Genomic DNA, 57,671 nt, shown 5'->3' on the forward strand with positions numbered 1-57,671 from the left:
TGAACGCCATATCACCGGGCTGGATCGAAAATGGCGATTACTCCGCCCTGCGCCCGCAGGATCATGCGCAGCACCCGGCGGGACGGGTCGGCACTCCCGACGATATCGCCCGTGCCTGCCTCTTCTTGACGAGCAAGGACAACGACTTCATTACTGGCACAGAGCTTGTCATCGATGGAGGCATGACGCGCAAAATGATTTACGAGCCATAAAGCTAAACCAATGCCCCTCCTCCTGAATACTTTGTGGGTAACAAGAGATAAAGGAGGAGTTCGATGTCTTTTGAAGAGGAAGACCTCAGGCTGCTTGCCCTCTGGCTGTTGGCGATCGGTTATTTGATTCTCGCCTTCACTGAGTTCGCCGCCCTTGGATATTGGTAAATAAGCAAAAAAGAGCCGCCCCCCTGCACGGGAAGCGGCTCTTTGTCTTTGCCTTTGTATCACTACCAGGTTCGGAACGGAGGCGAGCCTGGCGCCTGATGCTGGATTTGCTCCATAATCGGGTAACCGTAGGCCAGAATGATCAGGAATGCAACCAGTCCGACCCATACAGGCCAACGCTCCAAAATGCGGGGAACTTCTTGCTTCGTTTCGGTTTCGGCAATCGGATATTCCGTATTGCCTTTTGGCGCGTAGAACGTCAAGTACAGCAAAATGAGGATCAGCAGAACCGCCGACACAAACAGCAGTCCTCCACCAAAAGCCATGACGCGTTGGTAGTCCATCCAGCCGAGAGCGGTCGGATGATCCATGTACGTCGTATAGTCTGTGCGGCGCGGCGCTCCTTGCAGCCCCATCGTATGCATCGCAAGCGACATCAGGAACATCCCGACAGCCCAGAATACCGTCTGCACCATACCCATCCGGTTGGCTATTTTGGTCAGTTTGCGTCCGGTCAAGGCAGGGATCAGCCAGAAGCTGACTCCGAAGAACGTGAGGGCAACTGCCGCCCCGACCGTGATGTGAAAGTGACCGGTTACCCAAATCGTATTGTGAATAACCGCGTTGATCTGGTTACTTGCGTTAATGATTCCGCCCGCTCCCCCAGGAATGAAGAACAGCATTCCGACAAATGGAGCGAAGAAGCGAACGTCAGTCCAAGGCAATTTTTTGAGCCAGCCGAACAGGCCGCTTCCGCCTTTTTTGCGTCCCGTCGTCTCGAAGACAGCGAACATCGAGAAGGCGGTCATCAGCGAAGGAATAACGACAATCAAGGTCAATACAACGTGAATCATTTTCCAGCCTGCGGAAATTCCCGGCTCCATCAACTGGTGGTGGAAGCCGACCGGAATCGAGAACAGCAACAGACAGATGAACGCAAGACGGCTTAACGAATCACTGAACACATGTCCGCCGATAATTCGCGGGATGCATACATACCAAGCCATGTAAGCAGGCATCAGCCAGAAGTACACAAGCGGGTGGCCGAAAAACCAGAACAGCGTACGGCTGAGCATGATATTGATCGTCGGCACGAGTCCGAGTGACCACGGAATGAGTTGGAACAGTACCTCGACAGCTACCGGGAGAGTAGCGATAATCCACATGACGTATGTGGTAACTCCCATGAACACGAACAGCGGAGACATTTTACCCGGATTTTCTTTTTTCCATTTGCGATAGCTGGCAAAAACCCCGAAGCCAGCCAGCCAGCTGCCCACGACGAGCAGGGCCGAACCGATGTAAAAGTATGGAGAAGCTTTTAACGGTGCGTAAAACGTGTACAAGACCGAAGCTTCGTTCATCACGATCGTGACGACCGCCATCAGCGTTCCCGTCACCATGAGAATCCAGCCTGCCCAACCAAATTTCAGCGCTGCTCCGTGCAAGGAGCCGCCTGTCGTTCGGGCAACACCTGAGAAAATAAAGCCGACGATAAAGAACGTGGTAAAAATGAGTGCCATCAATACGCCATGAGCCGTTAAAATTTGATAGTAGTTCGTCCAGCTTGGCAGCTCAATAATACCGCCGCGAACCATCCCTTGGAGCATACCTGCCAATGCTGCCAGCCCAAAAGCCGCATACGCCACCCAGACATAAGCCAGACTCAGTGTGGCTGCAGAACGCTGTATCGGAGTGTGAGGAATTGCTTCATCCAATTTTCTTGCGATGACCATTAAGGTTCACCTACCTTTATTTCACAATAATTGTGGTTGCCATCACCTGATGGCCTGCGCCACAGTATTCGTTGCAAAGGATCAGGTATTCACCTGGCTTGTCAAACGTATGGGTAGCCGAGCTGATGTGCCCTGGCAAAACCATGAAGTTGATGTTTGTTTCCGGAATCTGGAATCCGTGAACAACGTCCGGACTTGTTACATGAAAATTGATGGTGGAACCCGCCGGAACCTCCATCTTTGTCGGTGAGAAACCAAAGGCAAACGCCGTCATGTAAGCGTCGTACTCCTTGTCTCCCACTTGCTTCAAGCCTGGTTTATCAAAGGGAGGAGTCTCCATCACTTTTTCCGGATCGATCATTTCCATATTGCTTGGCGGAGCCATCCCCATCGCAAACGCGTTGACACACAACAACACGATAAACAGCGCCAATCCGCCTGCACCAAGCATCAGCCATATTTTTTCATAACGGTGCAAATGCATACGTATCCTCCTTCTCTTCCTCTATTACGCCCGTTCCAGGAAAAGCCCGAATACACCTAGCCAGCCAACGAGAATGATGCCTCCCACAATTAGCACAGCAGCAAACGTTCCTTTGAGCTCTTCTTTCTCTGGTTGTGTCTTTTTTTCTTTTGACTTTTTGTTTTGCTCCAATTTGTCGATTTGCGTCTCCATCGCACTTTTCTCCTTTCTGTGTGCCGCGCAGGCGCATCACATCTATCACGCCTTCATTCTACCCTTGGGACCAGTTGGAAGTAATTCGGGGAAATCCCCTAAAATGGTCCGGGAAAATCCCCATTCTGACTCATTCACGACACAATTCCGACATAATATCCGCCACATTTTCGACAAAAAAGCCGAATGCTGCAAGAGCAATCGGCTTTGGGGCACGTTTAGCGATATTTGACTGTAATGATTTTTCCCGTAGTGGCGTCAATAAAGCGGTAGCTGTTCTTCTCTTTTGTCTGGTAGATCAACTGCGGTTCAGGCGCCCGCTGTCCTTCGTATTGGTCCCAGTAATAGTTCAGTTCCAGCTCTACTTCCTGCTGATACGCTTCTTTGGCTTCTTGCTCGCTCACGATCTTGCCCGCGTCTGGCAAAACGATGCCCGGCTGGATCGGATGAAGGTTCAGCCCTGCGATCGCCCCCGTCTCCTTGTTTATCTCCACTCCATAAAATTCGTCTGACACAGGAATCCCGTCGCGTTTGCCCTGGAAGTGGAACGAATACTCCTGAGGTTCATCCTGTTTGTGCAGCTTGCTCTTGTCTACCCAATCGGGGATTTCCGCTTCATCCGTTCGCACGAAAAGCGTCAGCTCGGCAAGCGATGGATCAACATACGGTTCCAATGCTGCAATCGCCTTTTTCTTTGCTTCCTCAATGCTGATTGTCTTCCCCTGTTTCCGCCCGTCCGGCAAATGCAGATTGAAACCGATCAGGCGGTCACTCACAGCGTCAGTCGTAAGCGAAATGCTGTCAAAGGACGAGGCACTCTTGCCGGAAAAGTTCAACCAATGATACGATTCGATTTGCTGAAGTCCATCCGTCAAGTTTTCCTTATGATCATCGTATTCAAAGTCAGCACCTGCGACATCAATGCCAAACTGCTCCTTCAGCCATTGCTCGCCCTCTGCTTTGGATGCGATTTTGACAGACTTCCCTTCGCCTTTCACTCGCACGCTTTGTTGCTCCGGTATTTTGTCCTCTCCCACTACCTTGCCTGTCACGGCGTCAATTCCGAATGGCTCGTTAGCCTGATAAATCAGCATCGGCTTTTTCTCGGACGGTCTTCCCGGCCCGGCATACGCTGTCGGTTGTTCAGCAACGTACTCCAGCTGCATTTTCAACTGCTCCTGATACAGCTGCTTCGCTTTTTCCGGCGAGATCGCTTTTTCTGGGGCGGGCCACTTGGTCTCGTCAGGCTGAATTTGGCGGTAAGCGTCGTAGCGAACAATATGTCCGGCATGGTCAACAGATACAACGAGAGAGTAGTCGTTCAGCGGAATCTCATTGATCAGGGTTTGGTAATAGACGCTCGACCTCGCCCACTCGATCATTTTGCCTGTTTCTCCGCTCCCCCTTCCGGCCTTCCCTCTGCCCATTGCCTGCGACTGTTTCAGAGAACTGGTTTCTTTTCCGAGCCATTTGTGCAGAAATTCGTCCGCTTTTTCGCGTGCCAGCTTTTCGTCCGGATAATTGGCTGACGCCCAGTCCGGATTGCGAATATCCAGGAAAAGCAGTCGCCCTGTCTGCGCATCCAGTTCAATCGAGGCAGTCGCATATTCGGTGCGATTTTTTTCTGCCCCTGTCTCTGGCCTGTTTGTCAGCATCACGTTCCAGACCGGATTCGGGTAGTCGCGGAAGTTGTTTTCTTTCAAAAACTTCTCTTCCAGGCGAAGTGTCTTTAATTCCGGCATCTGCTCGAACAGCTTGTCCAACGAGCTTTGCACTTCTTTTGAAATTTCACTCTTTTTCGCCTGTTGTTCTTTTGCTATATTGGCTGCTTCTGCCCGCGAAGTTTCCGTCCACATTGGCGTTGCAGCCAGCAAGCATGCCGCCACAATCGTCATGACCGACTGATTGATTCTTTTCATCTCGCGCCTCCAAAGTAACTGGATTATTTTTACACATAAGTAATGACGAGACGAACGGGCACATGGTTACATAATATTCCATTCCTGTCCAAAATCTTCGGAATAAAAAAACACGCCCTCAAACAGCTGCAAGGACGTGATGAAAGCATTCGGTCTGGTTTACTCAAAGTCGAGCCAGCCTTTTTTGATCGCATACCGCACCAGATCAGGCCGCGTGCGCAAGTGCAGCTTTTCCATGATATGCGCCTTGTGCGACTCGACCGTCTTCACGGAAACGGTGAGCTGCTCCGCGATTTCTTTGTTGCTGAAACCTTTGGCGATCAGCACGAGCACTTCTTTTTCGCGCTCGGTCAAAATCTCGTACTTCGCCTGTTCCTCGCCGTTTTTGACCATCTGCAAAAATTCCTCAATCAGCGATTTCGTGGCCGATGGATACAAATAAGCCATACCGCTGTTGACGGAACGAATGGCAGCGATCAGATCGAGGTCAGGGGCGCTTTTCAAAATATATCCGGCAGCTCCAGCCTGCAGGACACGAAACAAATACTCCTCGTCGTCGTGCATCGTCAAAACGAGTACCTGTATGTCCGGTGCTGCTTCCTTCAATCTCGCTGTTGCCGTCAAGCCGTTCTCCCCTGGCGGCATGCTCAAATCCATCAACACCACGTTCGGGCGGATTTCCAGCGCTTTTTCGCAAGCTTCCTTGCCGTCAGCTGCATAGCCGACAACATCCATGTCCTCCTGGGCATTGATCAGCATTCCCAGCCCGGACCGTACAATCGCGTGATCGTCAGCGATCAGCACGCGAATGGTCATCCAAAATCCCCTCCTTTGGCAACGGAACGCGGACAATGACTGTCGTTCCTTCTTGCGGTGCCGAACGAATATCGACGGTACCGCCAAGCAGTTGCGCCCGTTCCTTCATCCCGAACACGCCAAGTCCTTTGCCGACACTCAACGTCTTCTCCACTTCAAAACCGATGCCGTCGTCCACGATGGTCACGACGACTTCTTTTTCCCGATTTTCGAACATGATCGCCAGCTGGCTTGCCTGCGCGTACTTGGCGGTGTTGGTCATGGCTTCTTGAACGATCCGGTACAACGCGGTTTCCATCGCGGCCGAATACCTCCGCTTCTCGCCTTGTACGTGCAATTCGACTTGTATGTGAAAAGTCTTTTCCACTCGTTTCATCAAAGAGCGCAACGCGGGCAAAAGTCCGAGATCATCGAGAGCAGATGGACGCAGCTCCAAAGCCATGCGCTTGACTTCCTCCATCGCCTTGGATGTCATGTTCACCAGCTCTGTAACGTGCTGCATGACCTGTTCTCCGGGATTTCCCTGCCTGACCACGTTCAGTCCGACCAAAATGCTGTAAAGCGCCTGCCCTACGCCGTCGTGCAGCTCGCGAGCAATGCGCTTCCGCTCTTCTTCCTGCGCCTGAATCGCAAAATGAGTCAGCTTGTGCTGATAACGCTCTTTTTCCACACGCTGCTGAGCTGACATGTCACGCAAGATCATCACCAGCTTGCCACTTGAGTCGTCGGGCAGTCGGGCTGAGCTGGCTGCCACAGGATGTTCGTGTCCGTCTTTTGTACGGAGCCGCATTTCAAAGGACGGCATTTGCACCCGCTTGAAAAAGCAATCGGTGCAACTCGTCTCCTCCGTACAGGTTGCCATGCCCAAGCAAAGCTCGCAAATGTGCTTTTCCCGGACCAATTCTTCTTCTGTCCAGCCTGACATTTGTGCCAGCGCTGCGTTGGCCTTGACAATCCGTCCCTCATGGTCGATCACCAGGATGGCGTCACTGACGTTGGCAAAGATGGACTGCATCAGGGAAAAAGCTTCATTGGATGTTCCCAGATCTTCTTTCCACGTACTCATGCGCTCCTCCTTTGAGACAATCATCTACATGCTATTGTAGAGTTTACATGACCAGTTGTGTATCAGGGAATTCCCTTAACCTGCCCCGTTCCGCGCAAAGTCGGCATTGACAAAATATGACACTGGAATAGACCTTGAGACCCTTGACCGATTCACCTGCATGCCGTAGGTCGTCAGCGACATGCGTCAAAAAAACCGGGACAGCAGCTGCCATCCCGGATTCTCTCTTACTCTACTACGATTTTTTCGGCTACACCGATTGGCGGCAAGCTGCGCGTCAGTTTAGGACCGTAGAACGCGATTACGTTCATGTCTGCCTTCAATTCTTCCGGCTTGAGCGCCTTGTTGTCCTTGGCACTTACGATTACGGTTTTGTCGTTGATGATCAGCGCCACTTTTTCCGGAGATGTAGTGGTCAAGCCGTGTCCTTCTACCACCATTTTGTACGTGCCTTGCTGGTCAGGCGCAATGCTCGCTACTTTGCCTGCTGTTCCCATTACTTCCGCAGATTCCAAGCTTTTCTTCACCACGATGGTCAGCGCACCTGTTTGCGGCGGCATGCTCATCGCCATGTATTTGTGGTGAGTCGCTTCCACTTCCATGCCCAGCTTCAAGTCTTCCGGCTTCAATACTTTGCCCGCAGCGTCGGTGATTTTGGTCTCTTCGCTGATGTGCAGGATGATGCCTGTCTCATATCCGTCCAGCGCAATAGAGATATTTCCTTTTTCCGATTTGTTGATGGTAGAAATCGTACCTGTACGCACTGGCGCTTTTTCTGCTTCTTCGTCCACAACGGTCACCGCACTGTCTGTCACATTAACTTCGGCTTGCAAGATTTCATCTACAAACGCGACTGGCACATACGTGCTGCCGTTCAGCACGCGCGGCTCCGCTCCGAGCGTTTTGTACATTTTCGCGTATGGGTAGCGATCTTCGCCCGCTTTTGCGTAGCTAGAGATGGCGCCTTTTTGCACTTCTGCCGCTTTCAGATTGTCGTTCCAGCTTACTTTGAAGCCGAGGGATTCAGCCACCGGGCGAAGCGGAACCAATACCGTTTGTTGACCTTTATCAAAAATCGCTGCTTGCGTAATCGCGCTTCCGTTTACATTCACCGACAGCTCTTTAACTGGTTCGGAGGTAGCCGATACGATATTCGTGCCCAATACGGCGAGTGCCGCCAGAGTCATCATTCCTGTACGAATTGTTTTCATGTTGTATTCCTCCAATGTTTGTTTTTTCTCTTGTGTTGTGTTTCTATTCATTGGACGGAGCCATTTCGCAAACGTTTCAACAAATTTTTATGGATAGAAAAAAAGAAGGCAGCTTCGTCGCTGCCCCCTTCCTATAAACGGTTATGGCTGACTGATGATTTGCGTATTTTTCGGCATCGGCACATCCGGCTTCCCGGAAGGATTGTTGTACAAATAACTCGGCACCTTGCCGACAATGAGCGCTTCGCTGATCGGAATCTGCGTCGTCACGGTCTGCTGTTTGGTTGCAAACGGAATGACGACACGCAAATCCACTTCTACGTAAATGTAGACCGTGACGAGCACCATGTTGATGCCTGCCTGCTTCAATCCTGTTTCCAGCCGGGTTTTTACCGCGCCAATCGGGACAAACGAAACGGGGATGTCCGGACCCAAGTGCTCCAGAAAAACGTTCTTGGTAGCCAGCCCGAGCGGAATCGTCGTCTGGACGTTCTCTTGCTCGAACTCTTTCAAGCGATTCTGGATGCGGGCCGTCGTCTCCCCCACGATTCGGGAGTATTCGCGGAAATTGAAATTGACCGCCTTGATACTGCCTGCCTCGTCCTTTTCCATCATCACGATTTCGTTAAAATCGACTCCTTGCTGTGTCAACCGCTTCGTGACTGCATCTGTAATCGCCAGCTTTGCCACCTGATCGGCTTTGGCTTGCGCAATCAGGATCAAGGTTGGCTCTACTCTTCTTTCCACGACCACGAACAAGATCGCCAATCCGACGATGATCACCAAAAACGTAGCGAAAATTTTTCTGCCGCGCCTTTTCCAGCCTCCTTTTCGAAAACGCACGCTTTCTTCCACTCCCTCGTTTCGCCGTACGAAACTATATCAATGCTCAATCAGGACGTACCGTACGCATGGAAGAACGCTTTTGCTTGCCGCGACGCGGTCGGCCGCTTGCGAGCACGCCGCCGATGCCTGCCACAAAAGTAGGTACGCCGGATGTGACGAGAATCAGCGCCCAATCGCGGATGGACAAGTCTGTCGTCTTGAAGATGGGCTGAAGCGTGTCGATGTAGACGACACCAAGCACCAGTACCAACGACGAGATGACTGCCCAGACGAGGTATTTGTTTTCAAACACATTGCGATGAAACACGCTGTACTGGCTGCGGCAATCGAAAACGTGGATCAGCTGGGCCATCACCAAAGTGACGAAAGCGACCGTCTGGGCGTGGACCAGATCGTTTGGATTCTCGCGCAGCGTCAGCCAGAAAGCGAGCAGCGTCATGGCGCCGATCAAAAAGCCACGGCTGATGATTTTCCAGCCCAAGCCTCTGCCGAAAATGTTTTCCGCCTTGTTGCGCGGGTGCTGGTACATCGTGTCGGCCTCTGCCTGATCGACTCCGAGAGCCATAGCCGGCAACCCGTCCGTGACCAGATTGACCCACAAAATCTGAATCGGCACCAGCGGCAACGGCAAGCCGAGCAGCATGGCAAAAAACATGACGAGAATCTCGCCCACGTTGGAAGCGAGCAAATAGCGGATGAACTTGCGGATGTTGTCGTAGATGTTGCGCCCTTCCTCGACCGCGGCCACAATCGTCGCGAAGTTGTCGTCGCGCAGCACCAGGTCTGCCGCTTCTTTTGTCACGTCTGTTCCGGTAATGCCCATGGCGATCCCGATGTCAGATGTCTTGATCGCTGGAGCATCGTTCACGCCGTCACCCGTCATCGCCACCACATGCCCTTTGCTTTGCAGGGCGCGTACGATGCGCAGCTTGTGTTCGGGAGAAACCCGCGCGTACACCGTCACCCGTTCGGCGTGATCCGCGAGGACAGCATCAGACATCGCATCCAGCTCCCGGCCTTCCAGCACCTCGCCATAGCCGCGCATCAGCCCGATCTGGCGAGCGATCGCTTCGGCCGTCACCTTGTGGTCGCCCGTAATCATGACCGTCTTGATGCCCGCCTGGTGGCACAGATTGATCGCAGAGCGAACCTCTTCCCGCGGCGGATCGATCATCCCGACAAGCCCGACGAAAACGAGATTGTTTTCAATCGCCGCGATCGGTTGTCCGGGACGGTAGCCTTGCAACGTTTTGTAGGCAAAGCCGAGAACCCGCAGTGCTTTGCCCGCCATCACCTCTGTCTGCTCCAATACCCGGTGGCGAAGCGAGGCTGTAAGCGGCTGTAGCTCGCCTCCCCACAAAATGTGCGTGGATCTCGCCAGCACAGCCTCGGCAGCGCCTTTGGTCAGCAGCGAGTGCGCTCCGTCTGCGCCTTTTTCCACCACAGACATCATTTTGCGATCGGAGTCAAACGGCAGCTCCTCGACGCGCATCGACTGGCTTTTCTGGGTGCTGCGCTCTGCGGCATTTCCGTTTGCTTTGGCAGCGAGCACCTTCAGCGCTCCCTCTGTCGGGTCGCCCACTACTTGCCAATGCCGCGTCGCTTTGCCCATCCCAAGCAAGCTGCGTGTGCTCTGCTCTTCACAAATCAGTTGGGCATTGTTGCACCGCTCGGCGATACGGATGATTTGCGTGAGCGCTCCATCGCGGGCAGGAGACACCATTTTGCCCTGATGATGAAAAGCTCCTTCCGGCACATAGCCGCTTCCGCTCACTTCGTACGTGGCATCGCTGTGCCAAACATGGGTAACGGTCATTTTGTTCTGGGTCAGCGTGCCTGTCTTGTCAGAGCAGATGACGGAAGCGCAGCCAAGCGTCTCTACCGATGGCAGCTTGCGCACGATGGCGTTGCGTCTGATCATTCGCTGTACGCCGAGCGCCAGCGCCACCGTCACAATCGCCGGCAAGCCTTCCGGGATGGCTGCTACCGCAAGACTCACCCCTGCGAGAAACATCGTGAACAGTTCGTGTCCGTGCCACACACCAGCTACGATGACGACTATCGTCAAGAGCAGGGCGACAACCACGAGAATTTTGCCCATTTGCTCCAAACGCACTTGCAGCGGCGTCTCCGCTTCTTCGGCGGTATTCATCAAGTGGGCGATTTTCCCGATTTCAGTGGTCATCCCGGTTGCCACGACGATTCCGCTCCCGGTCCCCCCTGTCACCATCGTGCCCATGAAAGCGAGATTTTTCTGATCTCCCAGCGGCACGGTGGAAGCTTGCGCCGTATCGAGCGTTTTCACATTTTTTCCTACAGGGACAGATTCACCCGTCAGCGCCGACTCTTCTACCTCCAGCCGATTGGCAGTAAGCAGTCGCAAATCGGCTGGAACCCGATCGCCCGCTTCAAGCTGAACCAGATCGCCCGGCACCAGGCGAGAAGCAGGAATCATGGAAATGTGCCCCTCCCGGATGACGCGCGCCATCGGGGATGCCAGCTCCTTGAGAGCTTGCAGGGACCGCTCCGCCTTTGCCTCCTGAATGAACCCGAGTATTCCGTTAATGATGATGATCGCGATAATCGTAATCGCATCCAGATACTCTCCGAGGAAGTAAGAAATCAGCGTGGCGATGAACAGGATGAGTACCATAAAATCTTTGAACTGGTCGAGAAAGACCGAGTAGAGAGGCTTGCGTTTGTTTTCAGCCAACTGGTTGGCACCTTGCTTGGCCAGTCTCCGCTCTGCCTCCTGCTGAGTCAATCCCTGCGCCGCATCGCTATGAAGGGCTTCGGTCACGTCGGCCGCCGCCAGCGTGTACCATTTTCGAATTGGCTGTGTATCCACCTACATCTCCTCCATCCACTTCTCACTCCTTCTCATGTGTATGCAGACGAGCCAGAAAATAAAACAACCCGTCCTTTTCCGTGGACGGGTCTTCATGTGGAGAGATATTATTTCAAGCTTTTGACCAACCCGATGCAAATGAGCAAAATCGGCGGAAGCCATGTCAGTCGTGTAAGCCATCTGGCTTTTCCTGCGCGTCGTCCCATCGCCAGCCCGACGACAAGCAGCAGTCCGCTCATGATGGCGATACAGAGCGCGACGACGAGTGGAGAGTATCCTAAAAACGTAAGACTGATTCCCGCGCCAAATGCATCCAGCGAGAGCGCCAGCCCAAGCATGACCGCCTCCCAGCCCATGATGTGCCCCGAACGGTCCGCATCTGCTTTGGAGGGGTCTTTCAAAATTTGAATCATCACGCCGAAAATCCGAAATTGGGTCAAGACTGTGCGATCCAGTTCTACCTGATTTGCCGCTTGTGGTACAACGGACACTTCACCCGCAGCTGTCGATCCCCCGGCCTGAGCTGTCAGCAAACATGGCTGGGCTTGCTCTGGTCCCTTCTCCCCTTCTTGCCTGGAAAAGAAAAGTCGCCAAAGAGTAAACAACCCCATCAGGATTAGCACTGCCGCACCAATATGTTTGCCAATCTCAGGCGTCAGCCAATTGGTCAGGGAAGACCCTACAAGCATGACACCATACACAACGGCAAAGGAACATCCTGAAATGACGACCAGCGACAAAAAGGGCATTTTCATGTTGCGCAAGCCATACGTCAATCCTACGCTGACACTGTCCATGCTGATGGCCAGGGAAACGAGCAGGAGTGCGAGCCATCCGCTCATATGTGGTCACCTCTTTCCCATTGCCTATTAGGTATACGCGAGAAAGAGGAGTGTTGTGCCAACAAACAGGCAGGGCATGTTTGCACCAGTCAGTCCCTTCTTGGCTTTTTTATCCGGGCCAAAAGACTTGTTGCCAAATAAAAGAAAAGCTGCTATCCTTCAATTAAACAACGTTTAAAACATCGCTTAAAACGTTGTTCTGAACTTCCCCACCAGAAGGAGGTTGTCCGGCCAAAAATGGATAAAAACAGTGACACGAAAGCAAAAATTTTGCAGACTACCCTGGAGTTGATCAAGTCGGAAGGATTCGAGAGCGTCACGGTGCGCAAAATCGCAGCAGATTCGGGAACGAATGTCGCACTGGTCAACTATTATTTCGGGTCCAAGGATCGCCTGATCAACGAAGCTCTCAGCAGTTTTCTCGGCAGCTTTCAAGACACCTTTGATGTGCTCGACGATTTGACAGTCGCCCCAAAAGCGCGGCTCAGACAATTTTTGACCAGCTACGTCTCTGTCATTTCGCAATACCCCGAGCTGGTTGCGCGGATTTTCGCCATCGGCGGGGCCGTTTTTACCTCGCAATACCAATACGGACAGTTTTTGCGCAGCATCGGGTTCGTCAAGGTGCGCTCTGTGCTCCAGGAACTGACCGGGGAAGCCGATCAGGAGCTTTTGCAAATGATGATCATGCAATTGTTTGGAGCGATTTTCCTTCCGGCTCTGCTGAAATCGACGCTGTCGACAGGCGCTGGCATCGAGGTCGGCTCCGTCGAACAGCAAATGGACTTGTTGTTTGCACGCTATTTTCATGAAAATGCAAAATAGGAGTGAAAGAGTATGAACTTTCTGCGCTCGTATTGGCAAGATCTCGGACTACTCGTGGCAGCAATCGTGGGAGTTTATTTGCTGGCGGGGTGGGCGGACATCCCGGAGATTGAGCAAATTCTTTGGTTGAGCTTCATCGCGATCCTCGTGCACCAGTTTGAAGAATATCGTTGGCCTGGCTATTTTCCCGGACTGTTCAACGGACTGATTTTTCCCAGCAAGCATCCGGAGCGCTATCCGCTGAATCGACAGTCGGCCATGGTGATCAACCTCGTCATCGCCTATCTTTTCTATCTCGTTCCTGTCTTTTTCCCCACCGTCGTATGGTTGGCGCTCGGGCCGATTTTCATGGGATTTTTCCAGTTTGTCTGGCACGGCATTTTTGCGAATCGGAAAGCGGGCACCTTGTACAATCCGGGCTTGTTCGCCGTCATCGTCTTCCATATTCCGGTCGGCGGCTGGTACATCCAGCACATCGTCGCCAACAACATGGCTACGGTACTGGACTGGATCGTCGGAACGCTGTACTTTGCCGTCGCTGTGTACATTTTGATCGTCAAAGGCAACATGTGGCTGAAAGACGAGAAGTCTCCCTACGCCTTTTCCCGTCAGCAGCTTGGACCTATTCTTAGAAATCATGACTGGCGAAAAAGGAGTCGATCGGCCACGGTCGCTCCTTTTTTCCAGGCAAGACGGTCATGAACGTTTGGCACAACAAAAGCCGCCGCCCGCTGTCTTCCAGCAAGCGACGGCTCTTTTTCCTGTATGGGAATAGGTACGTTTTTACAGTTCGTCGTCAAAACCGCCAAAGTCAAAATCTGCTTCTTCCTCTTCGCTGCCATGCTCCTCTTGTGCATCGTCGGAAGCCATTTCCTCGTCTGGCGACATCAGCTCGCCAAGCAGCATGCCCCCGAGAAGCCCGGCTGCCATGCCTCCGATCATGCCGCCCATGCCGCTGCCGCGATGGCCGTGGTGACCGTAATGGCCCTGTTGGTAGGCAGACAGCTGCACGTACGGGATGGCTTGCGGGTTGTTGGCGTAATCGCGAATCTTCGCCAGCAAATAGCGGGACAACTCTTCCTCTTGTCCAGCGGCAAGCAATTCGTTTGGCACCACGATTTCTGCCTTGTACTCCTTTTCGCGGCGCAGAAAGCCACTAGCCAGATCAAGCTCCGCAAGCATGCGCAGTTCGTCAGGAGTCGAGAAGAAGATCACTTCCAGTTCTTTGAGCGGGATTCCGAGATCGACTGCCGGGAAAAAGGCGAACTCCTGCCCGTACGGCGTCAGCTTGCCGGAATCGGCTTTTTGCCGCAGATTTGCGCGATCAAAAGCACGCAACACGCGCTCCACCCGTTCTGGCGGCAAAATTTCCAGACGGTCAAAATCAGTCGGATCGAGCGCCATTTCTACATCCAGCTTGGTTTGCAATGCAAATTGAACGGCTGGAGTAGAGATAGCCAGTCCATCCGGCATGACAAAGGAAAAAGGGATCTCTTGCACAAACGGCTTCGGCTGTACCGTAAACTGGCGGCTGATCGGGTAAACCTGCACTTGTCTGGTTACTTCTTGCCCACGCACATTCACTCTCATGAGCAGGACAGCGCTCAGCTCGGAAATGCGCTGCTCTACGTTGCCGCCCTCAATCCGCACGACGCCTGTCACCTTTTCCCCCAGTCGGAATCCAGGTGCGTCTAGTTGCAAATCAACAGTTGCTGCTCCTACACCGAATTTTGCCATCAGCTTTTTGAACATCGGCTTCTCCTCCAAATATAAGCAATTACTTATATTTATAGTGTAGCAGAAAAAGTTCTCTTTCGTTATCGTATTCCAAATTTTCCATACAGACAGCAATATGATACAATCTTTTTATGAATAAATTTACTTAAAAGGGGGTTGTTTCCATTTGAAAATGATACTTACAGCGCTTTTGTTCCTGTTTAGTTTAACTGCATGTTCTTCTAACAATCCAGAAGAAGAACTAAAAGCGCAGTCACAGAAACTAATACTTGAATATAGTAAAATCCTTTACGAGGTTAAAAAAGAGGACTATGTCAAAACACCTGGCGACTTTACCGCCTATATACCAGTCATTCAGGATAAAGCCAAGCCTTATTTAACTAAGAAGGAAGAACCGGAAAGCTTGCTCAAGTTGAACATCGGTTTTGTCGCTGCTTACTTAGCATATAATGATATTTTTTTAACTGTAGAAGACGTAAAAGTTACCGATTTCGAGAGGGATGAGGCTTCAGGAGCGATTAATATTAGTTATACCATTTTATTTAAAGATTCATTGAAAAGTGAAACCAAACACCAAGCAGGCCGAGTAACCTTAGTGCCCGACGATAAAACTTTTAAGATTGATTACTATTGGGATGATGTCAGAACCAATCAATTTAAAAGCTGAGCTGGGTAAAGAAAACATACGGTTACGAAAAAGAGAAGCACTACTGATTCGATCAGAGTGCTTCTCTTTTCATTGATTTGCTTGTGTGATTAAGGAATGAAATCAAATCCTGGAAGGGTTCTTTTGGATGTATTGTTGATGTCAGACGGGTCAACATGGATCGTAATAATCCCGCTCTGTCCGGCACCGTTCATATAATGATTTGTTAAATAATCCAAAATAGGCTCGCCGAGCTGTGGAGCACCGCTACACGCAAATAAATCGCCACATCTACACTTGTAATAACTCCAATGTGAATTGATGGTATTTCCAGTGTATTTGTTCTTGATGATAGCCCTCGACACCATGTACATCTTATGAACCCCATACAAAGTACAATCTCCTGTCGCCATAAGTAATTCCTCCTTAATTGTAGTAGAGACAATAGATTTTTTGTCTCGTCATATAACAAGGAGAAATTAAGGGCAACATTTACAACCATCTTCACAAAAAAATCTACTCATTATGTTCTTTAGAGAATAAATGACTTTAATAGCTGGCGGTTCTGAAGTTTTAATTCCAACGCCATGTTATCCAGGTTCTTTATCCAGAAATGTCGTTGCGTGCCCCCGTAGCGCGAGTAGCCAATGCGCGAGCGAGCAATTGCGCCAAGTTGGCGGCGTATTTCCCTTCCGTATCCCTGAGAGCGGAAAACTCCGTCACTTCCAGTCCCGTGACGCGCCGATCGCTGACTACAGTCGCAAGCAGCATCTCCGCTTCCTCCAGGGAAAGCCCGATCTCGCTTGGCGAATAGGCCGCAGCCATCGCTTCCTTGTTCATCACATCCACGTCAAAATGAACGAGTATGCGGGCATCTGGCGGAATCTCCTGCATGATCCGGGTGATGGATTCGTGTACGCCTGCCCTTTTGAGCTGCTCCAGCAACGTGATCTCCACTCCGTACGTTTCCGCAGGCGGTTGCTGACAGCCCGCCAACCGGATTCGCTCTGCACGCCAACCGCTGCGTTCAATCCATTGCCCCTGATCTTGCAGCAAAAACCACAGTCCCATCCCTGCCGCTCCAATGCAGCGCGAAGCAGAAGGCACTACCGCGTCCAAATGCCCGTCGATGACCAACAAGTACGCCTTTTCTTGGTGACGCGCCTGGTGGGCCAAAGCCGTCCCGACGATCAGGCTACAGTCGCCGCCAAGCATCAGGACGATCTCGTCGTCGCTTGCAAACCACGCCTGCGCTTCTTTCCCAAGCACGTCCCACAGCATGCACGGCGCAGGCCAATTGCGAACAGGCGGAATATTGTGACGAGGCAAATAATCAGGTAGCCTCAAATCGCCGCTATCCGCCACTGTCAAGCCAGCTTGCTGCAATTGCTCGATGAGCCCCGCTTTTCTCAGTGCGTCCGGGGCCAGCTCCGTTCCAGACACATACGCTCCCGTGAAATGCGGGATACCAGCCACTTTTACGTTAATAGACAGCTCCTCCAGTACCTCATTTATTGGAAATCACCATCAGTATAGCACCTCGATTGGACGAACTGCATTAGTTCGTTGACAGAAGGTTTCAGCCAGCCATCAGGCATGACAGCAGGCTCGCCGCGCAACAATTGGCAGGCAAGCGTGTTCGGATGGGCGCCCGGACTCAAAAAATACACTTGCCCTCGCGGATTCGGTACGGCATCCATCGCTTCTACACATTTGCTGACGTACGTTTGCAAAGCTTCCCGGTACACTGGCGCAGTAAGGGCCGAACCGCACCAGACGTCGATTCCGGTCAAAGCCTTGGCGTGTTGGGCATCCAGACTTTTGGCGAGAGAGCACACCACAAACAAAAGCTTGCCAGGCGCCAGCTTGTAACGCTTTTCATACTGTTTGGCAAACCGGGCAATCGTCGCATTCCACGACGGAGTATCGTAGCTGCCCAAGTCGGGAATGCATTTGATCGCCGCGACCGTCTGTTCCTGCACTTGCAAAAACAGCAGGCCGTCCATCACTTGAAAAGAAATCCCTGCAATCCGCTCTGCCAGAAACGCCCCCATCCGCTCGTGCATGACGCGGGAGATTCGCTGGGACGATTTGCGCTTCAGCTTTTGCCTCACCCGGATTTCTTCTTCCTCGACGTAAATTCGTATCAGTTCTAAAAACAGCAATGCTTCTGTACTCGGCTCCGGCTGGCTCTTCTGGTCCTGTCCGGCGCACTCATTGATCAGGCACTCCAAACGGCTGTAGGCGTCTGCCAGGCTTTTCGCCCATTGCCCTGCTTTTTCTGTGCCCATTGTGATCCTCCCTTTACCTCATATCCGGCATCTGATCGGCTACGACGAGGACGTCCATGTGCCGAGCCTCGCGCAGCAATCGCTGGACGACCGAGCCTTCGCGTATTTCCTTCCACCTCGTCCGCGCCGATTGTCCGATAATGACCTGTGTCGTGCCTTTTTCGTTCATCTGCTTGATCAACTGGGTAAAAACTTTGCGCCTTCCCGCTGCTTCGTATTGTTCAAAGCGACCTCCCAGCCGCTTGGTCAACGCGCGCAGCTTTGCCAGTTGCGCCTCTTCCTCTTCGGTAAGCGGCTCGTGATCCTTGACGTACGCCACATGCCAAACGGCCTTGAGCCGATAGGCAAGACGAAAGCCCCTGCGAATCAGCCGCTCACTGTCGGAACGCAAATTGACGCAAACAAAAATGACCTCCTGTTGTCGCCACGGCCCCCTGAGCGTCCGCCGCTCCCACGCCTCCAGCCGCTCGTCAACGTCGTCTGCCACTTCGCGCAAAGCCAATTCCCGCAGCGCTATCAAATTGCCCGTCCGGAAAAAATTCGCCAGAGACTGCTCCACCTTTTCCAGCGCGTAAATGTTTCCCTCGCGCATTCGTTGCCGCAGCGCTTTCGGGGAAATATCAATCAGCTCAACCTCGTCCGCCTGATGCAAAATATGGTCGGGCACTGTTTCCCGCACACGTACTCCCGTAATTTGTTCGACGCTGTCATTCAGACTTTCCAGATGCTGAATATTCATCGTGGAAATCACGGAAATACCTGCTGCAAGCAGCTTCTCCACATCTTGATACCTTTTTTCGCGCTCGCTCCCGGGCACATTCGTATGCGCCAGCTCGTCGACCAGGACGACCTCGGGATTGCGCCGAATGATTTCGTCCGTGTCCATCTCCGTCAAGGTCACGTTTTTGTACGGGATGCGCTTGCGCGGAATCAGGGGCAGTCCGCCGACCTGCTCGATCGTTTCTTTTCGCCCGTGCGTTTCCAGCAGGCCGATCACTACATCGATGCCATTTTCGGCCAGCTCGTTTCCTTCCCGCAGCATCGTGTAAGTTTTGCCCACGCCAGGCGCTGCCCCGACGTATACCTTTAACGCTCCACGCCTGATTTTTCCGATCTCCTGCTCCATTTCTTCCTGCGACAGGCGGCGATACGGATTGATTGTTTCCGTAGTGTGGCGCTTGGCTGGCATCACTCGCTCCCCGTCGCGCTCTGAGCGGTCGGCGACAATTAAAATATCGATATTTTTCGTTTTCCGGAGAATTTTATGGACGATCGAGCCGTGCCAAATTTCTTCCCAGCGGGTTCGCTTCGACTGCCCCATGACGATCCGGGTTACATTGCGCGCCATCGCGTAGGCGACCAGCTCGCTTGCCACGTCCTTTTCCCGCTGCAAAGGCGTTTCCTCAAACGTACCGCCTACCTTGTCAACCAGCTTTGCAATCGCTCTGCGAAAAGTCGCTTCTTCTTTGCCCAGCTTTTTGGAGGCCGGACGAAAGCAGACGACCAACAGCTCTCCGCCGAGCCGCTTGGCAACCTGTTGTCCGCGCCGCACCAGGATGGAGCCGTTCCAATGATACTGGGCCGATACCAAAATGCGCTCGGTTGCCCCGGATGCTCCCACCATGCCGTGCTTCTCGCGGTACTCCTCCAAATCTTCGTTCACGCCTGTGGCTACGAACCGCAGCGCCAGCTCGCGCAGCACATGCAGATTGTCTCTGCGCAGCAAGGGATGGTTGCTGCGCATCGAAGCAGCACCATCCTCTTCCTGCAACCGTTTCAGGATCGCTTCCGGCGTCACGTCCAGTAGCTTTACCTCGTCGGCAAGAGCCAGCGTCTCTTCCGGCACGCACTGATCGATGTGCACCTGTGCGCGGGTCAGTCGTTCCGCCATCTCTTTCATTCCCGCCAATTCGTAAATGTTGACGGTCCCAATCACGCTGATATTGTGGTCGAGCAAATAACGAACGTCATCGAGCCGGGTCGGGCGTGGCGCATCCGGACGGTTCCGGTGAGCCAGCCCGTCCACCAGCACGACTTCGGGATCTCGCTCCAAAATTTTGCCGACATCCAGGTCATGCTTCGCCTCGCCTTGCGCATGCCAGAGAAGGGAAGGGATTTCCTCCAGACCTTCCCGCTTGGGAGCAAGCTTCGGCGATGCGGCCGCACCGGAAGCGGCGATGACTACGTCGATTCCTTTTTTTCGGAGACTCTGCCCTTCCATCAGCAGATGATACGTTTTCCCTGAGCCGCTCACTGCCCCCAGAATGATTTTCAGCCTGCCCCGGTGCATTCTGGAGATGGACTGCAAGATTTCTTCCGGGGTCTTTCGGCGAAACTGCTCGACCATCTCGCAGCCCTCCTGTTTATTTCAGCTGATCCAAAGCCAGATTCAGCTTCAGTACGTTGACTCGCGGTTCTCCAAATACTCCCATGCTTCTTCCTTCCGTGTTTTCCGCAACCAAAGCCTGAACTTTTGCCGGATCGAGATTGCGCGCCTTCGCAACGCGCTGCACCTGAATGGCTGCCGCTTTTGGCGAGATGTGCGGATCAAGGCCCGAACCGGAGTTGGTCAGCAAATCGGCCGGGATATCTGCTTGCGCGACGCCCGGGTTGGCAGCCAGGAAAGCAGCGATGTCTTTTTGCACGCGCTCGGTCAGTGCCGGGTTGGATGGCGCGTAGTTGTTCGAGCCAGAGCCTGCTGCATTGTTGTCGATAGACGAGATGCGGCCCCAGAAATATTGCGGATCGGTGAACGTTTGCCCGATCAGCTCGGAGCCGACTACTTTGCCGTTCGCATCGGCAATCAGACTGCCGCTCGCCTGCGTCGGCATGACGACCTGCGCCACCCCTGTCATCGCAAGCGGGTAAATCAGTCCGCATATGAGCAGTAAAACGACAGACAATCGGAGGTTTTTCAAAATCATGGATATTCACCTTTGCTTTCCTGTTTCGATTGTGGCGGTTTCGCCTATACGAGATTCAATCCGACCAGCACCAGGTCAATCAGCTTGATGCCGACAAAAGGCACCAGAATGCCGCCCAAACCATAGATCACCAGATTGCGGCTGAGCAGCTTGGTCGCGCTCATCGGCGAGTATTTTACGCCTTTCATCGCCAGCGGAATCAAGATCGGAATGATGATCGCGTTGAAGATCAGCGCGGACAAAATGGCGCTCTGCGGCGTAGCCAAGCCCATGATGTTGAGGGCGTTCATTTGCGGGATCGCCAGCATGAACATCGCCGGAATGATCGCAAAATACTTCGCCACGTCGTTTGCGATACTGAAAGTCGTCAGTGCGCCGCGCGTCATCAAAAGCTGCTTGCCGATCGCCACTACCTCAATAATTTTCGTCGGGTCGGAATCGAGGTCGACCATGTTGGCCGCTTCCTTCGCCGCAACCGTCCCGCTGTTCATCGCCAGACCGACATCCGCCTGGGCGAGCGCTGGCGCATCATTCGTGCCATCGCCTGTCATCGCGACCAGTTTGCCCGCTGCCTGTTCTTTGCGGATCAAGGCAATCTTGTCCTCCGGCTTCGCTTCCGCCACAAAATCGTCTACCCCTGCCTCGCGGGCAATCGTCGCTGCTGTGAGCGGATTATCCCCCGTGCACATCACCGTGCGAATCCCCATGCGTCGCAGTTCTTCAAAGCGCTCTCTCATCCCCGGTTTGACGGTATCCTTCAAATAAATCAGCCCGAGAATGACATTTCCCTCCACCACTGCCAGCGGCGTTCCGCCTGCGGTTGCGATCCGGTTTGCCTTTTCGTCGAGGTCTGCCGGGATACGGCCTCCCAATTCCTTGACGTACGTTTTGATCGCGTCTACTGCACCTTTGCGAATTTGCGTGCCGTTTGCCAAATTCGTGCCGCTCATGCGCGTCTCGGCTCTAAATTCCACGCCCTCTGCGCCCGGCAGTTCCAGCTCGCTTGCTGCAAGACCTTGCTTTTTCGCCAGTTCCACAATCGAGCGGCCTTCCGGTGTTTCATCGAGTATGGAGCTTTGTGCTGCCGCCCTGTTCAAAGCGTCTGCCTTGCTGTTGCCCACTGGCACAAATTCCGCTGCCATGCGGTTTCCGTGGGTGATCGTGCCCGTTTTGTCCAAAATAATCGTGTTGATGTCGCCCGAAGCTTCCACCGCTTTCCCCGACATCGCAATGACGTTGAACTGCGTAACCCGGTCCATCCCGGCAATCCCGATGGCGGAAAGCAAACCGCCAATCGTCGTCGGAATCAGGCAGACGAGCAAAGCCACGAGCGTAGCAATCGGAATGGCGGCATTGACGTAGCTTGCGATCGGCTGCAAAGTCGTGCAGACGATCAGGAAAATCAACGTCAAGCTGACCAGCAACGTATTGAGCGCAATTTCGTTCGGAGTTTTTTGCCGTTTGGCACCTTCGACCAAAGAAATCATCCGGTCGAGGAACGACTCGCCAGGATCAGTCGTCACACGGACGCGAATCCGGTCGCTCACTACACGCGTACCGCCTGTAACGGAGCTGAAATCGCCACCCGCTTCTTTAATGACAGGCGCGGATTCACCCGTAATCGCCGACTCATCCACGGAGGCGACACCTTCGACAATCTCCCCGTCACTCGGAATCAGCTCGCCCGCTTCGACGATAACCAGATCGCCTTTGCGCAGTTCCGTCGAGCTGACCATTTGGATCGAGCCATCTTTGGCGAGCTTTCTCGCTTTTGTATCCTGCTTCGTTTTTTTCAGACTCTCAGCCTGTGCTTTTCCGCGCCCTTCTGCCAATGCCTCGGCGAAGTTGGCGAACAGAATGGTCACAAACAGGATCAGGCTGACGATCCCGTTGTATCCGCGATCAGAGGCTCCCCCGAACAGATCGGGCAAGATCGTCAAAAGCAGGGTCACGACAAATCCGACTTCGACCACAAACATGACCGGGTTTTTGATCATGACCCGCGGGTCCAGTTTTTTCAGCGCCTCGACAAAGGCACGCTGGTACAAATCTTTTGGAAACGCAACCGTGCGCGTTCTGCTCATTGGAAATATCTCCTTTGCCTTTTGAATTATCGGATGGTCAACCACTCGGCTACCGGGCCAAGTGCCAGTACCGGCAAGAACGTCAGCGCACCCACGATCACGACCGTCGCGATCAAAATGACCAGAAACACACCATTGTCTGTGCGAAGCGTACCCATCGTTTCAGGTACAGGCGTTTTCGCGAGCAACGAACCGGCTACCGCCAGCATCGCGATGATCGACACGTATCGGCCAAACAGCATGACCAGCCCAGTCGAAATGTTCCAGAAAGGCGTATTGTCGCCCAGTCCTTCAAAGCCAGAGCCGTTGTTGGCTGCCGAGGACGTAAATTCGTACAAAACTTGCGAGATGCCGTGGAAGCCCGGATTGGAGATTCCGGCTGTGCCCATTTCCGAGGCCAGCGCAATCGCGGTCGGAGCCAAAATGATCAGCGGGTGGGCGAGAATCGCAATCGCGATCAGCTTCATCTCTTTCCCTTCGATTTTTCGTCCGAGAAACTCGGGCGTCCGTCCGACCATCAAGCCCGCGATAAACACAGCCAAAATCGCATACATCAAAATGTTTACCGTACCGACGCCATCTCCGCCGAATACGCAGTTCAGCATCATTTCCCCGAGCGGCACCAGTCCGCCCAGCGGCGTCAGCGTGTCGTGCATGTTGTTGACCGTTCCGGTCGTCGCCGCAGTCGTCACCGCTGTAAACAGGGCGCTCTGCGCAATGCCGAAACGCACTTCTTTTCCTTCCATGCTGCCCACGGCCTGTGACAAACCTGCACGTTCAAGCGCCGGGTTGCCATTGATCTCGCTTCCGTAGGCAATCCCGAGGAACACGAGAAACATCAAACTCATGGCGCCAAAAATGATCCAGCCTTGCTTGCGGCTCTTCGTCATGAAACCGAAGGCAAAAGGCAGAGACGCCGGAATGAGGAACATCGACAAAATCTCCAGCACGTTCGTCAAAGGAGTCGGATTCTCAAACGGATGCGCAGAGTTGACCCCAAAGAACCCGCCGCCGTTCGTTCCCAAATGCTTGATCGACACAAGCGAAGCTACCGGACCTCGTGCGATTTGCTGTTCAGCCCCGCTCAATGTAGTCGCCGTCGCTGTCGGTTCCATCGTCTGCGGCACGCCTTGCGCCACCAGAAGAAGTGTCACGACTACTGCCAAGGGAAGCAGCACACGCGTATGCGCCCGCACCAGGTCGACATAGTAGTTTCCGATGCTGCGCTGTCCGGTCAATCCGCGCATGAATGCCATGACGACCGCAATCCCCGTAGCAGGTGTCGTAAACATCAGGTAGATAATCACCATCATCTGCGACAGATAGGACAAACCGCTTTCTCCGCTGTAATGCTGGAGATTGGTATTCGTCAAAAAGCTTACCGCCGTATTGAACGACAGCAACGGGTCCATCGCCGCCACACCGCTCGGATTCCCCGGCAGCATCCCTTGCAAGCGCAAGAGCAGATAAGCAATCGCAACCATCGTGATATTGCTGACCAAAACCGCCGTCGCGTACTGCTTCCAGGTCATGTCTGCGATGCGAATGCCAGACCATTTGTAAATGACTTTTTCCACCCCGCCAAAAGCGCGGTCCAATCGCGTATTTTCCAGGGAAAAGGCCCGCGCCAGATAGCGTCCCGTCGGAATCGCCAACAAGAGCAGCACCACCAAAACCACCGATATTTGTATAAAGTCCACGGACAATTCCTCCTACTTCCTCTATGAAATGAATCGCTCGACCAATCCTTAATACTTTTCCGGATAGATCAGTGCGTGGCCCAGGTAGATCGCCAGTCCGGCCACAATCAACAGCAGCAAGATCATTTTTCTTTTCCTCCCTGTTCTTTTACTACCGCATCACAAAACTTGATCAGGGCAAAAAATGTAACAAACGAGATTGCCAAGAGCAGTATGGCAACTAAGTCCATGAAAAGTCCCTCCTTTTTCCGCTTGCAGTTTGCCGTTTTTGTCGCGCCAGCTTCCTTCAGGCGCCCACCTCCATCTACCTTGAACAAAGTCGTGCCGGTTCGCCTCTTTCGCTCACTTCCTGGTACAAGCTTTCTCCCCTGAAAAAACCTGCCATGGAAGCAAAAAAATAGACCAATGCTTACTCATTCCCCGAAAAGATCGCCACAATGGACCAGCAAAGCTCAACAGACAGGGCAAGCCCCGCGCGCACTTTAGCGGTATGAAAGACGATCACTTCTTCGGAGAAAAAGTACTCATTGGTCTACCGAACGCCCAGCCGACTTGAATGTGCCTTCTTTGCGTTTTGTCTCCCGTTTCCTTTTTCCGAAAAACGTGTATTCATTTTTTGGGCAAAACGAAAAGACCTGCATCTTTCGTTTCGAGCAAGCTTCTTTGCTCATCCCAAAGGACAACAAAAAAAGCCTCCTCAAACAGGCGGTCTTTAGACCTCCCTCGCTTTAGCCGACGAAGTTAGCTGACGGGTAGGATGGCGAAAGAGTTACTCATCCCTTCCACGAATCGTGGAATTAACCCCTACAAAATTGGGTCCTCCGTTCCCGAGTGCCTCGGGATTTGGCCAGATTTGCAATTGTTGGTTACGAGTCTCATTATACGTCTGGCATAATCGGTTGTTAATGTCTTGTTTCTCGCTTTTTAGCACGATTTGTGCAGTCTTTATCGATGTAAGCGATTTAATCCTGTCAGGACTCAGCCGCGCAAGATATTTCGTCGATTATCTCGCGTTTTCTCGCAACGCATGGACCGCGTTCGGAAATGCCCTGTCCGATTTTTTGCAGCCATTGCTTTATTTCTTCTGCCGACAAAGGCTTGCTGTAAAGGTATCCTTGCATTTCATCACACTTCTGTTCACGCAAAAAAGCAAACTGAAGCTCGTTTTCCACCCCTTCAGCCAAAACGCTGAGGTGCAGATTATGGGCCATGGCAATGATCGACTGGGCAATCACGGCATCGTCCTTTTCCGTAATAGCACTTACGAAGGAGCGATCAATTTTCAGACGATCTATGGGAAAATCGCGCAAGTAGCTAAGCGAAGAGTATCCGGTGCCAAAGTCGTCAATCGACAGCTTCATCCCCAATCGCTTTAACTCATGCAGAACACCGATCACCGCATCCGGATTTTTCATGACGGCGCTTTCTGTAATCTCTAGCTCCAGAAGCTCGGGCTGCATGTCCGTCTCCTGAAGAACTTGCTGAATCATCTGTACCAGATTCTCTTGTTGAAACTGACGGGCAGACAAGTTGACGGCAACTCGCAACGGGTCATATCCTGCCTGCTCCCAGAGCTTGGCTTGGTTACAGGCTGTTCGCAGCGCCCACTCGCCAATCGGTACAATAAGTCCCGTCTCTTCTGCCAGTGGAATGAAGTCTGCCGGGGAAACCAGCCCCCATACGGGATGCTGCCACCTCAGCAGCGCCTCGACTCCGACTATTTTTCCTGTCTGGCAATCGATTTGCGGCTGGTATTGCAGATGAAATTCCCCCCTCTCCAAAGCTTTGTGAAGTTCCTGTTCCATCGCAAGACATTCTGATGCATGATTGCTCATCGTAAAGGAGTACACAATGTATCGATTTCGTCCCTTCTCTTTTGCACTGTACATAGCGGGAGATTTGGGCGCTTCGTTCCTTCAGGTCTTTCGGGATTGTTCCTTGCCGCTCGCCCACGTAGTCACATATGGCGCGAACCGCTCCCTTCCGATATTGAACCCCTCTGTAATTCAGCCCGCTCATCCGTTCTTCTGCGGTAAACGGTACGACCTGGCCTTCGTATGCCTTCACGTCGCAAACGACATGCTTTTGCTTGGCGAGCATGAGGATCGAGCTGCCTTCTGGCGTATCGTCAAACAGAGAGGTAAGTACCGCTACCTCTATCAACTCCTTCTCCTCTGCTCCTGCGACTGGAACAAACTGCGCCGCCAGCCGATTGCCGTACGTGATCGTGCCTGTTTTGTCCAAAATAATCGTATTGACGTCACCAGCCGCCTCTACTGCCTTGCCTGACATCGCAATGACACCGAAGCGGGTAACCCGATCCATGCCTGCGATTCCGATCGCAGACAAAAGACCGCCAATCGTCGTCGGAATCAAACAAACTAACAGTACGACCAGGACAGAAATATTGAGATGAATGCCCGCATAGGCGGCGATTGGCACCAGTGTGACTACGACGATGAGAAAAATAAGCGTAAATACGATCAATACCGTATTCAGGGCGATTTCGTTTGGGGCCTTTTGCCGTTTGGCGCCTTCGATCAAGGCAATCATCCTGTCCAAAAAAGAATCGCCCGGGTTCGTGGTTATTTTGATCAAGATAGAATCACTCGTGACCCGCGTACCGCCAGTCACGGACGACTGATCACTTCCCGCCCGTTTGATTACAGGTGCAGATTCGCCTGTAATCGCTGATTCATCAATCGAAGCCAGCCCCTCGACAATTTCACCGTCGCCAGGAATGAAGTCACCCGTCTCTACCAGAACAAGATCCCCTCTTCGCAGTTCCTCCGCAGACACCACATGGATGCCCCCGTCTGCCTTCAGCCGTTTCGCCTCAGTATCTCTTTTGGCCCGGCGCAACGTATCTGCCTGCGCTTTTCCCCGCCCTTCTGCCAGTGCTTCGGCAAAATTGGCAAACAGGACGGTAACAGCAAAACCAAAAATACGCCTGTGTTCCAGCCTATCTGATTCTCTGTTCCGAAATAATGGGGGAAAAGGATCATGAGCAGGATTAGCACAGTTCCCATCTCAACCACAAACAGTACAGGATTCGATTTCATAACCAGCGGGTTTAGCTTGCGTACACTCTCCAACAAAGCTGTTCCGATTATTTTATTGTGGAATGTCGAATGCTCTTCTACTTGTTTCACGGCCATTCACCTTTCTATCCTATGAAATTCACAATTGTTCTACATGACATAAGGCGTGAACCAAATACAAAAAAATCCCCACGGCAAAAATCGTTACGATTACCACAAAATCATCCCTCCTCAGACGTGTTGACAGCCCAAAGTCGGCTGAGTAATATAAGGCACAATGATAAATAATGGGAGGTATGGCGTTTGGCCATCTCTAACAAAAAAAAGCTGGAAGCTGAAATCAGCGAAACTTTCATCAAATTTCAACGCGACTTGATCGGACGTGGCCCTCAAGAAGCAAAAACCTACATCGTCGGCGACATGGTCCTCGTTCGCTTCAAGGGAGTGCTCACCGTTGAAGAAAAACATCTCTCCAGCCACGATAAAGGCCGTCGCATTGTAAAAGAAATGCGCGAGGTGCTTCGTGAGATGTATAGCGAGGAATCAGAAGAAATCGTAGAAAAGCTGACCGGCTGCAAAGTGCTGTCCAGTCATAGCGACATCAGCACCAAGATGGGGGAGCGAATCGAGGTTTACGTGTTGGACAAGGACCTCGAAAAAATGCTGGGCTGATTCCTCAACTGAATACCTGTGCATCGAAAAGGCGGCTCCGCCTGCTTACTGACGGAGCCTTTTTCCAATCAACCGCTGAGTTGTTCTGCCAGCCATCGATATCCCTTGTACCCTGGCTTGCTGATGATGACATAATGGGCACCTAACCCTTTGTATAAACTCGCATTTTGCTGCTCCTGTGTCAGAACGAAAATGCGGCAAGTGCCCAACTGCCGAAACAAAGTAATGAAATCACGCCCTTCTGGCCATTCGTCCACAAACAGATAGACAGACTGATAGACTAACAACTCCTCTTGATGAAGATAGCTTTCATCGAAAGAAATGGGCGACAACTTTTCTGTGCAGGAGTGACGCTCTCCCCTGATCAGCGAATAGGCAACAGGACTTTTCCGGAAGAACAGAGAGTCACTGCCTCCTCTGATCGTCTGCACAAAAGACGTGAATGCCTCTCCCACCCCAATGACCAGACAATTTTTCATGCCAGCCCCTCCTCTTCCCGTTTATTTGAGCTCCTCAATCGACTGGATGTTCATATAGCCTGGAACCACCAACCCGATTTTGGTTCCGTCCAGATTGGGGCCAAGGTCTTCCAACTGATCCCCGAACTTTTTGAGGTAGCTCGCATCGGTAGAGGGAAGCCAGGCTGCTACCATCCCGTCCACATCGCCCATGGCTACGCCTGCCCACATCGGTCCAGCCTGGACCTGACTCAATTCCACCTCATATCCGAGCTTTGTCTCCAGCACTTCCTTCACTATGTGCGAACTGGCAATTTCCGAGTCCCATGCCACGTAAGCGATGGTCAGCTTTTCTTTTTGAACCGGAGCAAGCCCCTCTACCCACTTCCCGACCTTGTCTTCGTTGTTTTTCACCCACTCCGCAGCCGCTTCCTCTGGTTTTTTCCCGTCCAAAATATGTACCATCACAGCTTCCATGTCCGCAGGCTTCCATTGGAACGCGTCCAGAAACCGATAGGCGGCAGGGTGATCCTGCTTCAATCCTTTTCGAACGATGGTATGAATCTGTTCAGCTCCGCCAAAGCCGTTTTTCGGGTCCTGCAAATATTTCAGATCCAGTTTTTTGAACATCCAATGCGGCGTCCAACCCGTGATGATAATTGGTTGCTTCTGTTCGTAGGCACGCGTCAGCGCGGCAGTCATCGCCGCATCCGATCCTTCTACGAGCTGCCAGTTGTCCAGGCCGTACAGCTTCATGACTTCCTCAGTCTTCACCATCGAGCCGGCACCAGCGTCAATTCCGATGATTTTATATCCCACTGCTTCCCCAATCGCGTTCTTCGGCACCTGGACGGGATTCGGATTGTGCCCAATCGTCGCCCCTGTCGGTGTAGAGCCTTGCTGAGAGCAGCCTGCCAGCATAATAGCCGCAGCCACCACCCATGTCAGTGCATTTTTTCGCGTGAACTTGTTCATAACGCTTTTCTCTCCTTTTGTTTGGCATGCTGGGAAATGCGGTCCAGAACGATAGCAATAATCACGATCGATAACCCCGCTTCAAAACCTTTGCCGATATCCACCTGGGATACAGCCCGATAAACATCGGCTCCCAATCCTTTTGCTCCGATCATGGCGGCGATAACCACCATCGAAAGCGCAAGCATGATGCACTGGTTGACTCCCGCCATGATGGTCGTCTTCGCCAAAGGCAGTTGCACCTTCATCAACTTTTGCCATCTCGATGAGCCGAAAGCATCCGCTGCTTCTGCAAGCTCCGGCGGAACCTGACGTATGCCGAGATTCGTAAATCGGACGATCGGCGGCAGCGCAAAGATAACGGAAGCAATGACCCCTGGTACTTCGCCCAGTCCAAAAAAGAAAATGGCCGGGATCAAGTAAACGAATGCTGGCATCGTCTGCATCAAATCTAGCAACGGCATGACCAGCTTCGTGAAAGTATCGCTTCGCGCGCAGGCAATACCCGCAGGAATCCCTACAGTGATGGACAACAGGGCAGAAGCAATAACCAAGCCGAGCGTTTCGACCGTTTCATCCCAGTACCCCAGATTGGCAATGAGAAACAGCCCAAGCAATGTGAAAAACATCGAAGATCGCCCGCCAAATACCCAGGCCAGCGCCCCGAACAGCAAAATGAGAATAACAGACGGTATCGCAGCCAAAACCTCGGTAAAGTACGTGACCATTCCCGAAATGATGATCGCGATCGGATCGAACAAAATGCCTTTGTGCTGACCGAGCGCCTCAACGATTCGTTCCACCCACTCACCGATCGGCAACTTAGGCACGGAATCCATGAGGCATCACCTCTGCTCCCTGCTGCGGATTGACCTTGCCGACAAGCCCGCCGAGCACCGCTCCCTTGACAATGACGCCCAACAGACGCCGCTCCTCACCCACGACAGCAATCGGAACGTGCAAATCTGCCATCAGAGGAAACAGGCTGTTCAGACGGGCATCTGGCCCCACGCTGGGGATATCTTTTTTCATCATGGTTTCAAGCGACTCGCCCGTATTGATCGCAAGCGAAACGTCATAGGCGGTAACAAGCCCAAGCAATGTCCGCTTTTTGTCTACGATGTACAGACTGGATACCCCGTTGTCCATCATGAGCTGGAGGGCCACCCTCGCACCTTTGTCAGGAGTAATCGCTTCTGCCCTTTTCATCACGTGTTTTGCCACCAGCACTTTGGACAAGTCTGCATCCTCAACGAATTTTTTCACGAATTCATCCGCAGGATCGGTCATGATTTCTTCGGGACGCCCGACCTGGATGAAGCGACCGTCTTTCATCAGGGCGATCCGGTCACCGAGCCGCAATGCCTCATGCAGATCGTGAGTAATGAACAAAATAGTCTTTTTCATCGTTAGCTGAAGCTCTAGCAGCTCATCCTGCATGTCTTTTCGAATCAGCGGATCAAGGGCACTGAACGCTTCATCCATCAGCAAAATGTCGGGATTGTTGGCGAGCGCCCGGGCCAGGCCGACCCTCTGCCTCATTCCGCCGCTCAATTGATCAGGGAAGGCATTTTCCCACTCGGAAAGCCCGACGAGCGCAAGCGCTTCGCGTGCTTTTTCTTGCCTCAATCCATGCGGTACTTGCTGAATCTCCAAACCGAATTCGATGTTTTCCCGTACCGTTCGCTGTGGGAAGAGCGCGAAATTTTGAAAAACCATGCCGAGCTTTCTCCTGCGTACCTCGCGCAAATGAGCCGGCTTCATACCAATGAGTTCTTCGCCATCGATCTGAACGCTCCCAGTGGTTGGCTCAATCAGGCGGTTGCAAAGTCGGATCAAGGTAGATTTGCCGCTGCCTGACAGCCCCATAATGACGAAAATTTCGCCCTCTGCTACCGAGAAGCTGATCTGGTTCACACCGATCGATTGCCCTGTCTCTTTAAAAATTTGCTCCTTTGTCCATCCTTGCTCCAACAGCTTTAACGCTGCCTGCGGCTGCTTGCCAAACACTTTCGTCAATTGCCTGACTGTCATTTTGGGCATGAGCCTTTCCTCCCTTTCTTGTTTTCCCAAATGAAAAAACCTGCGAAGTTCCGCTTCCAACCGGACGAACCACCTGCAGACGCTGCCGCTTGTGTACGCTCGATTTTTGCAGAACTAACGCAGGCTTACCTAATACCTGGCGCCCCTGTGCAAAAGGCTCCCTGTACGCTGTCTTCCTGATTTCGCTGTTCGTTTTTTGGTTTCATGCACCGGGTTTATGCCGAAATTCATTTGCCGCCCGCCATCCTCGCACATCGACATGCACGCGTATGACAAAAGCCACACATGAAAATCGCCATAAAAAATAGACCTATTTCATCCTTTTTCTCAAGAACAAAGGTCCCAAAGAAAAAGTCTGAAATGGCCTATAAACGCGCCCGAAGAGGACCGCTCCTCTTTTTTCGCATCATTGCCCAGACTTCATCGCTTCATGAACCTTCCCTGCTTTGGCCGACGAGGTTAGCTGACGGGTAGGATGGCAGAGAAGACTTATCTCATCCCTCCTGATTGCTCAGGATTAACCCCAAAAGATTGGTTCCCCCGCTTCCGGGTTGCCCCGGAACTAGGCCGTATGAAATGTTTGAATCAGATTCGGTAATGTGATTTGATTATACGCCTGCTGCCAATTATTGTGAATGCTCGCTTCTGCCTGCTTGCCTCATGCTTGATCGTTCTTTATTTATATCCTGACATTAGCTATCGGTTGCTCACAAATGAAAGCTATTTCGCCTGCTTTCCAGCTTACACGCAAATGCTCACCAGTACAGAATCATCGTAAGCAAACCGCTCGCTAATATCGGTGACCACTTCCCATTCCTCTTCCCCGACGCGGATCGAGTAAATCAGCTCCCGGCCCTGAAACTGGACGTGAGCGACCTTGCCCATGATCCCGTCCGAGCCTTGATGCCAGACGGACAGCTTCAACTGGTCCGGGCGAACAGGCAATACTTGCTGATCGAAAAAAGCGGAAAAATCACGCGAAACGGTGATCGGCAACGATGACGCTCCCTGTTTTTCCAGCAAAAAGGTGTTCGCGGCAGCCCAGTTCCCTTTTAAAAAGTTGGCTCTGCCGACAAACTTGGCGACAAACGGCGACTCCGGGGCGTAGTAAATGTCGTGCGGAGTGCCTGCCTGCTCAACTCTGCCGCCCTTCATCACGACAATGCGATCAGCCATGGCCAGTGCCTCGGATTGATCGTGCGTCACATAGACAATCGACGTACCCAGTTCGCGGTGAATGAACTGGATTTCTTTTCGCATCTGCATGCGCAGCTCGGCGTCCAGACTGCTCAACGGTTCGTCCATCAGCAACAAGGTCGGATTGAACACGATGGCGCGCGCCAGCGCCACACGCTGCTTTTGCCCACCGGAAAGCTGACTGGGGAACCGCTCCTCCATACCGCCCAGACCGACCATCTCCAGCATCTGGGCTACCCGCGCTTTCGGGTTTTGCTTGTACGCTTCCGGCACCTGCTGTTGATGCTGCAAAGGAAACGCCACGTTTTCGTAGACCGTCAAATGCGGCCAAAGCGCGAACGACTGAAACACCATGCCAATCCGCCGTTCTTCCGGCGGCTTGCGCTTGGCCGCGCTGGCTACACACTCGTTGTTGATCCAGATTTCTCCGCTTGTCGGGGATTCGAACCCGGCAAGGAGCCGCAGCAGCGTCGTTTTGCCGCAGCCGCTCGGACCGAGCAAAGCGACAAACTCGCCTTGGCCGATCTGCAAATCGAGATGGTGGAGCGCCGTCACATTCCCGAATTTTTTCGATACCCCTATTACCCGCGCACTGTTCATTGTTCGATCCTCCGTTGCCAGTATCGTTTCCACAGACTGCCCGCCGCGAGCACCAGCAGGATGGCTCCTACGATCAAGGTCGAGAGGGCCGTGCTGTACGTTGTCGATCCCGCCTGCTCAAAGCTGAAAATGACGACACCGATCGTTTCCGAGCCGGATGACCACAAGAGCGACGAAATCGTCAGCTCTGTAAAAGCGGTGAGAAAGACCAGAAACAAACCTGTTGCCATGCCCGGCGCGTAGAGCGGGAGCAAAATGCGCCGCCATCTCGTCCAGAAGCGCCCGCCGTTGATCCGTGCTGCCTCCTCCACTTCTTTGCCCACTTGCATGATCGAAACCGTACTGCTTTTGACTTGCAAAATGAGAAAACGCGTCACATAAGCGATCATAATCAGCCAAACCGTTCCGTATATGCCTGGCTGCCAGCCGGGAATCGGTTCAATCCAGGTCAAAATCATCGCCAGTCCGAGCACCATGCCCGGAAGCGCATACGGCAGCGCTACAGCCCCTTCCATCGCTTTGCCAAGCGCAGACGGCTTATGAATGCGCCAGTAGGCGAACAGCGTGCCCGCGACGACGCACAAGACACCCGTCATGCTGGCAAGCATCAAGCTGTTGCCGATGGCTCCCTTCGTACCTGCGTGGTCGAACATTACGAAGGCAAAATGCTTCCACGTCAAATTTTCCGGGACAAACGGCAAGCCGTAAGCTTTGACAAAAGCGGTTGCGGCCATCGACAAAAGCGGAAGCAGGCTCGTCACAAGCAAAAACCCGCCCACCAAAACCTCCGCCGTCAAACGGTGCTTGCCCAAAGACCGCCGGATGGACTTGTCCTCGGCACTGGTCTGGTCTACCCGGCTTTTCCGCAGCAAAACCCACTGCATCCCTGTCCCTGCCAGCGCAATGACGCCGAGCAAAACAGACAGGACAGCCGCCCTGGCAAAAGCGCTCGGCCCAAATCCGATCACTTCCTCGTAGATCAGTGTACTGAGTACAGAGATATTTTCCGGGATACCCAAAAATGCCGGAATCCCGAAGTTGTCCAGCCCGGAGATAAACGCCAGCAGTCCGCCTCCCGCAATGCCTGGCAAGGCGAGCGGAAGCGTCACTTTGGCAAACACAGCCCGCGCACTTGCTCCCGAGGAATGCGCCGCCCACTCCAGCTCTTTCGGAATCCGGTACAGCACAGACAGCGTCAACATGTACACCAGCGGATAATGAGTCAGCCCCATCACGACGATGATCCCATCCAGCCCGTACACGTTCCACAGCTCGACCGGACTGCCCATCACCCAGCTCGCAGCCCTGTTCAGCACACCCTGCGGCCCTGCCAGCTGCGTCCAGGCCAGCGTCATTACATAGGACGGGATGAGCAGCGGCAAAAGGGCAAACGCGTGAATCGCACCTTTCCAGCGTATATCGGTATACGCGCACAGCCAGGCAAGCGCCACGCCTACGACTACCGAGATGACGGTGGAAATACCTGCTGCCAGCACAGTATGACCGACTGCATCCCACGTCCGGGCATTGACAAGCACCTCCTGAAAGTAGTGCAAGCCAAGCCCTGCTTCTGTCTGGATACTAAGAACAATCAGCTTCCACAACGGATAGACAAAAAAGAAGGCGACCGGCACCAGCACGAACCAGGTAGCCGCCTTATCCATGGACAGGGAGGCGGCGAACTTGCGCCGCTCCCCCATCTGTCTCTCGCTCACTACCGTCTGCCAGTTACTTGCCACCCATCATCTCTCCAAATTTCTTTTTGTCGGCTTCCCTGGAAGCTTCCAGTTCATCAATATTGGCGGAAAGCGCCTTGATTTGATCTTGTGCGTACAGTCCTTCCGGTGCTGCTACTCCTTTGCGGATCGGTGTATAGCCCAGGCCGCTGGCGAGCTTTTGTCCTTCTTCGGAGAGGACGAAATCGACAAACGCTTTGGCAGCCTCCTGGTTTTTGGTCGCTTTCATGATGCCGATCGGCTCCGTGATGACAGGCACGCCTTCTTTTGGATACACGATCTCGACGGGCGAACCGTCTTTTTTGGCGCGGGCAACCAGATAGTCGACGACCATGCCGTAATCTTTTTCGCCGCCCGCTACACTTTTGAGCACGGCGCCATTTCCTTTAATGACGGTCATTTGATTCGTTTTCAGCCCGCTGATGTAATCCCAGCCCAAATCAGGCTGGCGCGTAAACACCCCGACATTGTAAGCCGCTGCGCCTGAGTAGAGCGGGCTTGGCATAATCGCTTTGTTCGCCGCTTCCGGACTCGTCAGCACTTTCCAGCTGTCCGGGAGAGCTTTTACCTTGCTGGTGTTGACCGCGAGCACAGTCGCCATGACTTTCGTTCCGGTGTACGCGCCGTCCGCGTCTTTCCACTCCGCCGGAATGTCCGCCGCTTCAGGCGAAGTGTACGGCATGAGCAAATCTTGTTTTTTCAGGCTGACAAAAGTCGGCGCATCCGCGACCAACAGCACGTCAGCTTTTACTTGGCCTGCCTGTGCTTCGGCCTGCAAGCGGCTGATGACTTCCTCCGTTCCCGAGCGGAACAGATCTACTTTCACGTCAGGATACTTCTTGGAAAAAGCGTCGATCAAAGCAGCTGCATCCGCATCCGGCTGGGAGGTGTAGAAGCTCAAGGTTCCCGCTACTTTCGGGGCAGCAGGCTCCGTTGTGGCAGCCGGAGTCGACTGCGGCGCTGGCTGGGATGGGGTCGACGAAGAAGGCTGGGAACCGCAGGCAGCAAGTCCGAAGACCGATACGGCCGCGAACAAAGAAAGAGTCCATTTTTGCAACAGAACACGTTTCATTTTTTATTCCTCCTGATCATTAAGTAGGCTTATGAGTTAAGAGCTTTGCTTCGCACCTTGAAACCATTTTCCGATCTTCGTCTTCATGGCCGTGTTCGTCATGTTCAATTGCAGGGGCGTAATCGTGATGAAACCATCGCGCAGCTTGTAGTAATCCGATTCCTCATCCTCAAAGTTCAGTTCGCTCAAATGATCGGACAGCCAGTAGCACAGGTAGCCTTGCGGGTCGTTCAGTCCGACGTACTGATAGCGCAGCACGTCCATTGCCAATGGCGTCACCGCTACGCCTTTTACCATTTCTTTGGACAAGTACGGCAAGTTGATATTCAGTACCGCTTCCGGGCTGAGCTTGTGCCTGAACAGCGTTTCAAACACTTCGTAGGCCAACGGCTCCACGATCGAAAAGTTCGGGTTCGGCTTCAGCGTGGCGAGCGAGATCGCGACAGAAGGAATCTGGTACATCGCCCCCTCGATCGCAGCCGAGATCGTGCCCGAGTAAAACACGTCCCGCCCGAGATTCGGCCCGCGGTTGATCCCGGAAACAATCACGTCCGGCTTTTCTTTGAGAATCACCTCAATCGCCATTTTGACGCAGTCGGCGGGAGTGCCGTTGACAGCCCACGCTTCCAAGGAAGTATCGAAAAAGTTGACTTTGTTTGCTTTTACTGGTGATTTCAGTGTGATCGCATGGCTGATCGCACTGCGTTCCTGATCCGGGCAGACAATGGATACATTGCCGAACGGCTGCAGGGCTTGCGCCAGACACAGCACGCCGCTGGAGAAAATTCCATCATCATTCACTACGAGAATGTTCAAAATGATACAAACCTCCTATCCAAATGAGACACTGTGGCCTTGTTGCAAAAAGAGCAGGTTTTGCTTGAGTTGGGACAAATTCCGCGCATCGTCGAAGCCTTCTACAACCAGCGGCTTCTCTTCCGCAAGCAAGAGCGGCCAAATCGTCGGCAGGTCAATGTCCCCTGTTCCGAGTGGCACATGCAGCTTGGTTGCTGTCGCATCGCTCACATGGATTTTGTCGACTCCCTCCAGTTCTCCGAGAAACTGCGGCAGAGAACAGGTCAGGGGCACATGGGCGATATCCAAGGTCGCTGCCGTCGGATAGTTCAGCGCTGCACGCAGCCTGTTCAAATCCCCCGGCGTCACGATCAGTTCTTTTGGCAACGGCTCGATATGCTCGATGGACAGCACTCTTCCCAGACGCACAGCCTCTTGCGCCAGCTCGTTCAGGCTCTCGATGAGCACCGCTTCGTGCCATTCCCGGTTTTTGTGGGTCAAAGTCACTCGTCCCGGATGGATCGTCACGCTTTTCGCTCCGATCTCCCCCGCGAGAGCCAACGACCGCTTGATTTCCTCCACCGATTGTTTGCGAATGCCGCTATTCAGCGAGCACAAGTTCAAATCCCAGCTAGCCGCATGCAAAGTCAGCTTCATGCCGACGCGTTTGGCGGCCTGCTGAATTTCCCGCGGGTTGCTTTTGTGGAACCAGACGTGCTCGGCCCAGACCTCCATCCCGGCAAATCCGTACTGCCTGGCAATCAAAATCGCCGCTTCTACCGGGTAGGACCACATCAATGTCGATGAAACATACAGCATGTCCACCACTCCTTTACCTCTGCCGGGATCGGCACACTGCCAACCGGGTAAGGGTTGCGTGAGCCGTGCCCGTGAAAGTCGCTACCTCCCGAGCGGATCAGGTGATTCACCTTGGCTTGCCGCTCCCAAAATGCCATCTGTTGCGCGGAATGCTTCGAATAGTACACCTCGATGCCATCGATGCCGTAGGCAAGCAACGCATCCAGCTTCACTTCAAACGAGTAAATACCCGGATGGGCCAAAATCGCAATGCCGCCTACTTCATGCGTCAGCTCAATCGCTTCGCGTGCCGAGAAGGAAGGACGGGGCACATAGGCCGGGCAGCCTTTTCGCAAATACGTCTCGAACGCCGCTTGCGGAGTGGAGCAAAAGCCGCGTGCTGCCAAAACTTCTGCCACATCTGTGCGCACCAGCACGTCGCCTTTTGCCCGGGCTGTGCATTCTTCCATGGTGATCGCCATACCTAAACGATTGCAGCGTTCGACGATTTCGGCGATCCACTCGATCCGCTCCCGTTGGCGCCTGTCCATGACGTGCAGGAGCCGGGCATCCGATATATCGAGGCCGTAACCCAAAATATGCAACTCGTCTTCTGGGCCGTCCGTGTTCCATTCGATTCCCGGTATGAGCTTCAGACCGAGACGTTCGGCCTCATCGCGAGCCAGCAGATATCCATCGACGGTATCATGGTCTGTAATGGCTAGGTGAGTCACTCCCCGCTCGCTTGCCTCGGCAAGCAGCTCTGCGGGAGTGAGCTTCCCGTCAGAAGCGGTGGTGTGCATATGCAAGTCCATCATCTGACCACTCCTCCTGTTCTTTTCCGACTTGTTTGATTTCGTTTGATTTCATTGTAGCTGTCGTTTTTGAAGGGCGTATAAAGCAGGCGACAAGGTTTGATAAAGGCCAGACGCCTGTCCATGCGCCTTTTCGGTCGATCCCCTGCCGGATTGTTGAGGAGGTGTTAACGATTTACAAAGTCTTTACAAAAGCGAAAAGTTCGTGGGCAAACGGCACTGGTGGAGAGGAAAACGAAAAACCCCCACCCGAACTAATGTTCAGGCAGGGGCTTTGTGTTCAAAGAGACAGTCGCTATTTAAACGACATCGTATCCTTGTTCTTCGATTGCTTCCTTGATGGCATCCAGCGTCAGCGTGCTTTCGTTGAAGGAAACCTCTACTGTTTTGGCCGCCAGATTGACTTTGCCTTCTGCTCCCAGCTCTTTCAACGTTTTTTCCACGGTATTCACGCAATGGTTGCAAGACATGCCTTCTACATTCAGTGTTACGTTTTTCATTCTCAATCTCTCCTTTGAGTGTATGTGTATAAATGATGCGGACAAAGCCGCTTGTTGCTGTTTGTAAACGACAGATGGCAGATGGCAGCTTACAGCTTCACTCGCTGCAAGCGCAGGGCGTTGAGCACGACGGAGACGGAGCTGAAAGCCATCGCGGCTCCGGCTAACCATGGAGCGAGGAAGCCCAAGGCTGCAAACGGAATGCCCAGCGTGTTGTAGGCAAAAGCCCAGAACAGGTTTTGCTTGATGTTGCGAATGGTTCGCTTGCTCATTTCGATGGCGTCAGCGACACTGGTCAGCTCGCCGCGCATCAAGGTAATGTCGGCCGCTTCCATCGCCACATCTGTTCCCGTGCCGATCGCCATGCCGATATCAGCGGTAGCCAGTGCCGGAGCATCGTTGATTCCGTCGCCGACCATAGCCACTTTCTTGCCCTCTGCCTGAAGCTTTTTCACCTCGGCAGCCTTGCCTTCGGGCAGGACTTCGGCGATGACGTGCTCAATTCCTGCCTCGCGAGCAATCGCTTCGGCGGTTTGACGGTTGTCGCCCGTCATCATGATGACCGTCAGCCCCATCGCTTTCAGGCGTTCGATTGCTTGCTTCGAAGTCGGCTTGATCGTATCCGCTACGGCAATCAACCCGGCAAGCTTGCCGTCGATGACCGCCAGCATCGCCGTTTTACCCGCTTGTTCCAGCGAAAGCATCGTGTCTGAAACAGCCTGATACGATATGTGGTGCTGTTCGAGCAGACGGCGGGTCCCGACCAGCACTTCTCTGCTGTCGACGGTTGCCCGAATCCCGAAGCCGGGAATCGCTTCAAACACGCTGGTTTGCCCAAGCGCTATGCCTTTTTCCGCGATCCCGCGAACGATCGCCTGGGCAAGTGGATGCTCGGAGTTTTTCTCGGCCGCGCCTACCAGCGCAAGCAGTTCTGGCTCGGCAAAATCAAGCGAAATCACGTCTGTCAGCTCTGGCTCTCCTTTGGTTACGGTTCCTGTCTTGTCGAGGACAATCGTATCCAAATGGTGCGCCGTCTCCAGATGCTCTCCCCCTTTGAACAAAATGCCCAGTTCAGCTGCGCGGCCAGAGCCAGCCATAATCGAGGTTGGAGTCGCCAGACCAAGTGCGCACGGGCAAGCGATTACCAGCACGGCGATAGCCTTTTCCAGCGCCTCGGCAAAGTTGCCGGGAATGACGGCGAAATACCAGATGAGAAAAGTCACCACCGCAATTCCGACGACAATCGGAACGAAAATCCCGGAAATGCTGTCTGCGAGTCGTTGAATCGGTGCTTTTGTCCCTTGCGCTTCCTCCACGACTTTGATGATTTGCGCCAGCGCCGTTTCCTTCCCGACTTTGGTCGCTTTTACCTTCAGAAAACCGTTTTTGTTCAAGGTGGCTCCGATGACGGCATCTCCAGCCGCTTTATCTACCGGGATGCTTTCCCCCGTCAGCATGGATTCGTCGACCGCAGACTGCCCCTCCAGCACGATGCCATCCACTGGCACCTTGTCGCCTGGCTTCACGTTCACGATATCTCCAGGCCGCACTTCTTCAACAGGGATCGTGATTTCCACACCGTCGCGGACGACTACGGCTGTTTTCGCTTGCAAGCCCATCAGCTTGCGGATTGCTTCCGAAGAGCGTCCCTTCGCCTTGGCTTCAAACAGTTTGCCCAGCAAAATCAAGGTAATCAGCACAGCGCTCGTTTCAAAGTAAAGCTCCAGCATGTGGGCGTGCGACCCGATGGACGAGATCGCCACGTACAGACTGTAAAAATAGGCAGCCGAGGTGCCGAGCGCGACCAGCACATCCATGTTCGCGCTCTTGTTGCGAAGCGCTTTGTAGGCCCCTGCGTAAAACTGCGCCCCGATGATGAACTGCACAGGAGTCGCCAAGGCCAGTTGTACCCACGGGTTCATCAGGAAGTCCGGCAACCAGATGAACGAAGTGAAGGAAAAGTGGCTGACCATCGACCAGAGCAGCGGCAGCGACAGCACGAGGGAAATCCAGAACTTTTGCGTTTGCCGCTTGATCTCGGCCATGCGGCGGTCAACCTGCTCCTCTTCTTTGCCCTCTTCCTTGCGCGTTGCCTGGTATCCCAGCTTTTCTACCTGCCGCACAAGATCAGACACGCCCAGCTGAGCAGAATCGTATTCGACCGTAGCTGTTTCCATCGCCAGGTTCACGTTTGCCTTCAACACGCCAGGCATTTTGTTCAGACCCTTTTCGATCCGCGTCGAGCAGGCCGCACAAGTCATGCCTGTAATATTCAGCTCGACTTTGTCGGCGACGACGCCGTAGCCAAGCGCCTCGATCTTCGAGCGTATATCGTCGAGACTCGTTTTGGCCGGATCGAAGACGACTGTCGATTTTTCCAAAGCCAAATTCACATTGGCTGTTTCTACACCATCCAGCTTCTTCAAGCCTTTTTCAATGCGCAGCGCGCAGGCTGCACATGTCATCCCTGAAATCGGAACTGTAGCTTCTGCCGTTTTGGCACTCATACCAATTCCCCCAAATACCCTTAGAGGGTATATTTCATTGTATAGTTCCCCTTACGTTCATTTCTTATCACACTCTCAATATACAATACCCCCACAGGGTATATCAAGTGATTTTTTAAAAATTTTTCTCCTCTGCTTCTTTGGCTTTTCTCGACGCACAAAAAAAGCCCCCGATTTTCATCATCGGGAGCCTGGAATGACTGTTTATTTTCCTGCGTTCACTTCTTTTTGGTAGGCAGCAGCTACTTTTGCCGCTACTTCCGCATTGTGTCTTACGAGAGCGATATTCGTTTGCAAGCTTTTGCCTGCTGTCAGTTGTTTCACTTTGTCGAGCAGGAACGGTGTTACTTTTTTGCCTGCGATGTTGTTTTCCTTCGCTTCTTTGAGCGCCTGCAAAATTACGCCTTCGATTTGCTTGTGGTCAAGCGCGTCTGCTTCCGGTACCGGGTTGGCGATGATCAAGCCGCCAGTCAGACCGAGCTTCCATTTGGTGTTCATCAAAGTGCCGACTTCTTCTGGCGTATCCAGACGGAAGTCTACGCCAAATCCGCTTTCGCGAGCGAAGAAGGACGGGAACTCGGCAGTGCGGTAGCCGACCACCGGCACGCCTTGCGTCTCCAAGTATTCCAGCGTGCGTCCGATATCCAGGATCGATTTTGCGCCAGCGCACACAACCGCAACGCTTGTTTGCGCCAGCTCAGTCAAGTCAGCAGATACGTCCCACGTGATTTCGCCATCGCGGTGTACCCCGCCGATACCGCCAGTCGCAAACATGCGGATGCCAGCCAGATCGGCTGCGATCATGGTTGCCGCTACTGTCGTCGCACCGATTTTGCCGCTTGCGAGGATGTAAGGGAAGTCGCGGCGGCTCACTTTTTCCACCGATTTGTTGGTCGCGAACTCTTCCAGCTCGCTCTCGGTCAAACCGATTTTGATTTTGCCGTCCATGATTCCGATTGTCGCTGGCACTGCGCCATTGTCGCGGATGATTTGCTCTACTTCTTTTGCCATTTCGATGTTTTGCGGGTATGGCATCCCGTGGGAGATAATCGTAGTCTCCAGGGCAACTACTGGCAGGTTGTTCTCCAGCGCGTGGCGTACTTCCTCAGTAAAGGTCAGGTATTGTTTCATCTTTTATCGCTCCTTTTCGTATTGTTCAACGGTCAATTGCAGTTGTTCCGCTTTGAGCAAGGGAGAAACGGACTGCTCTGTCTGCAAAGTCAGAGCGGATGCTGCCAAACCGAGACGGCAAGCAGCCTGGAACGACTCCCCGTTCACGATGCCGTACAACAGGCCGGACGCAAACGCATCGCCTGCCCCTGTTACATCAACTACCTCAGTCGGATACGGCGCCATCTGCTCCGATACGTCCTCCGACTGATAAAAAATTCCTGCTTCGCCCATGGTGACGATGACGTGCTTGACGCCTCTCTCCCTGATTTTCTTGCACGCTTCGGCGCAATCCTCGATGGAGTTGATCGTCATGCCGGAAAGCAGCTCCGCTTCCTCCCGATTGGGCAGGATCGCTTCGACTCCGTCCAATTGCTGTGGGAGCTTTTTCGCTTTTGCAGAAGAGACCGGGTCAACAAAGAGTCGGATGTTTTCCTCCCGGCAACGGCTAATGATGTAGGCCAAGCAATCCTCCGGTATGTTCGTATCGATAAAAATCGCGTGGGCTGCTGCAATGTGCGACCATTTCTCGGCAAACATCTCCGGTGTGAGCGCGTCGTAAATATCCATGTTCGCCAAAGAAACGACCATTTCCCCATCGATATCGAGCAATGCGGTATACGTGCCTGTGCGCTGCGTAGGCAAGCGCCACACCTGGCTGATATCTACTCCGTGCTTTTTCGTCTCCTGCACGATCCACTCGCCTTCCTTATCTTCACCGATGCTGGTGAACAAGGATGTATTGCATCCCAGTCGTCCAAGGTTCTCCGCGATATTGCGGGCAACCCCGCCACACGATTCCATGATCGTAACCGGATTGGAGGAATGCAGACGCACGGCTTGCTTTCCACGCGCTTTTCGGTCGAGGTTCGCTCCACCGATGCAAGCGATCATGCCTTCGTCCCGCAATACGTACGCTCTGCCTTTAATCTCGCCGCGCTTGGTCAACTGAGCGATATACCCCGCTACAGCCGACCGCGAAATCCCGATCAAGTCAGCCAGCTCTTGCTGGGAAATGAACGGATTTTGCCGGATGTGATGAAGGATCAACATATCTTTCTCCACGGTCATCCTCCTTTCTTCTGATTAGCATTCACAGCTTCGTTTACAAACAAAAGTCTATCACAAAAACATTTGTTTTGCAAAGGATGATTTTATCCCCCTCTATTTGACAAACGGATGCGACTTCATGTAAAGTTATCTTAAATTCAAGATATCGAAAATTCGTTGGAAAGGAGGGTTTTTCATGGATCGCAATGATTCCCTCGATCTTTTTGTCGTATTATCGAGATCATATAACTGGGTCACTGCCCACTCCAATCGGCACATCCGCCTGCACGGGCTGAATCCTACCGAGTTTGGCGTCCTGGAAGTTCTCTATCATAAGGGTCCGCAGCCATTGCAGCAAATTGGCGAAAAGATCCTGATCTCCAGTGGAAATATCACCTACGTTGTGGACAAGCTAGAAAAGAAGCAACTGTTGATTCGCAAACCCTGTTCGGCCGACCGCCGGGTCATTTACGCCGAGCTGACGGAAAAAGGCCATGCGTTTCTGGCAGACATTTTTCCTTCTCATCAAGAGGCGATTGAAAAAGCGGTCGCGGGACTTACCCCCGAAGAACAACAGCAAGCGATTGCTTTGTTAAAAAAGTTGGGACGTGCTGCTCAGGAGAATTATTAGACTGGGCAGCACCCACCGAGGGTAAAAAAGGTGTTGACAAAACCTTCAACACGTAATAATCTTAAAATCAAGATTTACACATTAAAAGTTATCTGCTTACAAAAAGAAAGGGGAATATTTTTCTCATGAGCAAAGTACTTTTCATTAAAGCAAATGATCGCCCAGTTGAGCAGGCAGTAAGCGTAAAGCTGTACGAGGCTTTCGTAAAATCTTATAAAGAAACGCATCCAAACGACGAGATCGCCGAGCTGGACCTGTTCGCAGAAAACCTTCCTTACTACGGAAACGACCTGCTCACTGCCATGTTCAAAGCTGGACGCGGCATGGAGCTGACTGCTGAAGAACAAAAAGGCGCTGAACTGGTGAGCAAATATTTGAACCAATTCACTGATGCAGAAAAAGTAGTTATCGCATTCCCTATGTGGAACTTCACCGTTCCTGCTGTTCTGCACACCTACGTTGATTACCTGTCGCAAGCAGGCAAAACGTTCAAATATACAGCGGAAGGCCCTGTTGGACTGATGGGCGACAAAAAAGTAGCTCTCCTGAGCGCACGCGGCGGCGTATACTCCGAAGGCCCAATGGCTGAAATCGAGCTGGCTAACCGCTACGTTCGCACGGTGCTTGGCTTCTGGGGCATCAGCAATGTGACAGAAGTGATCGTAGAAGGTCACAACCAATTCCCGGACAAAGCAGAAGCAATCGTAGCAGCAGGCATCGAAAAAGCAGCAAAACTGGCGGAATCCTTCTAAGGCCCGCCAGCCTTTCTTGTCCTAATATCTCAAATTTGAAATACTATAATTTAAAATAATTAAGGAGAGATGAAAAATGATGGATCTTGGATTGTTGATTATTCGCTTGGTGATTGGGTTGTCGTTTGCAGGTCACGGTGCGCAAAAGCTGTTTGGCTGGTTTGGCGGCTACGGTTTGAAAGGCACAGGCGGCTGGCTGGAGTCCATCGGGGTCAAACCTGGCGTTGCCATGGCCCTGCTTGCCGGATTGGCTGAACTGGTCGGCGGCTTGCTGTTTGCAGCAGGTGTCGGTACATGGGTCGGCGCTCTCCTCATTGTCTTCACAATGTTGGTTGCGATTGTGAAGGTTCACGGTCAAAATGGATATTGGGTAACGCAAAACGGCTACGAGTACAACCTGACTTTGATCGCTGTCGCTATCGGTGTCGCTTTGATCGGTCCAGGAGCATACGTTTTGTTTTAAGCAACACTCGCTAAGCCCGTAAGCCAGCATTCCACCAAGGGAGGACACAGCAGATGGAAATCCGCGTCTATACACAGAATGAACAAGCAAAAGGACACTTTGGCGACGGTGAAATCGTAGAAAACAAACCGATTGGCTTCCCCCACGAAGGTTCCGTCGTAAAACGGGTTGGCCCGCTTTTTTACTGGGCATGGGCAAAATCACTGCAAACGTTTGAAATTCCTCTTCACCCGCATTCCGGCTTTGAAATTTTGTCCTATGTCTTGAAAGGCACAGTGGGTCATCGGGATACGCTGGGCAATTTGCAGCAAGTGACAACAGGCGGCGCTCAGATCATGCAAACAGGATCAGGAGCTTACCACGCCGAAGAATTGGGCAAAGATACGGAAATGTTCCAAATCTGGTTTGAGCCGCACCTGGCAAAAACCACAAAGACTCCGCCGACTTACAACCAGTATGATCACGAAGAGTTTCCAAGCGAAACGACGGATGGCGTATCGGTGAAAAGCATCATTGGTTCTCAAGCTCCCATTTCGCTCGTGACCGACTCTTCAATGAAAGACATTGCCATTCCGGCAGGCAAAGCTTTTTCGCTGGAGCTTCCGGCTGGCTACGCTCACGCTGTCGTCGTCGTGGAAGGCCGCGGGAACATTTTGGGCAGTGAACAGTCAGCAACTGCGAACACAGGCGACTTTGTCGTCGTTTCAACCGAAGCAGCGGAAACCATCACTTATCAGGCAAAAGACGATGCTCCCCTGCGCTTGGTGCTGATCCAGGTGCCGCTCGAAGTCGACTATCCGCTTTACCGCAAATAATTTCTTGTATCCAAACTGCAAACAAAAACCGCCCTTATGCATGAATATAGCCATAGCTTCACAAAGACCGTCACCTGCTCGTGGCGGTCTTTATTTTTTGTACATGAACGAAAGCGGCCCCGCCTGGCCTGGCTACAGCGGAGCCTTTTTTGCTGGGAAAACGCTCAAAAAATCTTCTCTTCCTCCAGCATCATTTTTTGTTCAAAAGGAGCCGTCAACACAATCAGCGTATAAGAGTAACCGAAATCTCCGGTGCGTTCCGAAAAAGCTACCAACTCCTCAGTAGAACGGGTGACGACCTTCAGCATGTAGTTGTACTCCCCGCTGATCCGGTACATGTCGGTCACTTCAGGCGCCTGCTTGCAAAAGTCGATAAAAGCCGCGCACTGCTTGGTGCGGAACATGACAAAAGCAGTCGTGTGCTTGCCCAGCTTCTCCTGCGAGATCGCCGCGTGATAGCCGGTGATCACGCCTTGTTCTTCCAGACGGCGCACCCTCTCCTTGACCGCTGGCTGCGTCATCCCGATGATTCGCCCCATCTCCGCCAACGGTATCCGCGAATTTTCATGCAACAGGCTAATGATTTTGTAATCGACCTGATCCACTTTTATCACCCTTTCGATTTCATAAGCGCTAACCTGCAAATAACTTGCTTCTATATAGAAATACAAGAAAAACACCTTGGTTCATGCATGTAAATTATAAAAATTGTTTCGTAAAATGTCACTACCGAGATGCTCACTGACCAGCGCGCGGGTCAGGCGGCATGAAAAGCTTGTTTTTCCAAGGAGTGAAGCCGCTTTGTCCAGACGTACACTGATTTTGTTGCTGGCACTGGGAGAATTTATGGTGGGCACCGCCGAATCGATCGTAACAGGCATCATCGGCATGATCGCAAATGACACCCACGTCTCCGTCTCCCTGGCTGGCCAGCTTGTTACAGCCTTTTCCCTGGCTTTTGCTTTCGGTTCACCGATTTTGATTGCGCTCACGGCAAAAATGGAGCGCAAAAAGCTCCTCCTCTGGACGCTTTTTGTGTTCATCCTGACGAATTTGCTCGCTTTCGTCAGCCCTGGGTTCTCCCTGCTGTTGTTCTCGCGTATTTTGCTCGGGCTTTGCGGCGGCATTTACACGGTGGTTGCCCTCGCGCAAGCCGCCAATATGGCCTCCCCCGAGAAAAAGGGCAGCTCCATTGCCATCATTCTCATGGGCTTTAGCCTCTCGCTTGTGCTCGGCGTTCCGGCTGGCACGATGCTCGGCGAACTGTGGGGCTGGCGGTCTGTATTCGCCCTGATCGGCGTCCTGACCATCATTCCGTTCGCAGCCATTCTTGCCTTTTTGCCAAAAGAACAAGGCGAGGCAGCCATCCCCTTGCGCCAGCAGCTGGCAGCGTTACGCAACCGCCGCGTGATTCACGCCCTGCTCCTCTCTTTGTTCTTCGTCACGGGGTACTCGACGGTTTACACGTACATCACCCCGCTCTTGCAGAGCACGACCGCCATGTCTACCGCCTGGGTAAGCGCTACGCTGTTCATGGCTGGTCTCGCCAGTGTCGCGGGTTCGCGAATCGGCGGTGTCGCCACTGACAAATGGGGCGTCCGTCGCACCTTGTACATCAGCCTGGTAGTGCATGCGCTCGTCCTGTTGTTTTTGCCCTTGTCCACCATGCTGTTCGCAGGCGCGATTGTGGCAGTCATGTTCTGGGTGGCTGCGGTTCAGACGACTGTCCCTGCCCAGCAGTATTACCTGATTACTTTGTCTCCGCACTCGTCCCAAGTCGCGCTCAGCATCAACACCTCGGTTTTTCAACTGGGGCTGGCACTTGGCGCAGGGCTGGGCGGATTGATCGTCAACCATGCGGCGATTGTGCATGTGAGCTGGGTTGGCGGCTTGCTCGTGCTCGCAGGGCTGGGCTTTGCCGTCGCATCCTTTTCTCAGCCAAAAGAAAGCGGAGCAGTAACAATCGCTTCCGCCAAAAGGTAAAGCAAGCACAGACACAAGCAAACCCGTCCAGGCATCGACGCCCGGGCGGGTTTGTTTTTTACCGCTGTTATTCTCCTACAACTCTTAAACTATACGAGAGCCGGCTCATGCGCAAGCATCGTGCCTTCCTGCGCGTACCGCACATGCCAGGAGAACGCTTTTTCCAATACGTGCGGAGTATGCCCGCCGCGTGTGAGCGCTTCTTCATAATACGCTCTCAATTGATCCCGATAGAGCGGATGGGCGCAGTTCTCGATGATTTTCAAGGCGCGCTCTCTTGGAGCCAGGCCGCGCAAATCAGCCAGTCCTTGTTCCGTGACGATAATATCGACATCGTGCTCGGTATGATCCACATGAGACGCAAACGGAACGATGCTGGAAATTTTCCCGCCTTTGGCAATCGACTTGGTGACGAAAATGCCGAGACGAGAGTTGCGGGCGAAGTCGCCGGAGCCGCCGATGCCGTTCATCATTTTGCTGCCGGATACATTCGTGGAATTGACGTTGCCGTAAATATCCACCTCAATCGCCGTGTTGATCGCAATCAGTCCGAGACGGCGGATGATTTCCGGATGGTTAGTAATTTCCTGCGGACGCAGCAACAGCTTGTCGCGGTATTGGGCAAAATGACGCGTGACGTGCTCCATTTTTTCAGCAGTCAGCGTGATCGAACAGCCGGAAGCAAACGAGATTTTTCCCGCATCGATCAAGTCAAATACCGCATCCTGCAATACTTCCGAATAAACAGTCAGGTCAGTGAACTCCGAGTCCAAAAAGCCGTTGAACACCGCGTTGGCTACAGACCCGATGCCCGATTGCAGCGGCGCGAGATTTTTCGGCAAACGGGAAGCTTTCACTTCCTCGCGCAAAAACGCAATCAGATGGGCGGCGATCTGAGCTGTCTCCTCATCCGGCTCCACAATCGTCGACGGCGAGTCGAGCTGGTTCGTCAACACGATGCCTTTGATTTTATCCATATCGACCACAATTCCCGCTGTGCCGATTCGCTGATCGACTGCTGTAAGCGGGATCGGCTCGCGCTCTCCCTGTTTCCCTGGTGTGTAGATGTCGTGAATGCCTTCCAGTTCAGCAGACTGAGCCAGATTCAGCTCAACGATGACATGCTTCGCATAATCGACGAAGATGTTCGAATTGCCGACGGATGTGGCCGGAATGATCATACCATCCTCCGTAATTGCAACCGCTTCCACAATCGCGTAATCAATGGCGGCCATTGCTCCCTGACGAATCAGCTCTGCCGTGTGGGACAGATGCTGGTCGACGAACATCATGCTGCCGTCATTGATTTTTTTGCGCATCACGGGATCGGCCTGAAAAGGCAAGCGTTTGCTGACGATTCCCGCTTCCGCCATCACGGCATCCACATCGGAACCGAGCGATGCGCCTGTATATACGTTCACTCCAAAAGGTTTGTTTTCTCTTTTGACCAGCTCGGCCAATGCGAGCGGCACGACTTTGGCATCCCCTGCACGAGTGAAGCCACTTAACCCGATCGTCATGCCATCCTCGATCCAACTCGCTGCTTCCTCAGCTGTCACGATTTTATCTGCCATTCGTTTATCGCGTAAGCGCTCCCACATCATTGTGACCCCCTATGCCATCTTTTCTTGCTCCTACACTAGCACAAGGAATCTGAGCGGGCACTCAATTTTCAACAAAGCAGAATATTTGAGCAGATAATTAGAAAAAAAGACAGCGAACCATTCTCAGCGAAACGGCGTTTTTGCCTGTTAAAAGCCGAGCAGTTGCCGGAACGCACTGGCATACGTCTGACTCACGGGCACTCTCGTCTTCTGCTTGTCCTTCATCTCCAGCAAAAACGTCGAGTGAAAATGCGGATGAATGAAGCCAATCGCCTCCATGTTCACAAAATACGAGCGATGGCAACGCACGAACCGCTCCGGCGGAAGCATGTATTCCAGCTCGGACATGCTGTACTTGTTCGCGTACGATCCAGTGGCCGCATGCAACAGCGTCTTGCCTTCATTCGAGCTGATATACACAATCTCATGCAACGGAATCGGCAGCCAGCCATCTTCCCCTTTTCCAATCAAAAACGACAGCCGCGGCTGCGGATTGGCAAGCGGAACGCTTTGCAAAGGGTAGATGGCGGTGATACAGCCCATGACCTCTCCACTTTTGAACAACGGAAGCGACAAACCGTAGTACGGCACTCCAAAAATCCGGCTTTCTACCTGATGCCCTACTTTGCCTCTTTCCATCAATGCCTTGTGAGTCGCTGAGCCAACCGGAACCTGATCGCCCGGTGCAATTTTCAAGTCTATGTTTGAGCTAGGCTGATAATACAAATATTGCGTTCCATCCGATATGGCAATGGACACTTCTTCTGGCACAGCTTGACCGATCATTTGCAGCATCTCTGGAACAAATGTGTTCTCCATGCTGAATCCCCCTGCTCCTCTTCTCGCTTTTTCCTTCTCCTTCTATTAAACCACACTTCCCGCCTGGCAGATCAATCCTTGTCTTTCCTTTGCAGACAAGGGAATCCATCCATCGCCGGACAGCCGTTGTGCTATCATTAGTAGCAACAGTTTTCCCAGAAAAGGCGGTGCACCATGGATCACACCATTGTCTTGATTGCAAAAGGAACCGATACGCTCGCTTTTTTGCTGAAAGAGCTGCGGGCGTACTTCGAACCGTATTGCAAGGTCATCGGTTATGCCAGCCACGAGCCAATCCCGGACCTCTCCGGGGTATCACACGTCTTCATCACGACAAGGGCACCCGAGTTGTATACGATCGCCCGTCAGGCTGTACCCGAGACGGTGCCGATTACCGTCCTCAACCGTTTCTTTGAATTGCGCAAAATCAAGGCGCTCATGCAAATTCCGCCCGGAACGACCGTACCTGTCATGAACAACTCGCCCGTCACCGCGCAAGAAGTCATTCAAAACTTGCGGGAAGCCAACATCGATCACTTGCACTACGTTCCGTTCCACCCCGGCTGTACGTTCGAAGAGGCGGAATTTCAGTATGCGATCATCATGAGCATTCCCGACGTTCCGCTGCCGCCTCATGTGGAAATCATCGACCTCGGCTTCCGCAAAATCAGCATCCACGATCTGATCGATACTGGGCGCAAGGTAGGGGTTCCGATTGAATGGGAGCGGCAATATCTCTCCGCTTTTATCGCCGAAATGTCCGAGTTGGCCAAAATGCTCGGAACTTCCTATGCGGAGGTGCAGAAGCTGAACAGTCAGCTGCAATCTACGTTTCAAGCTGTAAAAGACCCGGTCATCGCCTGCAATGAAGCTGGCTTGATCACGTTTATTAACGATGCGGCCGTCGAACTGTTCTGTCCACTCGAAACAGCGATCATCGGCAAACCGTATACCACGCTGAAAGAGTCAAGCCAGCTCGCCCCCTTTTTCAAGCAGGAGGGCCAGGAAGACACGCTCATTGCCATCGAGCAGAGACAATTCATTGTCCGCAGCCACAGCATTCGCAGAGGCCACGAGCAGCTTGGCTTCGTCTGCACGTTAAAAGACGTGACCGAGATTCAGCGCCTGCGCACGCAGCTCACTTTGCGCGGGCACACGGCTACTTATTCTTTTGCGGATATAAAAGGAGACAGCCAACCGCTGCTACACGCCATCGAGCTAAGCAAAAAAATGGCGAAAAACAACCAGACGATCTTGCTGACGGGGGAAAACGGCACGGGAAAAGAGTTGTTTGCCCACGCCATTCACCAGCATTCCTTGCAAAAAAACGGCCCTTTTGTCGCCATCAACTGCGCGTCGCTGCCGGAAAACTTGCTGGAAAGCGAGCTGTTCGGCTACGATGATGGAGCTTTTACGGGGGCGCGAAAAGGCGGCAAGCCAGGTCTGTTCGAACAGGCAGATGGCGGGACGATTTTCCTCGACGAGGTTGGCGATATCTCCCCAGCGATCCAGGTCAAGCTGCTTCGCGTCCTTCAGGAAAAGCAAGTGATTCGCGTCGGCGGCACAGGCATTTTGTCCGTAGACTGCCGGGTGATCGCGGCAACCAACCGCAATCTGGAGGATGCCGTCAAAGAAGGGGCGTTTCGCGAAGACTTGTTTTACCGCCTCGCCGTCTTGCCAATCGAGATTCCGGCGTTGCGGGAACGGATCAGTGACATCCCGCTGCTGATTGACGATCACCTCAAGCAGCAAGGCATTCGCAAAAGCTGGTCGCCGGAAGTGATGGAGCTTTTGCTTGCCCATGATTGGAGGGGAAATATTCGGGAGCTGAAAAACGTGGTGGACTACGCCATTACGGTAAGCGAGCATCCTGTCATTGGCGTATCCGATCTCCCCAAGAGGCTGACCGAGCGTATTTTTCAAAAGCAATCACTGGCTGCCGTCGTGCCGCTTGACGATGAACGAAATCTCGATATTTTAATCGCCCTGTATCAATATTACCTCTCCAACAAACCAGTAGGGCGCTACCAACTGGCGCATTCCCCCGCTCTGCAAGCGAACGGCTGGACGGAAAGCGCGCTGCGCAACCGCTTGAAACAGCTGGAGCAGCTAGGCTTGGTGCGCTCTGGAACAACACGTCAAGGAACCTTGATAACGCGAGACGGCATCGAGGTGCTGAGGAAGCATGGGAAAATCTAGGGAAAGATTTTTGAATATTAGGATGTATTAGGTCGAATAAATCCTAATAAACATTCCTAAAGAGTGCGTTTTCTATTGGAGGAGCACCTTCTTCGTCCGATGAAAACGCCTTTTTTCGTGAATTTTCGACACTTGGCATGCCACTTGCTTATAAAAAGCCAAAAAAAGCGAGGTGACCTCATGGCTACACAACATCCTTCTCCTCAAGCAACGCCAGCCAAGAAACGTTTTTCGGTCCCACACACTTATGCCATTCTCTTTATCATCATTATTTTGGCAGCGCTTGCTTCTTACGTGCTCCCTACTGGCGAGTTCGAACGCGTCAAGGACGCAGCCTCGGGTAAAACGATTGTCGTGAACGGCAGCTACCACCCTGTCGAAAGCAGTCCTGTCGGATTTTTTGACATGTTCAAAGCGATTCCGGAGGGCATGCAAAAAGGCTCGCAAATCATCTTCTACATCTTCATCGTCAGCGGCGTTTTCGGAATCATCCGTCAAACGGGCGCGATTGAGGCGGGCATCAACAAAGGCGTCCGCTATCTGGAGGGCAGGGAAAAGCTCCTGATCCCCGCTTCCATGTTCCTCTTCTCCATCGGGGGCTTCACGATGGGGATGGCGGAAGAAAGCATCATTTTCGTCCCGATCGGGATTGCGCTCGCCCGGGCAATGGGCTTCGATGCGGTAACGGGTACGGCCATGATCACGATGGGCGCGGCTGCCGGGTTCATGGGCGGTATGCTCAACCCGTTCACGGTAGGGGTAGCACAATCTCTGGCGCAACTGCCGCTCTTCTCCGGCTTGACTTTCCGCGCCGTAGTTTACGTTTTCGTCCTCGGCTTTGCCATCTGGTACGTCATGCGCTATGCCTACCGTGTCAAAGCTGACCCGACCCAAAGCGTGATTTACTCGATCGAAAAACAGGAAAGCACCGATCAGGTCGCTGTCGAGATTCCAGACCTCAACGGACGCCACAAGCTTGTCTTTTTGGTGATGGTCTGTGGGCTGTCCTTCAACGTCTACGGCGTGTTCGAGTACGAATGGTTCCTGACTGAACTGACGGCTTCGTTTTTAATCATGGGTCTGGTTGCCGGGCTTGTCGGCGGCCTGAATGTAGACAAGCTGTTTGACTCCTTTGTCGCTGGCGCCAAAGCCGTTACCTTCGGCGCCCTGATCGTCGGCTTTGCCCGGGCGATCACCGTCGTGCTGGAAGAAGGAAAAATTATCGATACGATGATTTACGCCCTGACTTCCGCCATCGGCCATTTGCCGGATGCGATCAACGTACTGGCTATGTTCCTGATTCAAGCGGTGCTCAACCTGTTCATTTCGTCCGGAAGCGGCCAGGCTGCGACAACGATGCCGATCATGGTGCCGATTGCAGACCTGCTTGGCATTCAGCGCCAGATCGCCGTTCTTGCGTTCCAGTACGGTGATGCGGTGACCAACTCGATCATCCCGACTTCTTCGGCACTGATGGGCTACTTGGCTGTCGCAGGCATCCCGTACGAGAAATGGGTCAAATTCATCTGGAAGCTGCTGTTGGGCTGGGCACTCATCGCCGCTGTCGCTCTGATCGTTGCTGTCACCATCGGCGTTTCCTAGACACGATTTTTGCCAATTGACTGGCTGGGCCATGACGTGGCGCAGCCCCGGTCGTAAACCTATGGAGGAACCATGCGCACAACTATCGAACAATTGCAGCCCGCCATTTTTTCTCTGTATGAGCACTTGCACCAACATCCTGAGGTTAGCTGGCAGGAAGTCGAGACGACCGCTTATATCGCCCGCTTTTTGCAAGAGCACCATTGCCGGGTCACTACTTTTGACGATGTGACAGGCGTAGTAGCTGAGTGGGGAAACTTGACCCCGGGCGGATTGACGGTCGGCGTGCGGGCTGACATGGACGCTCTCTGGCAAGAAGTAAACGGCGTCTTCCAGGCCAACCACTCTTGCGGGCACGATGCCCACATGACGATGGTGCTGGGAGTGCTCATGGTCTTGCAGGCGCAAAATATTCAGCTTCCCGGACGTCTCAAGCTGATTTTCCAGCCGGCTGAGGAAAGCGGAAACGGCGCTCTGGCTATGGTCAAAAAGCAAGTTGTCGACGATATCGACTACTTGTACGGCGTCCACCTCCGGCCGATTCAGGAGATTGGGCAAGGTACGGCTGCCTCGGCGATTATGCACGGCGCGGCAGGCACCATTTTTGGACAAATCAAGGGAGACGATGCCCACGGAGCGCGTCCGCATCTCGGGGTCAATGCCATCGAGGTCGCAGCCGCCATCGTCGAGCAGCTCAAAGGCATTCATCTCGATCCGCTCATCCCGTATTCCGTGAAAATGACGCAGCTTTCTGCGGGCAGCAAGAGCAGCAATATCATTCCCGGCTCCGCCCAGTTCCATCTGGATTTGCGCGCGCAGACGAACCCTGTCATCGACGCGCTCTTTTCCCGAGTCGAACACATTTTGCAACATGTAGCCCGGCTTTATGAGGTAGACTTGTCTTATGACATCACCGAGCGGGTGTACGCGGCCGAAGTCCATGAGGAAGCTCGGCAAATCATGGCTGATGCGATTGTCCAGACGCTTGGCGCAGACAAGCTGGAAGCGCCGATCCAGACGCCGGGCGCGGAAGACTTCCACTACTACACCAAAGAACGGCCTCATCTACGCGCAACCATGCTGGGGCTGGGCTGCGGCCTGGCACCCGGATTGCACCATCCGCAAATGACTTTTGCAAAAGAATCGCTGCTGGATGGCATCGAAATTTTGGCCCGAACGGTACTCACCACGTTTGAGCGGCATGCAGGCAAGTAATCTCGCCTGCAACCCGCCTTCGCTCATCCGAATACATGTCTGAGGAGAGATGGTCATGAAAATCGAACGCGTCGATCTGCAAAGAATCAAAATTCCCCTGACTGCCCCGTTTGTCACCAGCATGGGGCTGGAAACTCACAAGGAATGTATTCTCGTCCGCGCCTACAGCGGCAATCACGTAGGCTTTGGCGAGAGCGTCGCGATGGATGTTCCGGTTTACAACGAAGAAGATGTCGACACCGTCTGGTACATGCTTGAAAAGTACCTGATTCCCCAACTGTTTACCCGCGACATCGAGCATCCTGATCAAGTTTCGGAAATCTTCTCCTGGATGCGCCGCAACCAGATGGCCAAATCCGCTCTGGAAGGCGCTGTCTGGGACTTGTACGCCAAAATGAACGGGCTGTCCCTCTCCCAGGCGCTTGGCGGCACACGCACGACAATCGATGTCGGCGTCAGCATCGGAATCGAGCCAACCATCGAAAAATTGCTGGAACGAGTCGACGGCTTTATCCGCGACGGGTACAAAAAAATCAAGGTGAAAATCAAGCCTGGCTTTGACGTAGAGCCGATGCGCGCCATCCGTCACACCTTTGGCCCTGACGTCCCGCTGATGGCTGATGCCAACTCGGCTTACACGCTCGCAGACATCGACATGCTGAAACAGCTCGACGAGTTTGGCCTGATCATGATTGAGCAGCCTTTGGGACACGACGACATCATCGATCATGCGACATTGCAACGCGAGCTGAAAACGCCTATTTGCCTCGACGAGTCGATCCACACCGTCGCGGATGCCCGCAAAGCGATTGAACTCGGCAGCTGCCGCATCATCAACATCAAGATCGGACGCGTCGGCGGCCTGACAGATGCGAAGAAGCTCCATGACTTGTGTGCGGCAAAAGGCGTTCCGGTCTGGTGCGGCGGCATGCAGGAAGTCGGGATTGGCCGCGCCCACAACATCGCCATCGCTTCGCTGTCCAACTTCACCATCCCGGGCGACACGTCGCCATCTCACCGCTACTTTACAGAGGATGTCGTTACGCCGATGATCGATTTCGTTTCGCCGGGCGTTCTCTCCGTCCCTACCGGAGCAGGCATAGGTTTCACGATTAATGAAGCCGCCATTCTCCGGTCGCTGGTGGAGCATAAGAGCTACTACGCGAATCAAGAGTCCACGACGACCGTCATTCCGGGCTGGTAATGCATTGATGAAAATGAAAACAGGGACGCCACAGCGGCTTCCCTGTTTTTTCGTTATCGAGCGCTTTTAGTCCATAATCGTCAACAGCTTGCACAGGTTGCGCTCGGCGCCTGTCCTGTCTTCTGCCGGCAATTTTTTCAGCAAGTCCAGCGCAGCGTACGGCAGCTTCAGCGCGTGAGGGTCGCTATACGTCTTCTCCCAATACGCCGGCGCGAAAATCTCGGCAAAAGCTGGCTCTTTTACTTCATCCTCCAGCACAAACTCCGGTCGCTGACGGTCGAGATAGGTTTGAATCCGATGATTGGCGATTCCCGCCTTGACCATCTCTCCGTAGCCGAAACGCTCCAACTCAGTCAAAGCCTGGGCATGCGTCACGCTGTGGACGACCTCGCCTGCAAAGTGATAGCG

Annotated in this window: 52 protein-coding genes, 1 pseudogene and 2 riboswitches (2 of these 55 cut by a window edge); of the genes and pseudogenes, 14 read left to right on the forward strand and 39 right to left on the reverse strand. The window is 53.0% G+C overall.

Going from position 1 to position 57,671, the window contains the following annotated elements; translation table 11 throughout:
* Nucleotides 1–212, forward strand: the end of a protein-coding gene (locus EDM60_RS26575; RefSeq protein WP_122966649.1) for an SDR family NAD(P)-dependent oxidoreductase. The gene continues 544 nt to the left of window position 1, outside the view; 212 of the gene's 756 nt are visible here — the last part of the coding sequence; the start codon falls outside the window, past its left edge; its stop codon occupies nucleotides 210–212.
* Nucleotides 213–442: 230 nt separating this feature from the next.
* Here the strand turns inward: EDM60_RS26575 and EDM60_RS26580 are convergent, their stop codons facing one another.
* From EDM60_RS26580 to EDM60_RS26625, 10 genes are all read right to left on the reverse strand, one after another.
* Nucleotides 443–2,116, reverse strand: a complete 1,674-nt coding sequence (locus EDM60_RS26580) for a b(o/a)3-type cytochrome-c oxidase subunit 1 (protein ID WP_122966650.1) — start codon at nucleotides 2,114–2,116, stop codon at nucleotides 443–445.
* Nucleotides 2,117–2,132: 16 nt separating this feature from the next.
* Nucleotides 2,133–2,600: a cytochrome c oxidase subunit II gene (locus EDM60_RS26585; RefSeq protein WP_063229376.1), complete on the reverse strand. Its 468-nt coding sequence runs from the start codon at nucleotides 2,598–2,600 to the stop codon at nucleotides 2,133–2,135.
* A 24-nt stretch (nucleotides 2,601–2,624) separates the two neighbouring features.
* On the reverse strand, nucleotides 2,625–2,792 hold the full coding sequence (locus EDM60_RS26590; protein WP_122966651.1) for a cytochrome c oxidase subunit 2A: 168 nt from the start codon (nucleotides 2,790–2,792) through the stop codon (nucleotides 2,625–2,627).
* A gap of 218 nt (nucleotides 2,793–3,010) precedes the next feature.
* Nucleotides 3,011–4,711, reverse strand: coding sequence for a YcdB/YcdC domain-containing protein (locus EDM60_RS26595; protein WP_122966652.1), 1,701 nt, complete (start codon nucleotides 4,709–4,711; stop codon nucleotides 3,011–3,013).
* 159 nt (nucleotides 4,712–4,870) lie between these two features.
* Nucleotides 4,871–5,527: a response regulator gene (locus EDM60_RS26600; RefSeq protein ID WP_063229374.1), complete on the reverse strand. Its 657-nt coding sequence runs from the start codon at nucleotides 5,525–5,527 to the stop codon at nucleotides 4,871–4,873.
* Complete coding sequence (locus EDM60_RS26605; protein WP_122966653.1) at nucleotides 5,502–6,593, reverse strand: PAS domain-containing sensor histidine kinase; 1,092 nt, start codon at nucleotides 6,591–6,593, stop codon at nucleotides 5,502–5,504. Before EDM60_RS26605 ends, EDM60_RS26600 begins: the two co-directional genes overlap by 26 nt.
* A gap of 227 nt (nucleotides 6,594–6,820) precedes the next feature.
* The gene (locus EDM60_RS26610) at nucleotides 6,821–7,804 is read right to left on the reverse strand and encodes a copper amine oxidase N-terminal domain-containing protein (protein WP_122966654.1); all 984 of its coding nucleotides are present in this window, start codon (nucleotides 7,802–7,804) and stop codon (nucleotides 6,821–6,823) included.
* Nucleotides 7,805–7,945: 141 nt separating this feature from the next.
* Nucleotides 7,946–8,647, reverse strand: coding sequence for a sporulation protein YunB (yunB, locus tag EDM60_RS26615; RefSeq protein WP_122966655.1), 702 nt, complete (start codon nucleotides 8,645–8,647; stop codon nucleotides 7,946–7,948).
* Nucleotides 8,648–8,693: 46 nt separating this feature from the next.
* Nucleotides 8,694–11,498, reverse strand: coding sequence for a calcium-translocating P-type ATPase, SERCA-type (locus EDM60_RS26620; protein ID WP_122966656.1), 2,805 nt, complete (start codon nucleotides 11,496–11,498; stop codon nucleotides 8,694–8,696).
* A gap of 107 nt (nucleotides 11,499–11,605) precedes the next feature.
* The gene (locus EDM60_RS26625; RefSeq protein WP_122966657.1) at nucleotides 11,606–12,340 is read right to left on the reverse strand and encodes an MntP/YtaF family protein; all 735 of its coding nucleotides are present in this window, start codon (nucleotides 12,338–12,340) and stop codon (nucleotides 11,606–11,608) included.
* Between the two features lie 237 nt (nucleotides 12,341–12,577).
* Between EDM60_RS26625 and EDM60_RS26630 the strand changes: the two genes are divergently transcribed.
* On the forward strand, nucleotides 12,578–13,165 hold the full coding sequence (locus EDM60_RS26630; protein ID WP_122966658.1) for a TetR/AcrR family transcriptional regulator: 588 nt from the start codon (nucleotides 12,578–12,580) through the stop codon (nucleotides 13,163–13,165).
* Nucleotides 13,166–13,177: 12 nt separating this feature from the next.
* Complete coding sequence (locus EDM60_RS26635; protein WP_122966659.1) at nucleotides 13,178–13,867, forward strand: HXXEE domain-containing protein; 690 nt, start codon at nucleotides 13,178–13,180, stop codon at nucleotides 13,865–13,867.
* Nucleotides 13,868–13,948: 81 nt separating this feature from the next.
* On the opposite strand, the gene EDM60_RS26640 is transcribed toward EDM60_RS26635, so the two are convergent.
* Nucleotides 13,949–14,917 (reverse strand): sporulation protein, encoded by a 969-nt coding sequence (locus EDM60_RS26640; RefSeq protein WP_122966660.1) that lies wholly within the window; start codon nucleotides 14,915–14,917, stop codon nucleotides 13,949–13,951.
* A 151-nt stretch (nucleotides 14,918–15,068) separates the two neighbouring features.
* Here EDM60_RS26640 and EDM60_RS26645 point away from each other — a divergent pair, with 151 nt between their 5' ends.
* Entirely contained in the window at nucleotides 15,069–15,569 is a 501-nt protein-coding gene (locus EDM60_RS26645; RefSeq protein ID WP_122966661.1) for a putative periplasmic lipoprotein, read from the forward strand.
* An 89-nt stretch (nucleotides 15,570–15,658) separates the two neighbouring features.
* Here the strand turns inward: EDM60_RS26645 and EDM60_RS26650 are convergent, their stop codons facing one another.
* The 10 genes and pseudogenes from EDM60_RS26650 to kdpB (EDM60_RS26700) form a co-directional block, all read right to left on the reverse strand.
* Entirely contained in the window at nucleotides 15,659–15,961 is a 303-nt protein-coding gene (locus EDM60_RS26650) for a hypothetical protein (RefSeq protein WP_122966662.1), read from the reverse strand.
* Nucleotides 15,962–16,151: 190 nt separating this feature from the next.
* Complete coding sequence (locus tag EDM60_RS26655; RefSeq protein WP_122966663.1) at nucleotides 16,152–17,024, reverse strand: arginase family protein; 873 nt, start codon at nucleotides 17,022–17,024, stop codon at nucleotides 16,152–16,154.
* A 35-nt stretch (nucleotides 17,025–17,059) separates the two neighbouring features.
* Complete coding sequence (locus EDM60_RS26660) at nucleotides 17,060–17,839, reverse strand: hypothetical protein (protein WP_122966664.1); 780 nt, start codon at nucleotides 17,837–17,839, stop codon at nucleotides 17,060–17,062.
* Nucleotides 17,840–17,852: 13 nt separating this feature from the next.
* Complete coding sequence (locus EDM60_RS26665; RefSeq protein ID WP_122966665.1) at nucleotides 17,853–20,186, reverse strand: universal stress protein; 2,334 nt, start codon at nucleotides 20,184–20,186, stop codon at nucleotides 17,853–17,855.
* A gap of 16 nt (nucleotides 20,187–20,202) precedes the next feature.
* Nucleotides 20,203–20,763 carry a potassium-transporting ATPase subunit KdpC gene (gene kdpC, locus EDM60_RS26670; RefSeq protein WP_122966666.1) on the reverse strand — a complete coding sequence of 187 codons (561 nt, stop codon included), beginning with the start codon at nucleotides 20,761–20,763 and terminating at the stop codon, nucleotides 20,203–20,205.
* A gap of 44 nt (nucleotides 20,764–20,807) precedes the next feature.
* On the reverse strand, nucleotides 20,808–22,847 hold the full coding sequence (gene kdpB, locus EDM60_RS26675; RefSeq protein WP_122966667.1) for a potassium-transporting ATPase subunit KdpB: 2,040 nt from the start codon (nucleotides 22,845–22,847) through the stop codon (nucleotides 20,808–20,810).
* A gap of 26 nt (nucleotides 22,848–22,873) precedes the next feature.
* Nucleotides 22,874–24,547: a potassium-transporting ATPase subunit KdpA gene (gene kdpA, locus EDM60_RS26680; RefSeq protein ID WP_122966668.1), complete on the reverse strand. Its 1,674-nt coding sequence runs from the start codon at nucleotides 24,545–24,547 to the stop codon at nucleotides 22,874–22,876.
* Between the two features lie 48 nt (nucleotides 24,548–24,595).
* Nucleotides 24,596–24,673: a potassium-transporting ATPase subunit F gene (locus EDM60_RS29640; protein ID WP_083955723.1), complete on the reverse strand. Its 78-nt coding sequence runs from the start codon at nucleotides 24,671–24,673 to the stop codon at nucleotides 24,596–24,598.
* Between the two features lie 589 nt (nucleotides 24,674–25,262).
* Nucleotides 25,263–25,406, reverse strand: a riboswitch (cyclic di-AMP (ydaO/yuaA leader).
* Between the two features lie 112 nt (nucleotides 25,407–25,518).
* Nucleotides 25,519–26,352 carry a putative bifunctional diguanylate cyclase/phosphodiesterase gene (locus tag EDM60_RS26695; protein WP_233454136.1) on the reverse strand — a complete coding sequence of 278 codons (834 nt, stop codon included), beginning with the start codon at nucleotides 26,350–26,352 and terminating at the stop codon, nucleotides 25,519–25,521.
* An 88-nt stretch (nucleotides 26,353–26,440) separates the two neighbouring features.
* Nucleotides 26,441–27,705, reverse strand: a pseudogene (gene kdpB, locus EDM60_RS26700) (potassium-transporting ATPase subunit KdpB); the annotation flags it as partial.
* Nucleotides 27,706–27,891: 186 nt separating this feature from the next.
* On the opposite strand from kdpB (EDM60_RS26700), the gene EDM60_RS26705 reads away from it, so the two are divergent.
* Nucleotides 27,892–28,260 (forward strand): Na-translocating system protein MpsC family protein, encoded by a 369-nt coding sequence (locus tag EDM60_RS26705; RefSeq protein WP_063229353.1) that lies wholly within the window; start codon nucleotides 27,892–27,894, stop codon nucleotides 28,258–28,260.
* A gap of 68 nt (nucleotides 28,261–28,328) precedes the next feature.
* Here EDM60_RS26705 and EDM60_RS26710 read toward each other — a convergent pair whose 3' ends face one another.
* The 14 genes from EDM60_RS26710 to EDM60_RS26775 all read right to left on the reverse strand — a co-directional run bounded on the left by EDM60_RS26710 (nucleotide 28,329) and on the right by EDM60_RS26775 (nucleotide 43,991).
* Nucleotides 28,329–28,739 (reverse strand): hypothetical protein, encoded by a 411-nt coding sequence (locus tag EDM60_RS26710; protein ID WP_122966671.1) that lies wholly within the window; start codon nucleotides 28,737–28,739, stop codon nucleotides 28,329–28,331.
* 21 nt (nucleotides 28,740–28,760) lie between these two features.
* A complete protein-coding gene (locus tag EDM60_RS26715; RefSeq protein WP_122966672.1) occupies nucleotides 28,761–29,693 on the reverse strand; it encodes a glycine betaine ABC transporter substrate-binding protein in 933 nt (310 codons plus the stop codon).
* The gene (locus EDM60_RS26720) at nucleotides 29,690–30,532 is read right to left on the reverse strand and encodes an ABC transporter permease (protein ID WP_122966673.1); all 843 of its coding nucleotides are present in this window, start codon (nucleotides 30,530–30,532) and stop codon (nucleotides 29,690–29,692) included. Before EDM60_RS26720 ends, EDM60_RS26715 begins: the two co-directional genes overlap by 4 nt.
* Complete coding sequence (locus EDM60_RS26725) at nucleotides 30,516–31,736, reverse strand: quaternary amine ABC transporter ATP-binding protein (protein WP_122966700.1); 1,221 nt, start codon at nucleotides 31,734–31,736, stop codon at nucleotides 30,516–30,518. The genes EDM60_RS26720 and EDM60_RS26725 overlap by 17 nt, the downstream gene beginning before the upstream one ends.
* Before the next feature lie 432 nt (nucleotides 31,737–32,168).
* A riboswitch (cyclic di-AMP (ydaO/yuaA leader) is annotated at nucleotides 32,169–32,315 on the reverse strand.
* Nucleotides 32,316–32,477: 162 nt separating this feature from the next.
* Nucleotides 32,478–33,533: an ABC transporter ATP-binding protein gene (locus EDM60_RS26730; protein WP_122966674.1), complete on the reverse strand. Its 1,056-nt coding sequence runs from the start codon at nucleotides 33,531–33,533 to the stop codon at nucleotides 32,478–32,480.
* Entirely contained in the window at nucleotides 33,530–35,272 is a 1,743-nt protein-coding gene (locus EDM60_RS26735; RefSeq protein WP_233454135.1) for an ABC transporter permease, read from the reverse strand. Before EDM60_RS26735 ends, EDM60_RS26730 begins: the two co-directional genes overlap by 4 nt.
* The gene (locus tag EDM60_RS26740) at nucleotides 35,262–36,341 is read right to left on the reverse strand and encodes an ABC transporter substrate-binding protein (protein WP_122966675.1); all 1,080 of its coding nucleotides are present in this window, start codon (nucleotides 36,339–36,341) and stop codon (nucleotides 35,262–35,264) included. The genes EDM60_RS26735 and EDM60_RS26740 overlap by 11 nt, the downstream gene beginning before the upstream one ends.
* A 36-nt stretch (nucleotides 36,342–36,377) precedes the next feature.
* Nucleotides 36,378–37,157: a 5'/3'-nucleotidase SurE gene (surE, locus tag EDM60_RS26745; RefSeq protein ID WP_122966676.1), complete on the reverse strand. Its 780-nt coding sequence runs from the start codon at nucleotides 37,155–37,157 to the stop codon at nucleotides 36,378–36,380.
* 15 nt (nucleotides 37,158–37,172) lie between these two features.
* Nucleotides 37,173–37,955, reverse strand: a complete 783-nt coding sequence (locus tag EDM60_RS26750; RefSeq protein WP_122966677.1) for a sugar phosphate isomerase/epimerase family protein — start codon at nucleotides 37,953–37,955, stop codon at nucleotides 37,173–37,175.
* Nucleotides 37,931–38,752, reverse strand: coding sequence for a PHP domain-containing protein (locus tag EDM60_RS26755; protein ID WP_122966678.1), 822 nt, complete (start codon nucleotides 38,750–38,752; stop codon nucleotides 37,931–37,933). The genes EDM60_RS26750 and EDM60_RS26755 overlap by 25 nt, the downstream gene beginning before the upstream one ends.
* Before the next feature lie 296 nt (nucleotides 38,753–39,048).
* On the reverse strand, nucleotides 39,049–39,249 hold the full coding sequence (locus EDM60_RS26760; RefSeq protein WP_063229343.1) for a copper ion binding protein: 201 nt from the start codon (nucleotides 39,247–39,249) through the stop codon (nucleotides 39,049–39,051).
* Nucleotides 39,250–39,338: 89 nt separating this feature from the next.
* The gene (locus EDM60_RS26765) at nucleotides 39,339–41,756 is read right to left on the reverse strand and encodes a heavy metal translocating P-type ATPase (RefSeq protein ID WP_122966679.1); all 2,418 of its coding nucleotides are present in this window, start codon (nucleotides 41,754–41,756) and stop codon (nucleotides 39,339–39,341) included.
* A 204-nt stretch (nucleotides 41,757–41,960) separates the two neighbouring features.
* Complete coding sequence (locus EDM60_RS26770; protein WP_122966680.1) at nucleotides 41,961–42,887, reverse strand: pseudouridine-5'-phosphate glycosidase; 927 nt, start codon at nucleotides 42,885–42,887, stop codon at nucleotides 41,961–41,963.
* A 3-nt stretch (nucleotides 42,888–42,890) separates the two neighbouring features.
* Complete coding sequence (locus tag EDM60_RS26775; protein WP_122966681.1) at nucleotides 42,891–43,991, reverse strand: carbohydrate kinase; 1,101 nt, start codon at nucleotides 43,989–43,991, stop codon at nucleotides 42,891–42,893.
* A gap of 181 nt (nucleotides 43,992–44,172) precedes the next feature.
* On the opposite strand from EDM60_RS26775, the gene EDM60_RS26780 reads away from it, so the two are divergent.
* The 4 genes from EDM60_RS26780 to EDM60_RS26795 all read left to right on the forward strand — a co-directional run bounded on the left by EDM60_RS26780 (nucleotide 44,173) and on the right by EDM60_RS26795 (nucleotide 46,637).
* A complete protein-coding gene (locus EDM60_RS26780) occupies nucleotides 44,173–44,607 on the forward strand; it encodes a MarR family winged helix-turn-helix transcriptional regulator (protein WP_122966682.1) in 435 nt (144 codons plus the stop codon).
* A 125-nt stretch (nucleotides 44,608–44,732) separates the two neighbouring features.
* On the forward strand, nucleotides 44,733–45,359 hold the full coding sequence (locus EDM60_RS26785; protein ID WP_122966683.1) for an FMN-dependent NADH-azoreductase: 627 nt from the start codon (nucleotides 44,733–44,735) through the stop codon (nucleotides 45,357–45,359).
* A gap of 76 nt (nucleotides 45,360–45,435) precedes the next feature.
* Nucleotides 45,436–45,822 carry a DoxX family protein gene (locus tag EDM60_RS26790; protein ID WP_122966684.1) on the forward strand — a complete coding sequence of 129 codons (387 nt, stop codon included), beginning with the start codon at nucleotides 45,436–45,438 and terminating at the stop codon, nucleotides 45,820–45,822.
* 53 nt (nucleotides 45,823–45,875) lie between these two features.
* Entirely contained in the window at nucleotides 45,876–46,637 is a 762-nt protein-coding gene (locus tag EDM60_RS26795; protein WP_122966685.1) for a pirin family protein, read from the forward strand.
* Between the two features lie 164 nt (nucleotides 46,638–46,801).
* Here EDM60_RS26795 and EDM60_RS26800 read toward each other — a convergent pair whose 3' ends face one another.
* Nucleotides 46,802–47,242, reverse strand: a complete 441-nt coding sequence (locus EDM60_RS26800) for an Lrp/AsnC family transcriptional regulator (RefSeq protein ID WP_167470392.1) — start codon at nucleotides 47,240–47,242, stop codon at nucleotides 46,802–46,804.
* 196 nt (nucleotides 47,243–47,438) lie between these two features.
* Here EDM60_RS26800 and EDM60_RS26805 point away from each other — a divergent pair, with 196 nt between their 5' ends.
* Nucleotides 47,439–48,620, forward strand: coding sequence for an MFS transporter (locus EDM60_RS26805; protein ID WP_122966686.1), 1,182 nt, complete (start codon nucleotides 47,439–47,441; stop codon nucleotides 48,618–48,620).
* 89 nt (nucleotides 48,621–48,709) lie between these two features.
* On the opposite strand, the gene EDM60_RS26810 is transcribed toward EDM60_RS26805, so the two are convergent.
* Both EDM60_RS26810 and EDM60_RS26815 read right to left on the reverse strand, forming a co-directional pair.
* On the reverse strand, nucleotides 48,710–50,221 hold the full coding sequence (locus EDM60_RS26810) for an acetyl-CoA hydrolase/transferase family protein (RefSeq protein ID WP_122966687.1): 1,512 nt from the start codon (nucleotides 50,219–50,221) through the stop codon (nucleotides 48,710–48,712).
* A 150-nt stretch (nucleotides 50,222–50,371) separates the two neighbouring features.
* Entirely contained in the window at nucleotides 50,372–51,043 is a 672-nt protein-coding gene (locus EDM60_RS26815) for a LytTR family DNA-binding domain-containing protein (RefSeq protein WP_122966688.1), read from the reverse strand.
* Nucleotides 51,044–51,217: 174 nt separating this feature from the next.
* Here EDM60_RS26815 and EDM60_RS26820 point away from each other — a divergent pair, with 174 nt between their 5' ends.
* The 4 genes from EDM60_RS26820 to menC all read left to right on the forward strand — a co-directional run bounded on the left by EDM60_RS26820 (nucleotide 51,218) and on the right by menC (nucleotide 57,263).
* Nucleotides 51,218–53,242: a sigma-54 interaction domain-containing protein gene (locus tag EDM60_RS26820; protein ID WP_122966689.1), complete on the forward strand. Its 2,025-nt coding sequence runs from the start codon at nucleotides 51,218–51,220 to the stop codon at nucleotides 53,240–53,242.
* 180 nt (nucleotides 53,243–53,422) lie between these two features.
* The gene (locus EDM60_RS26825; RefSeq protein ID WP_122966703.1) at nucleotides 53,423–54,844 is read left to right on the forward strand and encodes a YfcC family protein; all 1,422 of its coding nucleotides are present in this window, start codon (nucleotides 53,423–53,425) and stop codon (nucleotides 54,842–54,844) included.
* A 72-nt stretch (nucleotides 54,845–54,916) separates the two neighbouring features.
* A complete protein-coding gene (locus EDM60_RS26830) occupies nucleotides 54,917–56,059 on the forward strand; it encodes a M20 peptidase aminoacylase family protein (protein WP_122966690.1) in 1,143 nt (380 codons plus the stop codon).
* Between the two features lie 55 nt (nucleotides 56,060–56,114).
* Nucleotides 56,115–57,263, forward strand: a complete 1,149-nt coding sequence (gene menC / locus EDM60_RS26835) for an o-succinylbenzoate synthase (RefSeq protein WP_122966691.1) — start codon at nucleotides 56,115–56,117, stop codon at nucleotides 57,261–57,263.
* A 66-nt stretch (nucleotides 57,264–57,329) separates the two neighbouring features.
* Here menC and EDM60_RS26840 read toward each other — a convergent pair whose 3' ends face one another.
* On the reverse strand, nucleotides 57,330–57,671 hold the 3' end of the coding sequence (locus EDM60_RS26840; RefSeq protein WP_122966692.1) for a hypothetical protein. Its footprint extends 567 nt past the window's final position; 342 of the gene's 909 nt are visible here — the last part of the coding sequence; its start codon lies off the right edge, out of view; it ends in the stop codon at nucleotides 57,330–57,332.

The organism is Brevibacillus parabrevis (assembly GCF_003710905.1).
Classification (GTDB): Bacteria; Bacillota; Bacilli; order Brevibacillales; family Brevibacillaceae; genus Brevibacillus; species Brevibacillus parabrevis.

What these genes read in the sequence shown, in the direction of transcription:
- EDM60_RS26580 (WP_122966650.1), bottom strand. Translation starts at nt 2,116, where the DNA reads ATGGTCATCGCAAGAAAATTGGATGAAGCAATTCCTCACACTCCGATA.
- EDM60_RS26585 (WP_063229376.1), bottom strand. Translation starts at nt 2,600, where the DNA reads ATGCATTTGCACCGTTATGAAAAAATATGGCTGATGCTTGGTGCAGGC.
- EDM60_RS26590 (WP_122966651.1), bottom strand. Translation starts at nt 2,792, where the DNA reads ATGGAGACGCAAATCGACAAATTGGAGCAAAACAAAAAGTCAAAAGAA.
- EDM60_RS26595 (WP_122966652.1), bottom strand. Translation starts at nt 4,711, where the DNA reads ATGAAAAGAATCAATCAGTCGGTCATGACGATTGTGGCGGCATGCTTG.
- EDM60_RS26600 (WP_063229374.1), bottom strand. Translation starts at nt 5,527, where the DNA reads ATGACCATTCGCGTGCTGATCGCTGACGATCACGCGATTGTACGGTCC.
- EDM60_RS26605 (WP_122966653.1), bottom strand. Translation starts at nt 6,593, where the DNA reads ATGAGTACGTGGAAAGAAGATCTGGGAACATCCAATGAAGCTTTTTCC.
- EDM60_RS26610 (WP_122966654.1), bottom strand. Translation starts at nt 7,804, where the DNA reads ATGAAAACAATTCGTACAGGAATGATGACTCTGGCGGCACTCGCCGTA.
- EDM60_RS26625 (WP_122966657.1), bottom strand. Translation starts at nt 12,340, where the DNA reads ATGAGCGGATGGCTCGCACTCCTGCTCGTTTCCCTGGCCATCAGCATG.
- EDM60_RS26630 (WP_122966658.1), top strand. Translation starts at nt 12,578, where the DNA reads ATGGATAAAAACAGTGACACGAAAGCAAAAATTTTGCAGACTACCCTG.
- EDM60_RS26635 (WP_122966659.1), top strand. Translation starts at nt 13,178, where the DNA reads ATGAACTTTCTGCGCTCGTATTGGCAAGATCTCGGACTACTCGTGGCA.
- EDM60_RS26640 (WP_122966660.1), bottom strand. Translation starts at nt 14,917, where the DNA reads ATGTTCAAAAAGCTGATGGCAAAATTCGGTGTAGGAGCAGCAACTGTT.
- EDM60_RS26650 (WP_122966662.1), bottom strand. Translation starts at nt 15,961, where the DNA reads ATGGCGACAGGAGATTGTACTTTGTATGGGGTTCATAAGATGTACATG.
- EDM60_RS26660 (WP_122966664.1), bottom strand. Translation starts at nt 17,839, where the DNA reads ATGGGCACAGAAAAAGCAGGGCAATGGGCGAAAAGCCTGGCAGACGCC.
- EDM60_RS26665 (WP_122966665.1), bottom strand. Translation starts at nt 20,186, where the DNA reads ATGGTCGAGCAGTTTCGCCGAAAGACCCCGGAAGAAATCTTGCAGTCC.
- kdpC (WP_122966666.1), bottom strand. Translation starts at nt 20,763, where the DNA reads ATGATTTTGAAAAACCTCCGATTGTCTGTCGTTTTACTGCTCATATGC.
- kdpB (WP_122966667.1), bottom strand. Translation starts at nt 22,847, where the DNA reads ATGAGCAGAACGCGCACGGTTGCGTTTCCAAAAGATTTGTACCAGCGT.
- EDM60_RS29640 (WP_083955723.1), bottom strand. Translation starts at nt 24,673, where the DNA reads ATGATCTTGCTGCTGTTGATTGTGGCCGGACTGGCGATCTACCTGGGC.
- EDM60_RS26695 (WP_233454136.1), bottom strand. Translation starts at nt 26,352, where the DNA reads ATGGAACAGGAACTTCACAAAGCTTTGGAGAGGGGGGAATTTCATCTG.
- EDM60_RS26710 (WP_122966671.1), bottom strand. Translation starts at nt 28,739, where the DNA reads ATGAAAAATTGTCTGGTCATTGGGGTGGGAGAGGCATTCACGTCTTTT.
- EDM60_RS26715 (WP_122966672.1), bottom strand. Translation starts at nt 29,693, where the DNA reads ATGAACAAGTTCACGCGAAAAAATGCACTGACATGGGTGGTGGCTGCG.
- EDM60_RS26720 (WP_122966673.1), bottom strand. Translation starts at nt 30,532, where the DNA reads ATGGATTCCGTGCCTAAGTTGCCGATCGGTGAGTGGGTGGAACGAATC.
- EDM60_RS26725 (WP_122966700.1), bottom strand. Translation starts at nt 31,736, where the DNA reads ATGCCCAAAATGACAGTCAGGCAATTGACGAAAGTGTTTGGCAAGCAG.
- EDM60_RS26730 (WP_122966674.1), bottom strand. Translation starts at nt 33,533, where the DNA reads ATGAACAGTGCGCGGGTAATAGGGGTATCGAAAAAATTCGGGAATGTG.
- EDM60_RS26740 (WP_122966675.1), bottom strand. Translation starts at nt 36,341, where the DNA reads ATGAAACGTGTTCTGTTGCAAAAATGGACTCTTTCTTTGTTCGCGGCC.
- EDM60_RS26750 (WP_122966677.1), bottom strand. Translation starts at nt 37,955, where the DNA reads ATGCTGTATGTTTCATCGACATTGATGTGGTCCTACCCGGTAGAAGCG.
- EDM60_RS26755 (WP_122966678.1), bottom strand. Translation starts at nt 38,752, where the DNA reads ATGATGGACTTGCATATGCACACCACCGCTTCTGACGGGAAGCTCACT.
- EDM60_RS26760 (WP_063229343.1), bottom strand. Translation starts at nt 39,249, where the DNA reads ATGAAAAACGTAACACTGAATGTAGAAGGCATGTCTTGCAACCATTGC.
- EDM60_RS26765 (WP_122966679.1), bottom strand. Translation starts at nt 41,756, where the DNA reads ATGAGTGCCAAAACGGCAGAAGCTACAGTTCCGATTTCAGGGATGACA.
- EDM60_RS26770 (WP_122966680.1), bottom strand. Translation starts at nt 42,887, where the DNA reads ATGAAACAATACCTGACCTTTACTGAGGAAGTACGCCACGCGCTGGAG.
- EDM60_RS26780 (WP_122966682.1), top strand. Translation starts at nt 44,173, where the DNA reads ATGGATCGCAATGATTCCCTCGATCTTTTTGTCGTATTATCGAGATCA.
- EDM60_RS26785 (WP_122966683.1), top strand. Translation starts at nt 44,733, where the DNA reads ATGAGCAAAGTACTTTTCATTAAAGCAAATGATCGCCCAGTTGAGCAG.
- EDM60_RS26790 (WP_122966684.1), top strand. Translation starts at nt 45,436, where the DNA reads ATGATGGATCTTGGATTGTTGATTATTCGCTTGGTGATTGGGTTGTCG.
- EDM60_RS26795 (WP_122966685.1), top strand. Translation starts at nt 45,876, where the DNA reads ATGGAAATCCGCGTCTATACACAGAATGAACAAGCAAAAGGACACTTT.
- EDM60_RS26810 (WP_122966687.1), bottom strand. Translation starts at nt 50,221, where the DNA reads ATGTGGGAGCGCTTACGCGATAAACGAATGGCAGATAAAATCGTGACA.
- EDM60_RS26815 (WP_122966688.1), bottom strand. Translation starts at nt 51,043, where the DNA reads ATGGAGAACACATTTGTTCCAGAGATGCTGCAAATGATCGGTCAAGCT.
- EDM60_RS26820 (WP_122966689.1), top strand. Translation starts at nt 51,218, where the DNA reads ATGGATCACACCATTGTCTTGATTGCAAAAGGAACCGATACGCTCGCT.
- EDM60_RS26825 (WP_122966703.1), top strand. Translation starts at nt 53,423, where the DNA reads ATGGCTACACAACATCCTTCTCCTCAAGCAACGCCAGCCAAGAAACGT.
- EDM60_RS26830 (WP_122966690.1), top strand. Translation starts at nt 54,917, where the DNA reads ATGCGCACAACTATCGAACAATTGCAGCCCGCCATTTTTTCTCTGTAT.
- menC (WP_122966691.1), top strand. Translation starts at nt 56,115, where the DNA reads ATGAAAATCGAACGCGTCGATCTGCAAAGAATCAAAATTCCCCTGACT.